The organism is Pseudotabrizicola sediminis (assembly GCF_004745575.1).
Classification (GTDB): Bacteria; Pseudomonadota; Alphaproteobacteria; order Rhodobacterales; family Rhodobacteraceae; genus Pseudotabrizicola; species Pseudotabrizicola sediminis.
This window is the reverse complement of sequence record NZ_RPEM01000008.1, coordinates 169141-225447: the sequence shown is the minus strand read 5'-3', so window position 1 is coordinate 225447 and position 56307 is coordinate 169141. Positions and strand designations below refer to the sequence as shown.

Genomic DNA, 56307 nt, shown 5'->3' with positions numbered 1-56307 from the left:
AGGGTCGCGGGCGTTGATGATCTGCTTCATCCGCGCTTCGATCTGGCCAAGGTCGTCGGGCGTGAACGGCTCGGCCCGGTCGAAGTCATAGAACCAGCCGTAATCACGCACCGGGCCGATGGTCACTTTGACATCAGGCCAGATCTCTTGCACCGCGCGCGCCATGATATGCGCGCAATCGTGGCGGATCAGTTCCAGCGCCGCCGCATCATCCTTCACGGTGTTGATCGACAGCTTTGCATCCGCGCTGATCGGCCAGGCCAGATCCCAGTGCTGGCCATCGACCTGCGCCGAAATGGCGGCCTTGGCGAGGCTGGGCGCGATAGAGGCCGCCACATCGGCAGGCGTCACGCCAGCGTCATAGCTGCGGACATTGCCATCGGGAAAGGTGAGTGAGACGGTCTTTGAATCATGGGCCATATCGGCCTCCTCGTCGTTTTGGCGCCTACGAAACGCCCGGTTGCGGGTTATATCCGCGCGGTTTTGCGTCCGTCGCTTGGCAAAGTCAACAACCCTCGCGTAGAAGGTCGGGGACGGAGGATGCCATGACACAGCCGGAATTTCTGACCACGCCGCAAGACCGGCGCATCGCCTATCACCACCTGGCAGGGCAGGGGCCGGGTGTGGTCTTCCTGGGCGGGTTCAAATCGGACATGTCCGGCACCAAGGCATTGTTTTTGCAAGACTGGGCGGCGCAGCAGGGCCGCGCGTTCCTGCGGTTTGACTATTCCGGTCATGGCCAGTCCTCGGGCGCGTTTCTTGATGGCGCGATCGGCGATTGGTTTGAGGATGCTCTGGTCGCCGTGACCCAGCTGACCGCCGGGCCCCAGATCCTTGTGGGCTCGTCGATGGGCGGCTGGATCGCGCTTTTGGTGGCAAAGGCCATCCCGCAGCGGGTGGCTGGGCTGGTCGGCATCGCCGCCGCGCCCGATTTTACCGAAGACAGCATGTGGGCCGGGTTCTCTGACGCGCAGCGCCAGATGCTGGACAGCGTGGGCCGGGTAGAGCTGCCGTCAGAATACGCCGACCAGCCCTATATCATCACCCGAAGGCTGATTGAGGAAGGGCGCGGTCGTCTGGTCCTGCGCGACGCTTTGGATTTGCCGTTTCCGGTCAGGCTGTTGCAAGGCACTGCTGATAGCGATGTGCCGCCCTCGGTGGCGCTGCGCCTGCTGGATCACGCCACCAGCCCCGATATGCGGCTGACCCTGGTCAAGGGCGCAGATCACCGCTTTTCCGCGCCGGACTGTCTGGCGATGATCCCGCAGGCGATTACGGATATCCTGAATGGAGGGCAGGCATGATCGCTGTTTCTTTCCAATTTCCAACCTTTGCGGGGCCTGTTACCCGATCTTCGGTCGATACATTGCAGTTTTCAAACCTCGTCCCTGAGTCAGCCTTCCGTTGTCAAAAGGCAGAATGATGCCAGACCCCATCCTGTTCATCCCCGGCCTGATGCAGGATGCCCGTGCCTTCCTGCCACAGATCGTGGCACTTGGGCTGCGCCATGCGGCGCAGATCTATCTGCCGGTACAGGACAATGTCGAAAGGATGAGCGAGGATGCCCTGCGCCAAGCGCCTGCGCGCTTTGCGCTGGTAGGGCATGGTCTGGGGGGTGTTGTGGCGCTGGATATTCTGCGCCGTGCGCCGGACCGGGTGACACATATCGTGCTGCTGGCCACCGATCCGCTGGCCGAGGCCCCGCAGATGGCCGCAACCCGCGAAGCCCGGATGGTGGCCGCGCAATCGGGCCGGTTGAAAGCTGCGATTGCCGAGGATGTGCCGGTCAGCGCTTTGGCCGATACGCCCGACCGTGCCGCCGTTCTGGCCCTGATGCAGGATATGGCGTTGGGGCTGGGGGAGGGTGTCTATCTGCGCCAGTGCCGCGCCTTGCAGCGCCGCCCCGACCAGCAACGCACCCTGCGCCGCGCCACCGTGCCTGCGCTGTTGCTGGCGGGCAGCGCCGACACCCTGCTGCCGCTGCGCCGTCAGGAATTCGCGCGTGATCTGATGCCGTCATCGGTGTTGAAACGCATTGACGGCGCGGGCCACCTGCCGATGCTGGAGGCCCCCGATGCCGTCACCACGGCGATCGAGGGCTTTCTATCCGGCCCGATGATCCTACGCTGACGCGAGGTTGATCACGTTTTCCCCTTGGTCCGGCTGTGCCGAAGGGGTCTTGTTACCCTTGGCCGACTTTGGCGCATCGGAATTTGCGTCGATAAAGGCCAGCACCAGCGGTCGGATGTTCAGCCGCCAGGATTTGCCCGCAAAGATCCCGTAATGCCCCGCGCCGGGTTCCAGATGCGCGGCCTTTTTGGAGTCGGGCAGGTTCGTCAGCAGATCCAGCGCCGCAAGGCACTGGCCGGGCGCGGAAATATCGTCATTCGCACCCTCCACGATCTTGACCGCCACATCGGTGATCGCGCCGAAATCGACCTTGCGCCCGGCGACCACGAATTCGTTTTTCGCAATCTCGCGGTTCTTGAAGATCCGCTCCACCGTCGAGAGGTAAAACTCAGCCGTCATGTCCATCACGGCCAGATATTCGTCGTAGAACCGGTTGTGCGCGTCATGATCCGACGCCTCGCCGCGCGCCACGCGCATGATCTGTTCGCTGAACGCCTTGGAATGCCGCTCGCCGTTCATGGTGATGAAGCTTTGCAACTGCAACAGCCCCGGATAGACCAGCCGCCCCGCGCCCTTGGATTTGAAGCCGACGCGCTGGATTGCCAGGTGCTCCAGCTGCCCCATCGTGACACGGCGGCCAAAATCGGTGACCTCGGTCGCGGCGGCATCGGGGTCCACCGGCCCGCCGATCAGGGTCAAACTGCGCGGCTGCGCGCTTGGGTCTTCTGCCGCCAGATAGGCGGTTGCGGCCAGCGTCAGCGGCACCGGCTGACACACCGCGATGACATGCAGATCCGACCCCAGCTCGCGCATGAAATCGGCCAGATACAGCGTGTAATCTTCAATATCGAATTTGCCGGCGCTGACAGGGATGTCGCGCGCATTGTGCCAATCGGTGATGTAGACATCACAATCGGGCAGCAGCGACAGGACCGTGGACCGCAGAAGGGTGGCGTAATGGCCCGACATCGGCGCCACCAGCAGCACGCGGCGCTGCATCGGCGCGCGCCGGCGCACGACAAACTGGATCAGGTTGCCAAAGGGCCGTTCCACCACCGGGGTTACATCGACCAGATGATCGGTGCCGTCGGCCCCCACGATCGACCGGATGCCCCAGTCGGGCTTGGCGATCATGCGGTCAAAGGTGCGCTCGGTCACCTCACCCCAGGCGGCCATCAGGGGCAGCAGCGGGTTCATCGACAGGGCGAACACCGGATAAGACGCCATCGCCCGCGCCGTTGCCCCCATCCAGGCATTGGTGTTGCGGGCCGTTTCCATCATGTCGTACGTGGTCATGTATTTCATCTGCGTCTCCATTCCGGGCCAGGTGCCCCGGCAATTCGTCGCTTTCCCCCCCAGTCAGGCGACGTTATGCTGCACGTGGGCAGGTTAGGGGGGAAAGACTGACATGACAACTGATGACAATGATCCAGCACCAAAGTTGGAGAGGATGCAGGCCAATCTGGCACGGGTCGAAGAGCTTTCCCAACGTCTGATGACGGCGCTTGCGCATCGCAAACAGGCCGACAGCGCCCTTTCTGGCCCCTCGAATGACGTTTATATGAAGGCCGCAGCCGCTTATGTGGCCGAAATGATGCAAAATCCGTCAAAAATCCTGGAACAGCAGATCAGCTTCTGGGGCAAAAGTTTGAAGCATTATGTCGATGCGCAGCAGGCGCTTTTGTCGGGTGAGCTGAAGGCCCCTGCCGACCCCACCCCGAAAGACCGCCGATTCTCTAACCCGCTGTGGGAGACTCATCCGGCCTTCAACTACATCAAACAGCAATATCTGATGAATGCCGAGGCGATGACCAATGCCATCGGCGATCTGGACAAGCTGGAATCCACCGACCGCCGCCGCGTCGAATACTTCACCAAGCAGATCATCGACATGTTCTCGCCCACCAACTTTCTGGGCACCAACCCCGATGCGTTGGAAAAGGCCGTGGCCACCGACGGGATGAGCCTGGTGCAGGGCCTTGAAAATCTGGTCCGCGATATCGAGGCCAACAATGGCGACGTGCTGGTCACGCTGGCCGACCCGCAGGCCTTCGAGATCGGGCGGAACATTGCCACCACCCCCGGTTCGGTCGTGTACCGCAACCGGATGCTGGAGCTGATCCAGTATGCGCCCAGCACCGAAAATGTGCATGCTACGCCGTTGCTGATTTTCCCGCCGTGGATCAACAAATTCTACATCATGGATATGAAGCCCGCCAATTCGCTGATCAAATGGATCGTGGATCAGGGGTTCACCCTGTTTGTCGTGTCATGGGTCAACCCGGACGCGTCCTATGCCGATACCAGCATGGATGACTATATCCGCGACGGTTACCTGCGCGCCATGGCCGAGGTGCGGCGCATCACTGGGCAGAAGCAAATCAACACTGTGGGCTATTGCATCGCGGGCACCACTCTGGGCCTGACGCTGGCGCATCTGGACCGGGCGGGCGACACTTCGGTGAAATCGGCCAGCTTCTTCACCACATTGGCCGATTTTTCCGATCCGGGCGAGGTCGGGGTGTTTCTTGAGGATGATTTCGTCGATGGGATCGAACGGCAGTCGGCCAAGGATGGCATCCTGTCGAAGTTCTTCATGGGCCGCACCTTCAGCTTTCTGCGGTCCAACGACCTGATCTATCAGCCCGCGATCAAAAGCTACATGATGGGCGAAGCCCCGCCCGCCTTTGATCTGTTGTTCTGGAACGGCGACGGCACCAACCTGCCCGCCACCATGGCGGTGGAATACCTGCGGGGCCTCTGTCAGGGCAACGGTTTTGCAAAGGGCACCTTCCCGGTGTTTGGCGAGCCGGTCAGCCTGTCGGGAGTCAAGGTGCCGCTGTGTGCCATCGCTTGCGAGACCGATCACATCGCGCATTGGCGCGGCAGCTTCAACAGCATCAAGCAGATGGGGTCCGGGGACAAAACCTTCATTCTGTCGGAATCGGGCCATATCGCCGGAATCATCAACCCGCCGTCAAAGGACAAGTACGGCCATTACACCTCTGACGCCCCGCTTGCCGGCGCGCCGGAAGACTGGAAAGCGGGGGCGTCCTTTACCAAGGGCAGCTGGTGGCCTCGCTGGGGCGCATGGTTGAAAGAGCGGTCGGGCAAACTGATTCCCGCCCGTATCCCGGGCGATTCGACCAATCCTGTGCTCTGCGACGCGCCGGGAACTTACGTAACGGCAAGAGTGGTCGCCGGAAATGATTGACGGCCAACGGGTTAGCTTGACCCGGCTCTGAAAAATGCTGCATTGCAGAAAAATGGTTGAAATGCTGCAGTGCAGCATGTATATTGACGTCATGGAAAACAGGTCGGACCCTCCGGCCAATCAGGAGATGACCCAATGACCAAGACCCCAGATTTCGCAAAAGTGATGCAGGACATGATGGCTTCCTTCCCGGTTGACTCGTCCGCGATGCAGAACGCCTTCAAAACTCAGGCTGCTCTGGCCGAGAAGATGTCGAAAGTGGCTCTGGAAGCTGCTGAAAAGTCGACCGAGATCACCGCCAAATGGACCAAAGACACCATCGCCAAAATGGCTGACGTGTCCAAGGCCAAAACCGAACCGACCGATTATTCCAAATCGGTGACCGATTTCGCTTCGGCCGCTGCCGAAATGGCTGCTGAAAATCTGGCCGCTTTCGCAGAAGTCGCGAAAAAAGTGCAGATGGAAACGGTCGAGCTGATGCTGGCTGCTGGCAAGGACATGTCGGAAGACGCGACCGCTGCCGTGAAGAAGGCCACGTCGGACGTGACCGTCGCCGCCAAGAAAGCAGCTTCTGCTGCCAAGTGATCGTCAGACCCTGATCCGGCCGTCCGGGCCGGATCGTGACTGTCGTACCAGTTCTGATCGGTTTTGATCGACGCTGCTTTGCGCACACCTCCTCCCTGGGCGCAGAACAGCGAAAGGCGGGTCCTTCGGGGCCCGCCTTTTTGTTATGCCGCAAGGGTGCCGCGCCGCGCTGCCAAGGTTGCGTCCTGCAGCATTTTTTCGTCTGCAAATACCCCGGGGGGAGTCGCGCAACGACGGGGGCTGGCCCCCCACACCGGCCCGGCCCATCCGCCATTCGTTTAATTTTCCGAAACGGTCCCGGGCCAACCTGTTGATTTCAAAAAATCCTACACCTTGCAACGCCGGGGGTATCCCAAGGCACCACTGTCAGGCTTTCCTTTTGGTTCCGGGCTGCGTAAACTTCTCTGCACGTGCAAAAACCTCAGGGGAGGGTGGCCATGGCCGATACCGACAAGCCGCTGCTGATTAAACGCTACGCCAGCCGCCGCCTGTATAATACCGAGACCTCGGATTACGTGACGCTGGAGGATATCGCCGGTTTCATCCGCGCGGGCCGCGAGGTGCAGATCGTAGACCTCAAATCCGGCGACGACCTGACCCGCCAGTATCTGCTGCAGATCGTGGCCGAGCATGAATCCAAGGGTGAAAACGTCCTGCCCATTGCCGTGCTGACCGACCTTGTGCGCAGCTACACCACCAATGTCCATTCCGTGGTGCCCCAGTTCCTTGCCGCCAGCTTCGAGATGCTGCGTGAAGGCCAGTCCAAGATGATGGGCAACCTTGGCGTGCTGCCCAACCCGATGGCCGCGATGCCCGGGTTTGATCTGATGCGCAAGCAGCAGGAAGCCTTCATGAAAACGATGATGAGCGGGGTTCCCGGCTGGCCCGGCTCGGCCTCCGGCCCCGAACCGGACAAAGAGGACGCCACCAGCGCCGAGGATCTGGCCCAGATCAAGAAGCAGCTGGCCGAGCTGCAAAAGAAACTCTCCAAGCTGTAAACATCATGGCAGACCCCCAGACCCGCGTCACCCTGTGGGGGATCGAGGTCTTTCTGGCCGTCGCGGAAGAAGGCACCATTTCTGCCGCCGCGCGGCGGCTGGGGGTATCGCCCCCGGCGGTCAGCCAGCAGCTTGCAGCGATTGAGGCGACGCTGGGGGCCACGCTGTTCGACCGCGCTGCCCGCCCCTTTGCGCTGACCCCGGGGGGCCACCTGTTCCGCCGCCATGCGCAGGTGATCCTGAACACCGAAGCCGAAGCCCGCGCCGACCTGGCCCGTGCCGATATGGCCCGGCTTACAACGTTGCGCCTTGGCATGATCGAGGATCTGGATGCCGAGGTGACGCCCGCCCTTCTGTCGGGCCTGGCGCAGGAGATGGCCGAGTGCCGCTTTCTTTTGGAAACCGGGGCCAGCCATCGTTTGCTGGACAAGCTGGAGGCGCGGGCGCTGGATCTGGCGGTGGCAGCAGAGCTGGGGTCCGAGGGCACTGATGGCGGCTGGCGCGAGGTGCATCCGATTCTGACCGAACCCTTTGTGGCGGTGCGCCCGAAATCCACTGCCGAGGTGCCGCTGATCCTTTATTCCGCCCGCCACCTGATGGGGCGCCAGATCGCCGGCCATCTGGCCCGCGCCAACCAGCGCCCGCAGGTGCGGTTCGAGCTGGACAGCTATCACGCCATTCTGGCGCTGGTCGCGCAAGGTGCGGGCTGGACGATCCTGACGCCGCTGGCGCTGCACCATGCGGCGCGGTTTCTGGATGCGGTCGAGGTGCAGCCTTTGCCCGGCGCGGCCCTGACCCGCAGCATATCGCTGTCGGTCCGGGCCGGGGTGATGGGCGATGTGCCGGGGCGGGTGGCGCAGGATCTGCGCCGCCTGATCGGCAGCCGGATCGTCACGCCTGCGGTGACGGCATGGCCATGGTTGGCACCAGACCTGCGCCTGTCATGACGGCCCGGGCAGCATCCACCAGCGCGTCGGCGATGTAATCCAGTTCCGGCAGCGTCAACCGTGCGGGCAGGCGCACGTCACAGGCCCGCATCAGCATGGCGCGGGTCAGCGGTAGGTCGGGCGCGTCGCCAAGGAACTGCCAGTTCCAGAATGCGCGCGCATTCCCCTCGGACAGGCCGAAGATCTGCACCGATACACCGCGCGCCTTGGCCTCGGCCTGAAACCGGAGCGCCTGTGCATCGCTCCAGTCCCCGGCCAGTGTGAACTGGATCGAGTCGGGCGCGCGCAGCTCTGGCGGCAGGGCAGGGGGCACCCGCAGCAGCCCGCAGGCGTTGAGCGCCGCCGCCACATGGTCGTGATTGCGCCGCCCGTCCGCCACCCGCCGCGCGATCAGCGGCAGCTGCGGCCGGATCACCGCCGCCGACAGGTTCTGCATGCGCAGATTGTAGAGCGGCAGTTTGTTCTGCCAGACGCAAAAACTGTTCTGGAAACCAGGATGCTTTTTCCAGTTCTCCTCATAGGCGCCCGACATGATCACCGCGCGCGCCGCGATTTCCGGGTCATCGGTCACCATGATGCCGCCTTCGCCCGCGTTCACCATCTTGTAGGACTGAAAACTGAAGCACCCGACGCGGCCGATGGTGCCGATATTGCGCCCGGACCAGAGCGTGCCCAAGGAATGCGCCGCATCTTCGATCACCGGGATGCCAGCGGCGTCGCACAGGGCCATGATGGCATCCATGTCGGATGTGTGGCCGCGCATATGGCTGATCAGAACGGCGGCCGCCTCTGGCAATTTTGCCTCGAAGTCGGCCATATCAATGCGGTAGCTGTCGCCGACCTCGACCAGCACCGGCACGCAATCGGCGTGGACCACGGCGGAAGGCACAGCGGCGAAGGTGAAGGCGGGGATCAACACGCGCGCCCCGCGCGGCAGATCCAGCGCCTTGAGCGACAGGAACAGCGCGGCGGAACAGGAGGACACGGCAAGCGCATAACGGCTGCCGAGCAGATCGGCAAACTCTTGCTCCAGCAAGCTGACGGGGGAATCCTTGGCAGCGGTGTAGCGGAACAGGTCACCCGAGCTCAGCAACCGTTCGATTTCCGCCCGCGCTGCCTCGGGAATGGGTTCGGCGTCGTAAACATTGGGGGGCAGGGTCTGGCCATCATGCGCCATGGGGTTTTCCTTAAACTCAGTTTAAGGGATGCTTAATCTCTGCGAGCCGCCAAAGCCAGTGACAAATCCATGACGCGGCGGGGGGGCGCCTAGACGCCCAGCCGGTCGCGCAGCGAATACCATGTCATCGCGGCAACCAGCAGCGGCCAGCGCAGGGCGGCACCGCCGGGAAAGCTGTGGTGCGGCAGGCGCGTCATCAGGTCGAAGCCGCTGGCCTGACCCTGCACCGCCTGCGCCATCATCTTGCCCGCCAGCGTGGCCATCGCCACGCCGTGCCCGGAGTAGCCGGAGGCCGACAGCACATTGGGTGCCGCGCGCACAAAGCAGGGCATGCGGTTCATGGTAATGGCCAGCGTCCCGCCCCAGGCATAATCCACCCGCACATCGCGAAGCTGTGGATAGACCTCCAGCATCGGTTTCATGACCGTCTTGACCACATCGGGAAAGCGGTAGCCATAGCTTTCCCCGCCGCCGAACAGCAGACGGTTGTCTTCGGACAGCCGCCAGTAATTGACGACGAATTTGGTATCGGCCACGGCGATGGGGCGCGACAGGATACCAGCGGCGCGGTCGCCCAAGGGCTCGGTCGCCAGAATGAAATTGTTGATCGGCATGACGCGGGCCGCAACCTTGCGGTCGAGCCCGCCCAGATAGCCGTTGCCTGCAAGAATGACGTGATCACAGGTGACTTGCCCGCTTGCGGTCTGCACCACCGGCTTGTCGCCATGGGCGATGTGATGGACTTCGGCGCGCTCATACAGCCGCGCCCCGGCATCGGCGGCGGCCTTCGCCAGCCCCAGCGCGAAGTTCAGCGGGTGCAGATGGCCCGCGCCCATATCCAGATCGCCGCCGTGATAGGCTTCTGACCCAATGATGGCGCGCATCTGGTCGCGGTTGAGGGTTTCGATCTGCCCATAGCCATAGTCGCGCGCCAACTTTTCAGCGTATTCGTGCGCGTGGCGCACTTCGGCGGCAGAGCGGCAGGCGTGGGCGATGCCGGGGTAGAAGGTGACCGGCATGGCGTGGCGGTCGATCAGACCGCGCACCAGCGCCTTGGCGTCTTCGCCCATGTCCCACAGCCGGCGTGCATGTTCAAAGCCCACAGCAGCCTCGAGCCAGTCCTGATCCTGCCGCTGGCCGCTTCCCACCTGCCCGCCGTTGCGGCCCGATGCGCCAAAGCCCATGCGGTGCGCTTCCAGCAGCACCACATCAAGGCCCGCTTCGGCCAGATGCAGTGCCGCCGACAGGCCGGTATAGCCGCCGCCGATGATGCAGACATCGGCGCGGGTCTGGCCCTTCAACGTCGGGAACGGGTCCAGCGGCGTGGCGGTGGCCGCGTAATAGGACGGCGGATATTCCCCCGCCCGGTCATTGGCGTGCAAAAGGTTCATACGTTCAGCAGCAGATGTTCACGCTCCCACGGGCTGATGACCTGCAGGAACTCTTTGTATTCGTTGCGCTTGACGGAATCGTAGACCTTGCAGAACCCGTCACCCAGCACCGCTTTCAGCGCCGCATCCTCATCCAGCAGGTCCAGCGCGTCGCCCATGTTCACCGGAATCTCGTCGCTGTCGATATAGGCGGAACCAATGAATTCCGGACGCGGATTGCGCTTTTCCATCAGGCCCAGATAGCCGCAGGCCAGCGTGGCCGCGATGCCGAGATAGGGGTTGCAATCCATGCCCGGCAGGCGGTTTTCCACCCGGCGACCAGCGGCAGTGGAGATTGGCACCCGCAGGCCGGTGGTGCGGTTGTCGCGGCCCCATTCCAGATTGATGGGGGCGGCGAAGTCGGGAACATAGCGGCGGTAGCTGTTCACATAGGGTGCCAGCAGGGCAATGCCGGCGCCCAGATGGTTCTGCAAGCCGCCGATGAAGTGCAGGAACGCTTCCGTCTCTGCACCCTTTGGCCCGGCGAAGATGTTCTTGCCGGATTTGCTGTCCACCACCGAGGTGTGGATGTGCATCGCCGATCCCGGTTCCCCCGCAATGGGTTTGGCCATGAAGGTGGCAAAGCAATCATGGCGCAAAGCCGCCTCGCGGATCAGGCGCTTGAAGAAGAACACATCATCCGCCAACCGGACCGGATCGCCATGGGCGAGGTTCAGCTCGATCTGGCCCGCGCCGCCCTCTTGCAGGATGCCGTCGATCTCCAGCCCCTGGGCTTCGGCAAAGTCGTAGATGTCGTCGATCACCTTGCCGTATTCATCAACCGCCGACATCGAATAGGCCTGCTTGCCCGCCGCGCGGCGGCCAGAACGGCCCATGGGCGGCATCACCGGCATGTTGGGGTCAATGTTGCGGGCGGTCAGGAAAAATTCCATCTCGGGTGCCACCACGGCTTGCCAGCCCTGTTCGGCATAAAGATCGACAATCCGACGCAGCACATTGCGCGGGGCATAGGGGATCAGCACGCCGTTCTGATCCTTGGCGTCGTGGATGACCTGCAAGGTCACATCCGCTGTCCACGGTGCGGCGGTGGCGGTGGTGAAATCGGGCTCCAGGATCATGTCGGGTTCGGTGAAGGCGTCGAACGGGTTGTCGGCCCATTCGCCGGTGATGGTCTGCAAAAAGATCGAGTTCGGCAGAAAATAGCTTTTCTGCGTGGCGAATTTGGCGGCAGGCATCGCCTTGCCCCGTGCCACCCCGGCAATATCGCCGATGATGCATTCCACCTCGTCCACGCGGCGGTCGCCGATGAAGTCTCGTGCGGCTTCGGGCAGTTTGTCGGTCCATTTGGACATGGGGTTGGTCCGTGTGTTTGCCCCCGGACGTCAGGTCCGGGGCGCTTTGAAGAACGCCGCGATCCTGGCGGCGATGGAGCTGTCGTCCAAAGGTGTACCCAGTTTGGTCGCCGCTGTCTGCAACAGCGGGTCGGGCACCACGCCGATGGCGCGGGTTTTCATCAGCCCGTCGACAAAATCGGGCCGGAACTCGGGATGCGCCTGAATGGTCAGCGCCCGGTCGTCATAAAGCAGGGCCGCGTTTTCGCAAAACCCGTTGCTTGCGATGACGGTCGCGCCTTCGGGCCGCTGCACCACCTGATCCTGATGCCAGGCGTTCAGGGTCAGGGTGTGGCCGTCAAAGTCATAGGCCGTGGGACCGACCGACCAGCCGCCGGCGTATTTTTCGACGCGGCCCCCCATGGCCTGCGCGATGATCTGGTGGCCAAAGCAGATGCCCACCACCGGCACACGGGCGGCAAAGGCGGCGCGGATGAAATCCTCCAGCGGGGGAATCCACGGGTGATCTTCATAGGCCCCGTGCTTTGACCCGGTGATCAGCCAGCCGTCGCAATCGTGCACATCCGCGGGAAAGACACCGTTCACCACCTGAAACGTGCGGAACGCAAAGCCGTGCCCGTCCAGCAGGCGGGCGAACATGTCGGGGTAATCGCCCATGGCAGGTGCCAGAGCCTCGGGAGCGAGCCCGGTTTGCAGAATGCCGATCAGCATGACCTGTCCGAAGTTGAGGGTGCAAGAGCCTTGTGCCGCGCCCCCCTGTCTGGTCAAGGGGGCGCGGAATTTGCGGCGTCAGACCGTATCGAGATAAAGCTCGATCCGCTCTTCCGGGGTCAGCTCGGCGATGTAATGCATTTCCTGCCGTTTGGTCAGCACGAAGTTGCGGATCAACTCTTTGGGCAGGAAGCGCGACAGCATATCGCTGTTCTCGAACGCATCAATCGCGGCTTCCCATGTGGCCGGGATCTGCGGCAGGTCCATGGCATAGGCGTTGCCGGTGACCGGCGATGGCGGTTCCAGCTCGTCCTCCATCCCCATCAGGGCCGCGCCAAGGATGGTGGCCAGCATGAGGTAGGGGTTCACATCGCCCCCCGCGACCCGGTGTTCGATCCGCCGTGCGGCAGGGCTGCCCGCCGGAATGCGCACTGCGGCCGTGCGGTTTTCATAGCCCCAGCAGATGGCGGTTGGCGCATGTTTGTCGGGCACCAGTCGCTCATAGCTGTTTTGATGCGGTGCAAAGACCAGCGTCGAATCGCTCATCGCGGTCAGACAGCCCGCCACGGCGTGTTTCAGCGCCGCCGTGCCCTTGGGCCCGCCAGAGTCGAAGATGTTGTCGCCAGCGGCATCCAGCACCGAGAAGTGCGTGTGCAGACCTGACCCGGAATACTCGGCATAGGGCTTTGCCATGAAGCTGGCGGCGAAACCATGACGGCGGGCCAGCCCCTTGACCAGCAGCTTGAACAGCCAGGCATCATCGGCGGCGCGCAGGGCGTCGTCGCAATGCATCAGGTTCACCTCGAACTGGCCAAGGCCGGTCTCGCTGGTGCTGGTATCGGCGGGAATGTCCATCGCTTCGCAGGCGTCGTACAAGTCGGTGAAGAACGTGTCAAAGGCGTCCAGCGCGCGGATCGACATGGTTTCGGCCGCTTTGCGGCGCTTGCCGGACCGGGGCGACGAGGGCACTTGCAGCGTCTTGCCGGAATCGTCGATCAGGAAGAATTCCAGCTCCATCGCCACCACGGGGGTCAGGCCGCGCTTTTTGTACTTGTTCACCACCGCATTCAGCGCGTGGCGGGGGTCGCCGTCATAGGGGGTGCCATTTTCGCGGAACATCCAGATTGGCAGCAGCGCCGTTGGCGCCTCAAGCCACGGCATCGGCATGAAGCCGCGTTCGGTGGGTTTGAGCACGCCATCCTGATCGCCCTGTTCAAAGACCATCGGGCTGTCGTCGATATCTTCACCCCAGATGTCGAGCGACAGGATCGAGAACGGAAAACGGGTGCCGTCCTTGACCGCCTTGTCGGCATAGCGGGAGGGGATGCGCTTGCCACGGGCCTGACCGTTCAGGTCGGCGGCGGCCACGCGGATCGTGCGCACTTGCGGGTGTTTACGCAGGTAGTCCTTCATCATGATTGCTGGTCGGGGCGTTGCACCGGGCGCGGCCCTTGTTCCATCCTTGGTTTGTGATCTTTCCTCCCGTGCAGGGCACGGGTCCGGACGGGTGCCCGAATAATTTGATCAAATAGACGCTACTATCTGATCACCTGAGGACGCAAGCGAATTTTACCTCCCATATTAGATGGCAAGTGCCGGTTCAGGCGGGTGTTGATGGCGCTGAACAGCCAGATCAGCAGCAGGGTCAGCGCGATGAAGTACCCGGCGACGATTGGATAGGACACAAAGGGGTTGAAGGTCTTGTCTGCGAAATAGCTGGCATAATACAGCGCATCGCCACGCTGCTGAAACGCAGGAAAGCCCGAGAAGAACACCAGCGTGGTAGAGTGAAACAGAAAGATCGCCTCGTTGGTATAGGCGGGCCACGCCAGACGCAGCATGGTTGGCCACTGGATGCGGCGGAACTTGGCAAAGCCGGTCAGACCATACGCCTCTGCCGCCTCCAGGTCGCCCTTGGGGATGGATCGCAGCGCGCCGTGAAATATCTCGGCCGAATAGGCGGCGGTGTTCAGGAACAGCACGAACAGCGCCCCGGCCCAGGCCTTGGTGGTCCATGAGGTTTGTACCGTGATGCCGAACACATCGATCCCGGCGCGGGGCAGCATCTGCAGCGCCTCGTAGGCCAGAAAGAACTGGATGAACAAGGGCGAGCCGCGGAACAGGAAGATGAACCATTCGGCGGGCTTGCGCACCAGCGGGCTGTGCGATGCCTTGGCGAATGCGATGGCATTGGCCAGAAGAAACCCGAAAGCCAGGGCGACCACGCCGAAATACACGTTCCAGATCATCCCCGACCCGATCAGCGTGAATTGCTGACACAGGGTGAAATCGGTGCGCGGCAGCAGCCGTTCGCCATAGCCGAGCGAGCGGAAGGCATAGGCGCCGATGGTTTCCCAACAGGTCATATGCCCGCCTTGCGCATGGCTTCGCCCGCTGCTGTGGCCTGCCCCTTGGACAGGCGGGCGGAAATGCGGTTCAGCACGATTTCAGACACGCGGGTGAAGGCCAGGTAAAACACCAGCAGGGCCAGGAAGTAATACAGCCGCCAGTCGGGGTGCGGATAGTCAAAGGCCTGCGTCTTGGCGCTGCCCAGCTCGCGCGCCCAGTAGACGATATCCTGCACCCCCAGCAGGAACAGCAAAGGCGTCGCCTTGATCAGGATCAGCCACAGGTTCGACAGGCCGGGCAGGGCATAGACCCACATCTGCGGCACCAGCACCCGGCGGAAGACCTGACTCTGGCTCAGACCATAGGCTTCGGCGGTTTCCAGCTGGGCGCGTGGCACGGCCTGCATCGCGCCATAAAGCACATTGGCGGCAAAGGCCCCGAACACCAGCGCGAAGGTCAGCACCGCCAGCATGAAGCCGTAAAACTGATGCACCGTCTGTGGCGCGGAATTCAGCGGCACTTTCGCCTGCGGACAGACCCGGAACTCCAGCCCGTTGCGCACGGGGTCCGTCCAGTCCGGGCAGCGGACAAGATGCATCAGGTATTCGATGCCCTGATCCAGCGCGATGACGAAAAACAGAAAGAACACGATATCGGGCACACCGCGCACCATGCCGGTGTAGCCCTTGCCGATCAGCCGCAGCACGAAAAACTGGCTGCGCGCCGCCATCGCGCCGAAAAACCCGAACAGCATGGCAATGGGTGCTGTCACCGCCAGCAACAAAAGCACAGTGCCGAACGCCCAATACATGTTCATGTGCTTGCCTGAGGTCAGGTAGCACGACAGCCATGTCAGGCCTTCCAGCGATTTGGGATCAGCGCAGATTTCAAACATGGGCCAATTTCACAGGTGGGACGTTGCCCCCGCACTGCTTTCGCGCGGGGGCAGTGTCATCAGAACACGTCCGCGTCGTCGCCGAACCACTTTTTGATCAGGGTGTTCAACGTGCCATCTTCCTTCATCGAGGTGATGGCGGCATCAAACTTGCCGCGCAGCTCGGTGTCCGACTGGCGCAGGCCCATGCCGACACCGGCCCCCAGCACCACATCTTCGCCGACAAACACCAGCGCATCGCCCGATTCGGCCACGATGGGGGCCAGATAGTCCTTGTCGGCAAACACCGCATCCGCCTCGCCGTTGCGCACGGCGGCAACGGTTTCATCAGGGGTGGCGAATTCCAGCAGGGTCGCGCCTGCCGAGGCAATATGGCCCGACTGAATGGTGTTGACCTGTGCGGCAATCACGCCGCCCTCAACGTCAACATCCGGCGTCAGCCCGACATAGGCCGAAGGGGCTGGGGGCGTGTAGTTCTGGGTGAACGAGATGATCTTCGACCGTTCCTCGTTGATGTTCATGCCGGCGATGATGGTGTCATAGTTGCCGGACTGCAGGTTCGGGATGATCGAATCCCAGTCGGTGGTGACCCATTCACAGGTCAGCTCGGCACGCGCGCACAGCTCGTCGCCCAGCTCGCGTTCGAACCCGTCAACCTCACCACTGTCATTGATGAAGTTGAAGGGCGGGTAGGCGCCCTCGGTGCCCATGCGGACGGTCTGTTGGGCGGATGCCCCCCCGGCCATCAGCGCCACAAGCGCAGTTGCGGTCAGCAGCTTTTTCATAAGTGTCTCCCCAGTGGTAAGCTGTTGTTATGGTTCAAGTGTAAACTCAGGCCGTGGCAGAAAGAAAGCCACGCAAACGTGCGGTCTGCGGGTTTGTGAACAAGGTGGCGGGCGGACCCTGCTCTTCGATCACCCCTTGATGCAGAAAGATGACGTGGTCGGAACAGTCGGCGGCCAGCTTCATGTCATGGGTGACCAGAATCATCGTGCGCCCCTCTTCGGCAAGCGCCTTGATCACGCGGATCACCTCTTGTTCCAGTTCTGGGTCCAGCGCAGAGGTCGGCTCATCGAACAATAGGGCGCGGGGTTCCATGCACAGCGCCCGCGCGATGGCCGCCCGCTGCTGCTGGCCGCCCGACAGCATGGCGGGCCAGGCATCGGCCTTGTCGGCGATACCGACCTTGGCCAGATATTCGCGCGCCTTCGCCTCGACCTCGGCCGGATCGCGTTTCAGCACGGTCACGGGCGCTTCCATCACGTTTTGCAGAATGGTCATGTGGGACCACAGGTTGAACTGCTGAAACACCATCGACAGGTTGGTGCGGATGCGGGTGACCTGCGCCCGGTCTGCCGGATGGCGGTTTGCGCCCTCGCCCTTCCAGCGCACGGATTCCCCCTCGAACCGGATGTCGCCTTGTTGGCTGTCTTCCAGCAGGTTGCAGCAGCGCAGCAGGGTCGATTTGCCCGAACCTGACGATCCGATCAGGCTGATCACATGCCCGCGCGGGGCCTTCAGATCGACACCTTTCAGAACCTCCAGCGAGCCATAGGCTTTGTGCAAGCCATGGATATCGATCACCGGGGTGTTCTGCGTGGCCGGAGAGGGGGGCAGGGGGGCGGCGGTCACTGGGCCTCGCTTGGGAGTTAAGGTTGAGCAAATAGGGCGCAAGTTCAGCGCCATTGCAACGCCCTTTGTGACAAACGCAGCGGCATTTGCCGCAGCTTTGGTCACATTGTGCCACCAAATTGGGCAGGCGCAGGCGGGATGGGCAGCGCAAGGTAGGCATTTGCCGGAATGCGGACCAGCCCACGCAAGCCAAGCGTGTGGCGCTGATCGGCGGTCAGCGCCCGGATGGCCCCGGCCACGCAGTCAAACAGCACATCGGCCTGCGCGCCTTGAGCGGTGATCACGGGCAGGCCGGGCGTAGGGGCGGTCTGACCAAACACGCGCAGGCGGCGGGTGAAATTCTCATGCCGGGTCAGCAGGGACCAAGTCACCGCATCTATCGCGGCAACATCGGCCAGCCCCTCAACCACCGCAAGGGCGCTGGCGCGGTGCCCGCCGGTTTCAAGGCTGGGTGCCACGACAAGGCCAAGGTCATGAAAGTGCTGATAGACAGCAGCCCAACCCGATTGCGACAGGGCTTCGTTGATCGCCAGCCGAGCTGTGGCGAAGTCTGCCTCAGTGGCGCGCGAATCGTCGGCCCGTGCAATCAGGACGGACCGATAGTAACCGGGCGGGCAGCCCTTCACCCCATAATCCGGCGTGCCGATCAGCGTGACATGGGGATGCAGTTCCGCCCGGAACGGCAGGCCACAGGTCTGTGACAGCAGCAGGTCGGGCGAGGCCCATGCCGGCCAATAGGCTGCGTCGCCCCGTGTCAGCGCGTCTGGCGCGGCAATCCCCTGTGCCCGTGCCCCATCGCGGACAAGCGACCATAGCGCATCATTTGCCGCCACCATCGGCGGCAGGTCATACATGCCAAGCGAGGCGATCACGCCTTGGCCGCCCGCTGCCGCGCAAGGGCCGAATCCACATCCGTCAGCCCCAGCAGATTGGTCACCAGCCGCAGCAGCCGGTCTTCTTCGGCATCGCGCGCGCCGTCTGACAGGGCAACAGACCACAGCGCCTGCAACAGGCTGGCGCGGTCATCCTGCTCGGTCGCGGCCTTGATCGCACGGGTAAAGCGCACGGTGTCGGGGGCCTCGGCCTCCAGCACCTCGGCCTGCGTGCGCAGCCCGGCGGCGGCAAAGGGCGACAGGCCGTGCAAGGCTGCCAGAACCCGGTCGATCTGGGCGATCTCGATATCGGTGTACTGCCCGTCAGAGCGCGCAAGGCGCACCATCAGCGCAGCAAGGGCAAGGCGCGCATCCGGTTCGGGCAAGCGCGCAGGCGAAGGGGCCAGTAGGCCAGAGAGGAGACGTTCAAACATGGCGTAGAGATAGAACCTGCAAGCGGCCTCGGCAAGAAGCTCAGCTGGCGCAATACTCTTGCGACTTGGTCCAGCCCGCGATGTCAGACCGCTTCGATGCCGACCGGAACGGCCCCCAGTCGCGCCCGATGCCCTTGTTGCCGCCGCCCGCAACCACACCGTCACGCCCCACCTGTTTCGACATGATGCGGATTGCGCAGGCCAGATTGGCCTCGCCATTCTTCAGGTCCGTCGACGTCGTCGCGGCGCAGCCATAGGCGCGCGCCGTCTGTGGTGAGATCTGCATCAGCCCGATATAACGCCCGCCCGCACCCGAAGCCTTGGGGTTCCACGTGCTTTCATGTTTGGCGGTGGCCGACAGAAGGCCCGCCCAGAAGGCCCGGCGTTCGGTCATCGACGCGTCGTCATACCCGGGGCACCAGCCTTCGATATCGGCCGGAACCTTTGCCGCCAGCACCGCATCATTCGCGGCGATCACGTTCATCGAGGTCTGCGTCCATGCCGCCGCCTCGGGTCGGTGGTCCCACCGCATGACCGGTTGTTCGCTTGAGTCTTTTCCAGATGCTCCGGCCACGCAGCCGGCCAGAAGGAGTACCGAAACGGCAACAAGCGATAGGGGAAAACGCATCAGACCAACCATGGGCAGCACCGCACCTCTGTGCACGGCCCTGTGGCGTTAGGCTGTCTGACCCCTGTCAGGCAAGCCCACCCCCCGCCGATCGGCGTCAATCCGCCCGCGCCACCCCTTGCTCCACGGCGCTTCGCCGCCTAAAGACAATGGAAACGTGAAGGAGTGCGCCATGCTGGACCTGACCTATACCGCGCCGACCCCAAAGGTGATTGCCGGGGCAAAGCACGATTGGGAACTTGTCATCGGGATGGAAATTCATGCGCAGGTGTCGTCAAACGCCAAGCTGTTTTCCGGGGCGTCGACCACCTTTGGCGCCGAGCCTAATTCCAACGTGGCCTTTGTGGATGCCGCGATGCCGGGCATGCTGCCGGTGATCAACGACTTCTGCGTCGAACAGGCGGTGCGCACCGGGCTTGGGCTGAAAGCGCAGATCAACCTGTTCTCGGCCTTTGACCGCAAGAACTATTTCTACCCCGACCTTCCGCAGGGCTATCAGATCAGCCAGCTCTATCACCCCATCGTGGGTGAGGGCGAGGTGCTGGTCGAACTGTCGCCCGGTGTGGCTCGTCTGGTGCGGATCGAGCGGATCCACCTTGAGCAGGACGCGGGAAAATCCATCCACGACATGGACCCGGCAATGTCTTTCGTCGATCTCAACCGCACGGGCGTTGCGCTGATGGAAATCGTCAGCCGCCCCGACATCCGCGGGCCAGAGGAAGCGGCGGCATACGTCGCCAAGCTGCGCCAGATCCTGCGCTATCTGGGCACCTGCGACGGCAACATGCAGAACGGCAACCTGCGGGCGGACGTGAACGTATCGGTTTGCCGCCCCGGCCAGTATGAGAAGTATCAGGCCACGCAGGATTTCTCGCATCTGGGCACCCGGTGCGAGATCAAGAACATGAACTCGATGCGGTTCATCCAGCTGGCCATTGACTTTGAGGCCCGCCGCCAGATCGCCATTCTGGAAGATGGCGGCAAGGTCGATCAGGAAACGCGGCTCTATGACCCGGACAAGAACGAAACCCGCTCGATGCGGTCTAAGGAAGAGGCGTTCGATTATCGCTATTTCCCCGACCCCGACCTCTTGCCGCTGGAGATCGAGCAGGCTTGGGTCGATGACATCGCGGCCCGCATGCCCGAACTGCCCGATGCGAAAAAAGCCCGCTTCATGGGCGATTTCGGCCTGACCGATTACGATGCCAATGTGCTGACCGCCGACCTCGATTCCGCCGGTTTCTTCGAGTCGGTGGCACAAGGCCGTGACGGTAAAACCGCCGCCAACTGGGTGATCAACGAACTGTTTGGTCGCTTGAACAAGGTCGGCCTCGCCATTGCCGACAGCCCGGTCTCTGCCGCACAACTGGGCGGAATGCTTGACCTGCTGGCCAAGGGCGAGATCACCGGCAAGATGGCCAAGGACCTGTTCGAAATCCTGTGGACCGAAGGCGGCGACCCGGCTGAACAGGCTGCGAAGCACGGCATGAAGGCCGTGACGGATACGGGTGAGATTGAACGCGCGCTGGATGCGCTGATCGCTGCCAACCCCGGGCAGGTGGAAAAGGCCAAGCAGAATGCCAAGCTGGCAGGATGGTTCACAGGACAGGTGCTCAAAGCCACCGGGGGCAAGGCCAACCCCGCCGTCGTCAATGCGATGGTGGCGCAGAAACTGGGGCTGTGACAGTGACGGGCCGCTTCCGCGCGGCCCTTGGCCGTGATGATGCCTCGCTTCTGGCGCGGGCGCGCGGCGACGTGAAGATGGGGCTGGCGCTGAACCCGCCGGCCTGCCACGCCCCGCTGAACCGGGCGATTGCCGCGCTGGAACGGCTGCCGAATTCGCCTGAGGTGGCGACCCTGCTGGGCCGCGCCTTGCGGGCCAAGGCGCAGGTTCTGACCGGCAGACCTGCGCGTGACCTGCGGGCGCGGTCGGTGGCCAAACTGCGGGCGATGGTTGACGCGCCGCAGATCACCGCGACCGAGCGGGCCACGCTGTGGGCCGCGCTTGCCCAGGCCTGGCTGCCACTGCCAGAGGATGCGGGTGACCCGGACCTCAGCTATCGTCAGCTGATCCGCGCGCAAGAGGCACAGGCCGAGGCGTTGGTTGTACCCTCTGCCGCTGCGCATCTGGCCATGGCTGACATCCTGCTGGCCCTGTGCCACTCGCCACTGTGCCCCGACCCCCGCAGCCTTGCGACGACCCTGCGCCAGCACCTGCAGGCCGCGCGCAGCCTGGCCCCCGATTTTGAAGACGAAGCCACCGCCGATGCGCTGGAGACCGCCGTGCTGGCGCTGTTCACCGGGTCGCCAAAGATGGTCACCCGCTAGGGCTTGCGCCTTTGTCCCCGCCAGCTCCCAAATGGGGCCGCTGTGGCGCACCTGCCTGTGATGCCGAAAAAGTGCGCGCAAGGCTTGGTCCTTGCCGGAGAAACCGGCTATCGTGCAATCTGGAAATTCTGCGGGAGCCATCATGCAGCGCTTTGAATACAAGGTCATACCGGCACCAAAACGGGGTGAGAAGCTTCGCGGTGTCAAGACGACCGAAGACCGTTTCGCCCAGACGCTGACCCAGCTGATGAACAGCCTTGGGGCCGAAGGGTGGGACTATGTGCGCGCCGACACCTTGCCCTGTGACGAACGCGCGGGTCTGACCGGGACCAGAACAACTTATCAAAACATGCTGGTGTTCCGCCGGGTGGTCGAGGCTGCGGAGATGTCCGAACCCGCCGTCCCATTCGGCACCCTGCGCGCCACGCCCGATGCCGAGGCTCCGGCGCTGAAGCTCGGCTCCGCGCAGGTGCCGTCCGGCCCGGCCCCTGCAATTGGCGCGGCGAAGCCGGGTATCGCTGCGGAATGATCAGCCTGCCGCAGCAACTGCCTGCGGCAGCACCTCTTCCAGCACATCCAGCGCCGCATCGTCGCCAAGGCTGATGCGGATGCAGCGGTCCAGCGGGGCAACCCCCGGCATGCGGATGAACACCCCCCGCGCCACCGTCTCGCGCAGGATGGCGCGGGCGTGGTCGCCGCTCTGCCCGCAGTCTACGGTAACGAAATTGGTCGCTGAGGGCAGCGCGCGCAACCCGCTTGCCGCTGCGATGGCCGTGACACGGGCGCGGGCGGTGACCACGCGCTGCTGTACCTTTGCCAGCCAGTCCTGATCCTGCAAGGCAGCAAGCGCGCCGATCTGGGCCACGCGGCCCATTCCGAAATGATCCCGCACCTTGTCAAAGGCCTGCGCCAGGCCGGGCTCGGTGATGGCATAGCCCACCCGGGCCCCTGCCATGCCATAGCCTTTGGAAAAGGTGCGCAGGCGGATCACCTGAGGATGATCGGGCGGGATGTTCGGGATGCTGCCTTCGGGGGCCAGATCGGCATAAGCCTCGTCCAGCACCAGCAGGCTGTGGTCGGGCAGGTTGGCGACCATATCCTCGATCACCGCCGCCGGGTGATGGCTGCCCATCGGGTTGTCGGGGTTGGCCAGGTAGATCAGCCGCGCCCCGGTCTGGCGGGCGGCATCCAGCAGGGCTTGCGGGTCTTCATGATCGCCCCGGTAGGGCACGCGGTGCAGGGTGCCGCCAAAGCCTCTGACGTGGAAATTGAAGGTCGGGTAGGCCCCCAGCGACGTGACCACCGGCGTACCCGGTTCCAGCGTCAAGCGGCACAAAAGGCCCAGCAACCCGTCGATCCCACCACCGAGCACAAGATGCCCGGGTGTGACGCCGTGGTGGCGGGCAAGCGCCGCTTTGAGATCGTGGCTTTCGGGGTCGGCATACATCCAGACCTCCGACACCGCCGCCGTCATCGCGGCGATGGCGCGCGGGGAGGGACCGAACAGGCTTTCATTGGCCCCCAACCGGGCGCGGAAGGGGTGACCCTGCTGCCGCTCCATCGTCTCTGGCCCGGTGAAGGGGACGGTGGCGGGCAGGGTGGTGGCGAGGGGGGTCAGAAAGCGGGTCATGATTCCGGCAGAGTGGCCGGAATTGCGGCGGGGGGCAAGGGGGCTTCCCCCTGTGGTGCAGAGGGAGAGGCGCAATGATATCAACAGGTTGATTTGGCGCTTTAACGTGGTCTTAGCACTCTGGCCTCCGAAGCGCTCCGTGGCCGGGGTTGGAAAGGGGGGCTGTCTGCCCTCTTCGTCGCTTCGCCCCTCATCCCCCCGAGGATATTTGTGAACAGCTGAAAGCCAGCACTTTCATCTGTTCTTAAATATCCCCGCCGGAGGCTCCCCCGGCGGGCACATGTGTGCCGGTCAGCCGATTTCGGACAGGCGGGTCATGGCGGCGCGGAGTTTGGCGGCTTCATCCTCGCGTGCGTCGAGGTTGGTGCGGCATTCCTCAACCACATCTTCCGGGGCGGAGGCGACGAAGGCAGGGTTGTTCAGCCTGCCGTTCAGCCCGCCGATTTCCTTGGCCAGCTTGTCGAGGGTCTTTTGCAGCCGGGCCTTTTCCTCGGCGATGTCGATCACGCCTTCCAGAGGGATGGCGAAAGTGGCCCCTTCGGCGGCCACGGTGATAGCGCCTTTCGGCGCGGTGTCTGTACGGGTCAGGGTTTCGATCCGGGCGAGGCGGCGGATCAGCGGTTCGTTATTGGCCCATGCGGTCTGTGCTGCATCTGTCATCGCCGTGGCCACCAGATCGAGTTTCAGGCCCGCCGGCACGTGTACTTGCGTGCGGGCAGAGCGGATGTCGTCGATCAGGGTGGTGACCCATGTCATCTCTGCCATCGAGGGCGCGTCGATCAGGGTGGCGGGCAGGGCGGGCCAGTCGGTATGGACCAGCCGTTTTGCCCGCGTGCCGGTGGTGGACCACAGTTCTTCGGTGATAAACGGCATCATCGGGTGCAGCAGGATCATGGACTGATCCAGCACCCATGCCATGGTTTCCCGCGTCTCGTCCGCCTGTTCGCCATCGAACAGCGGCTTGGCGAATTCGACATACCAGTCGCAGACCTTGCCCCAGACGAATTTGTAAAGCGTGTCGGCGGCCTGATCGAAGCGGTAGTTTTCCAGCGCTTCGGAAACCTCAGACGCGGCTTTGGCGGTCTCGCCGATGATCCATTTGTTCACCGTGGCGCTGGCCTGTGGCGGCTGGGCCTGCGTGGCATGCCCTTCCCACACGCCGTTCATTTCGGCAAAGCGGCAGGCGTTCCACAGTTTGGTGCCGAAGTTGCGGTAGCCTGCGATGCGCGCGGTATCCAGTTTCAGCACGCCACCAAGCGAGGCCATGGCGGCATTGGCAAACCGCAAAGCGTCGGCGCCGTATTCGTCGATGATCTCCAGCGGGTCGATGACGTTGCCCAGGGATTTCGACATCTTCTTGCCCTTGGCGTCGCGGACGAGGCCGTGCAGGTAAACGGTCCTGAACGGCACATCGTCCACAACAGCCAACTGCATCATCATCATCCGGGCGACCCAGAAGAAGATGATGTCCTGCCCGGTGATCAGGGTGGAGGTGGGGAAATACCGTTGCAATTCCGGGGTCTGCTCCGGCCAGCCCAGCGTGCCGATGGGCCAGAGGCCGGAGGAGAACCATGTGTCGAGCACGTCGGGGTCACGAGAAAGAAAAATTGTATCTGAACCAATGATAAACAGCGATTGGCGACGATGCTCATCCAAGAACTGATGATCTTCAACGAAACTGACTTTGGTAGTCCCGCCATAATATGCCTCGGCAAGCCGCTGAGCTTCCGCTTTGGTGGATGCACAGAACGCTCTGGTTCTAACACCAGCCTCAGAAAAGCGATCCCCCCCAGCATCGGCTTCATTAGTTACATCGTCTCTATCCGGCCCATACCACACCGGAATCTGATGCCCCCACCACAACTGGCGGCTGATGCACCATGGTTCGATGTTTTCCAGCCAGTGGTAATAGGTTTTCTCGCCCGATTCCGGGATGATGCGGGTTTTGCCGGTGCGCACCGCGTCCAGCGCGGGGCCGACGATTTTCGCCGTGTCGACAAACCATTGGTCGGTCAGCATCGGCTCGATCACCACTTTCGAGCGGTCGCCGAAGGGCTGCATGATCTTTTTCGCCTCGACCACCGGCTCGCGGGTCAGGTGTTCACTGCCGGTTTCGGGGTCGATCTGTTTGACCAGCGTGGTGACGGACAGGCCGATGGCGTTGATGTCGGCGATCACCTGTTTGCGCGCCTCGAACCGATCAAGGCCACGGTACTTTTCGGGGACGAGGTTGAGGCTGTCGACTTCCACCTCGGACGTGGGCGCGCCAGCCGCGATCTCGCGGGCGCGGGCGACGGCTTCGGCATAGGGCGCGCCGTCGGTGCGCATCGCGCCGCGCGTGTCCATCAGGCGGTAGCAGGGCAGGTTTGCGCGTTTGGCCACGCCGTAGTCGTTGAAGTCATGCGCGCCGGTGATCTTCACGGCTCCGCTCCCAAAGGTCGGGTCGGGGTAGTCATCGGCAATGATCGGGATCAGGCGGTCACACAGCGGCAGGTGGACCATCTTGCCGACGATGGGCGCATAGCGTGCGTCTGACGGGTGGACGGCAACGGCACCGTCGCCCAGCATGGTTTCGGGCCGGGTGGTGGCGATGGAGATATAGTCGCGGGTTTCGCGCAAGGTGACTGCGCCGTTTTCGTCTTTCTCGACGTAGTCATAGGTTTCCCCGCCTGCCAGACGGTATTTGAAGTGCCACATATGGCCCGCGACTTCGATGTTTTCGACTTCGAGGTCGGAGATGGCGGTTTCAAAATGCGGGTCCCAGTTCACCAGCCGTTTGCCGCGGTAGATCAGGCCCTTGTGGTACATCTCCACAAACACCTTGATCACGGCGTCGTGGAAATTGCCTTCTTCGCCCGCTGGCGCATTCGGCGCGCCCGACATGGTAAAGGCCTCGCGGTCCCAGTCGCAGCTTGCCCCAAGGCGTTGCAGCTGGCCGATGATGGTGCCGCGCGAGGATCGCTTTTGCTCCCAGACCTTGAGGGTGAAGGCGTCGCGCCCGATGTCGCGACGGCTGGGTTCGCCGTTTTTTGCCATCTCGCGTTCGGTCACCATTTGCGTCGCGATCCCGGCATGGTCGGTGCCGGGTTGCCAGAGCGTGTCGTCACCCTTCATCCGGTGCCAGCGGGTCAGGATATCCTGCAGGGTGTTGTTGAAGGCATGGCCCATGTGCAGGCTGCCGGTGACATTGGGCGGCGGGATCATGACGGAAAAGGCAGGGTGGCCGGGTTTGGCATTGGCCCCGGCGCGGAAGGCATTTTCCGAGAGCCAGAGCGCGGAGATCCGGGCCTCGGCCTCGGCGGCGTTGAAGGTCTTTTCCATCGGCATGGGCATTATCCTCTGCGGTTGCAGGGGACTTAGCGAATATGGGGGCAAAGGCCAAGGGGGTCAGGGCGGGCCGACGAGGCCGAACGTCGCGCCGTGTGGGTCGGCGGCGTAGCAGACGAAGGCCCCGCCGGGCACTTCCATCGGGCCATGCAATGTGGTGCCGCCCCCGCTGGCGATGCGCGCCATGGCGGCGGCGATGCTGTCGGTGCCGAAGATCGGCAGCCAATGCGGCGGGATGCCGGGTTGCGACAGGGGCATCAGGCCGCCAATGTCGCCATGCGGCAGACAGACCATCTGGTAGATGCCCTCGGCACCCATGTCCATCGCCTGACCGGCGGTCCAGCCGAGCAACGTGGTGTAGAAGGTCAGGGCGGCGGCGGGGTCGGAGGTTTGCAGCTCGTGCCAGTTGGCGTGCCCGACCTGCATCGAGAGGGAATAGGCCGTGCCGGGCTGGCCGTCTTCGGGCTGCATCAGGCCGAAGACCGCGCCTTGAGGGTCGGTCACAATGGCGAACCGCCCTGTGCCGGGCACATCTTCCGGCGCGCGGTGGATGGCACCGCCGAGGGCGGTGACGCGGGCAGCGGTGGCGTCGCAGTCATCCACCGCGAAATAGACCATCCAGAACTCGGGCATCGGCGTGTCCGGCCCCATCAGCCCTGCCGTCATCGCATCGCCCTTGGTGGCCACGGTGTAGGCAAACCCCGGCACGCCGGAGTCCTTGAACTGCCAGTCCATCACCGGGCCGTAAAACGCGGTGGAGGCGGGGATCTCTGACGCGGTGAGTTCATACCAGAATGGCAGGCCCTGCACGGTCATGCTGCTTCCCCCTTGATCAGAACCGGGACGAAACCGCCATAAACCATGCGTTTGCCGTCAAAGGGCATGTCGGCCATGTCTTCAGGCGACATCGCGGTTTCCATCGCTTTGTAGGCCGCGTTGCGGGTGTCCTTGTCGGGCCAGGTCATCCAGGCGATGACCACGGTTTCCCCGTCCTGCAGATCGACCGAGCGCAGGAAATCGGTCTGTTTGCCGGGGGGCACGTCATCGCCCCAGCCAACGACCAAGGAAAGCGCGCCGAGTTTGTGGAACTCGGACCACCACTTTGCCTCATGTGCGATGTAGTCGTCGCGGCGGCTGGTGGGAACGGGAATGACAAAGGCATCAAGATAAGTCATCTGAGTCTCCATTTGCGTCTTGCCGGGTCAGGCTGGCAAGGGTAGTTACAAAAAGCAACGAAAAGTTATCTGACGTGACCGAAACCCGCCGAAGCTATGACGAAGGCTGCATCGCCGCCCATGCGCTGGATCTGATCGGCGACCGTTGGGCGCTGCTGGTGGTGCGGGAACTGATGCTGGGCCCGCGCCGCTTTGGCGCGGTCCGCGAAGGCCTGCCGGGGATCAGTGCCAATATCCTGACCCGGCGGCTGGAGGATCTGGAGGCGTTGGGTATCATCGCGCGGGAGCAATTGCCCGATCCGGTGCGGGTGCAGCTGTACAAACTGACCGAAGCGGGGCACGGCCTGTGGCCGGTGCTGCGCGCGCTGTGCCGCTGGGGGGCGGGGATGCCCGGGCATGACCCGCGCCTGTTCATCAGCCCCACCGCGCTGATGCTGTCCATGCGGGCCTTGTGCGCGCGGGACCGGGCGGGGGAGCATCAGGTGGCCATGGTGCTGGGCGCAGACCGGTTTGTGATCAGCACCGCGCCGGGGCAGTTCCGGGTGGAGCGCGGCATAGCCGACGCGGCCCTGCGGTTTGAGGGGGGCACCAACGCGCTGGCGGCAGCGATCTATGGGCCGGCACCGCTGCTGCAGAGCGCGCAGGGGATGATCCGGTTTGACGGCGATCTGGTGGCGGGGCAGGCGTTTGTCGATCTGTTTGCCCTGCGGCCAGAGGGCTGAGGCCTGCGACCTGGGGCGCGGTCAGAATGCCCTGTCGATCTTGGTGCTCAGGTGGATCAGGCTTTCGGACGAGTGCACGCCTGTCATCGCGCCGATCTGGTCGAGCACCTGATCGAGCACCTGGGTGTTGGGGCAGGCGATCTGCAACAAGAGGTCCACCCGGCCAGAGGTGGTGAACACCCGCTCCACCTCGGAAATCGACTTCAGCCGGGTCAGCAGGGCGGCCTGCGTGCGCGGCTCGATCGTCAGCAGCACGGTGGCGCGCAGGCGATTGGGGTCGGCCCCTTCGCCCAGTTTCAGGGTGTAGCCGGCGATGGTGCCATTGTCTTCCAGCCGTTCCAGCCGGGCCTGAATGGTGGACCGGGCGACCTTGAGTCGCCGGGCCAGCATGGCCAGCGACAGCCGCGCATCGGCCCGCAAAAGGGCGATGATGTTGCGATCCAGATCATCCATACGATTTGACCGATGATTTCGTCATAATGACGGCCCCAGACTCCGAATTTGTAGTTTTGTTCGGTGCGAATGTGCCTCATATGCCCCATCCTACGTTGCAGGAAAAGGGCGGTTCATACGCACCTGGCCTGGTTTTAGATAAACCACGCTGGTGCCCGGCCCCGTTCACTGCAACGGTCAAGGGCTATGCGTCTTGTTGGCAGGAAAGGAAACTGCAATGGGACTCTCGAAGACGATCTGGACAAATCCAACCGAATTTCTGCGTGTTGAACAGCCCGAGAACCCGGTGCTGTTCTTTGCCCCCACTGTGGTGCAGGCGGCAGCGCGACGGTTCATCGATGGCTTTCCGGGCATGGTGACCTATGCCGTCAAGTCCAACCCCAGCGACGAGATGATCGAAAACCTGTCTGCGGCCGGTGTGCGCGGTTATGACTGTGCGTCCGGGTTCGAAATTGACCTGATCCGCCGCCTGGCCCCCGATGCGGCCATCCATTACAACAACCCGGTCCGCGCGCGGCACGAGATTGCCTATGCGGTGACGCGCGGAGTGACATCCTACAGCGTTGATTCGCGGTCGGAACTGGACAAGCTGATCGAGATGGTCCCGGCTGAGGGCACCGAGATTTCGGTGCGCTTCAAGCTGCCGGTGGCGGGTGCTGCCTATAACTTCGGGGCCAAGTTCGGGGCGACGGCAGAAGTGGCCGTGGACCTGCTGAAACTTGTGGCCGAGGCCGGGTTTATCCCGTCGATCACCTTCCACCCGGGCACGCAATGCACCGATCCGGCGGCGTGGGAAGCCTATATCCTTGAGGCGGCAGAGATCGCACGCAAGGCGGGTGTGACCATTGCACGGCTGAACGTGGGCGGCGGCTTCCCGAACCACCGCTTGCATGGCGTGATGCCGCAGCTGGAGGAAACCTTTGCGCTGATTGACCGGGTGGCAACCGAGGCTTTTGGCACCGACCGCCCGCTGCTGATCTGCGAGCCGGGGCGTGCCCTTTGCGGCGATGCCTTTACACTGGCGGCCCGGGTCAAGGCCGTGCGCGACGACAGCCACATCTTCCTGAACGATGGCGTCTACGGCACGCTGACCGAACTGCCGCTGATCGGCGTGATCGACCGCATGGAAGTGCTGTCGGGGACCGGCGAAAAGCGGGTGGGCGAAGAGGTGCCGCGCATCATCTTTGGCCCAACCTGCGATTCGGTGGACCGTCTGCCGGGCGATATTCCGCTGCCGGGTGACATTGCCGAGGGCGATTTCGTGATCGTGCATGGCATGGGGGCCTATTCCACCGTGACCAACTCGCGGTTCAACGGTTTTGGTGATCTTAGCGTGGCCACGGTGCTGTCGCTCAAATCCTGACCCTGCCTGCGTCTGAACTGCAGGACGCCCCCGGCTGGACAAATCCAGCCGGGGGCGTAACTCTTTGTGCGGCAGGCAAAGGGGTTTGGCATGAGCATTTTCGGCAAGGCGCAGGGCACGGGACGGCATGAAGATCTGCGGTTCCTGACCGGGCAGGGGCGCTATGTGGATGACATGGCACCTGCGGGGGCGCTGCACGCGCTGTTCCTGCGGTCGGATCATGCGCATGGGGTGATCACGGCGCTGGATCTGGAGGCGGCGCGCGATGTGCCGGGTGTGCATCTGGTGCTGGACGCAACTGGGCTGGAGGCGCTGGGCGTCACGCTGGGCATGAAGGGCGCACGGCTGCGCAATGCCGATGGCAGCATGGGTGCGGGGCCGGAACGGCCGGTGCTGGCGCGGGACAGGGTGCGGTTTGTCGGTGAGGCGGTGGTGATGATCGTCGCCGAGACGATGGCCGCAGCGCAGGACGCAGCGGAGCTGGTGGCGCTGGAGGTGGAGGGGCTGCCGGTTGCACTGGCCGTGGCACCGGGCGGATCGGCGGTGCACCCCGAGGCACCAGAAAACCGCGCCTATGACTGGAAGATCGGCGACCATGCGGCGGTGGAGGCGGCGTTTGCCGCGGCTGCGCACCGGGTGACGCTGGAGGTGATCCACAACCGCATCATCGTGAACGCGATGGAGCCGCGCGGCTGCTTTGCCGAATGGCAGGCTGGCCGGCTGCATCTGTGCGTCAATGGGCAAGGGGTGTGGAACCAGCGCAACGAACTGGCGCGGATGCTGGGGTTGGGGCGTGAGGCTGTGCGGGTCACCAACCCCGATGTGGGCGGTGGCTTTGGCATGAAGGCGATGACTTATCCGGAATATGTCTGCGTGGCGGCGGCGGCGCGCGCGCTGGGCCAGCCGGTACGCTGGATCGCCACACGCGGCGAATCGATGCTTACCGACAATGCCGGGCGCGATCTGGTGGCGACGGCCGAGCTGGCCTTTGATGCCGGTCTGCGGATCACAGGGTACCGCGTTAATCTGGTGTCCAACCTTGGGGCCTATAACTCGCAATTCGGGCAACCCATTCAGTCGGAGCTGTTTTCCAAAGTGCTGACCGGCGTGTATGATATTGAGGCGGCGCATCTGCGGGCGGTGGGGGTCTATACCAACACCACGCCGGTCGATGCCTATCGCGGGGCGGGGCGGCCAGAGGCGATTCTGACGATTGAACGCGCGATGGATGAGGCGGCGCGCGTGCTGGGCGTGGACCCGTTCGAGTTGCGGATGCGCAATTTCATCATGGATTTCCCCTATCGCAGCGCGACCGGAGAGCTGATCGACGTGGGAGATTTCCCCCGCGTGCTGACCCGCGCGCGGGATATGGCGGATGTGGCGGGCTTTGCCGCCCGTCGGGATGCCAGCGCCGCACGCGGTATGCTGCGCGGCATCGGGCTTGCGACTTATATCGAAAGCATTCTGGGCGACCCGGAGGAAACCGCGCGGCTGGTGCTGGACGCGGATGGCGGGGCCACGCTGTATGTCGGCACCCAGTCAAACGGGCAGGGGCATGAAACCACCTATGCCCGCATGGTGGCAGACTGGACCGGGCTGCCGGAACATTCGGTGCGGATCGTGCAGGGCGACAGTGACGCCATTGCCAGGGGCGGCGGCACCGGTGGGTCGCGGTCGGTGACGGTGCAGGGCACGGCGATGCGGGCGACCGTGCGCACGATGGTGGCCGGGTTCACCGCGTTTCTGGCCGAGGAATGGGGGGTGGAGGAGGTGAGCTTTGACGGCGCCACCTTTGGCGCAGAGGGCAGCAACATGCGGCTGACGCTGGCCGAGGCCGCCGATCTGGCAAGGGCGCGCGGGCGTGCGGATCTGCTTGATATCAGCCAGACCACCACGCTGGACGGGCGCAGCTACCCAAACGGCGCGCATATCGCCGAGGTCGAGGTGGACCCCGAAACCGGCGCTCTGGTGATGGACCGCTATACGGTGGTCGATGATTTCGGCACGCTGATCGCGCCCGATCTGGCGATCGGGCAGGTGCATGGCGGGGTGGCGCAGGGCTATGGTCAGGCGGTGTGCGAGGCCGGGATCTATGACGATCAGGGCCAGCTGCTGGCGGCCAGCTTCATGGATTACGCGATGCCGCGCGCGGGCGACCTGCCGATGTTCGGCTTTGCCAGCGAGCCGGTGCCGTCGATCATGAACCCGCTTGGCATGAAAGGCTGCGGTGAGGCGGGAACGGTCGGCGCATTGGGCGCAATTTCCAACGCGGTGCGCGACGCGCTTGCACCGCGCGGGGTCAATCGGGTGGACATGCCGTTTACGCCACAGCGGATCTGGCATTGGCTGAAGGAGGCGGAAGACGTCGCTTTTTGACCGCATAAGGCATTGGTTCCGCCCGCATCCGGTGGTGGAAACCGAAAGCACCGCGCCCCCCGCAGGGCCGGGGCGCGGTGTGGTGGATCACATCATCATTCTGGATGGCACAATGTCATCGCTTTTGCCGGGGAAGGAAACCAACGCCGGGCTGGCCTTTCACCTGCTGAGCGCGCCGACCCCCGGCCAGCGGCGGCGGCTGTATTACGAACCTGGCCTGCAGTGGGAAGGCTGGGCCAGTCTGGGCGGCGTGGCGCAGGGGCGGGGCCTCAACCGGCAGATCCGGCGAGCCTATGGCTGGCTGGCCAGCCAGTACCGGCCCGGTGACCGGATTTTCCTGCTGGGCTATTCGCGCGGGGCCTTTGCCGTGCGGTCGCTTGCGGGGGTGATCGACCAGATCGGCCTGCTGCGCCACAGTCATGCCACCGAGCGGAATGTGACGCTGGCCTACCGCCACTACAGGACCGGCCCGCAAAGCCGGGCGGCACAGGCGTTTGCGCAGGACACTTGCCACCCATCGGCCCCGATCGAGATGGTGGGGGTCTGGGATACGGTCAAGGCGCTGGGCCTGCGCCTGCCGCTGTTGTGGATGCTGACCGACCGGCATCATGCGTTTCACAGCCATCGTCTGGGCGCGTCGGTCCGGCATGGGTTCCATGCGCTGGCACTGCACGAGACGCGGGCGGTGTTCGCGCCGGTGCTGTGGGACTGTCCCGAGGGTTGGCAGGGCAATGTCGAACAGGTCTGGTTTGCCGGGGCGCATGCCGATGTCGGCGGTCAGGTCGGCGGCTTTGCGGCGGCACGGCCCCTGGCCAATCTTCCGCTGGTCTGGATGCTGGACCGGGCCGAGACTTGCGGTCTGGCGCTGCCGGATGGCTGGCGCGCGCGGTTCCCCGGCAACCCGCAGGCCCCGATGGTCGGCACGTGGCGCAGTTGGGGCAAGCTGTTCCTGCTGCGCCGCCGCCGGGTAGTGGGGCGCGACCGCAGCGAAAAGCTGCACCCCAGTGTTGGGGAACGGCAGGAGACGCGGGCAGGCCTGTTGGTTGCAATGCGCAGCGCAAGGGACTGGCGTTAAGACCTCCCCCACGAGCGGGGGGAGGTGCTTTTTGTGGCGATGGGCGGGCGAAGGGCCGGCGGGGCCGCGGTTTAGCGGTTGCGCACGTCGACATAGGCGCGGTGCGCTTCGCCGATATACAGCTGGCGCGGGCGACCGATTTTCTGACCCTTGTCGCCGATCATCTCTTTCCACTGCGAGATCCAGCCGACGGTGCGCGAGATCGCGAAGATCGGGGTGAACATCGAGGTGGGGAAGCCCATCGCCTCAAGAATGATGCCCGAGTAGAAATCGACGTTGGGATAGAGCTTTTTCGAGATGAAATACTCATCCGACAGAGCGATACGCTCCAGCTCTTTGGCGACTTGCAGCAGCGGGTTGTTCTCCACCCCCAGCAGGCCAAGCACCTCATCCGCAGATTCCTTCATCACCGTCGCGCGCGGGTCGAAGTTCTTATAGACGCGGTGGCCAAAGCCCATCAGGCGGAAGCCGGAATCCTTGTCCTTGGCCCTGGCCACGAATTCAGGAATGCGGTCAACTGTGCCGATTTCTTTCAGCATTTCCAGGCAGGCCTGATTGGCACCGCCATGCGCCGGCCCCCAGAGGCAGGCGATGCCGGCGGCGATGCAGGCGAACGGGTTGGCCCCCGACGAGCCTGCCAGACGCACGGTGGAGGTGGAGGCGTTCTGTTCATGATCGGCGTGCAGCATCATGATCCGGTCCATCGCCTTGGCGAGGATCGGGTTGACCACATAATCCTCGGCCGGGATGCCAAAGCACATGTGCAGGAAGTTTCCGGCGTAATCGAGGCTGTTTTTCGGGTACACGAAGGGCTGGCCGACAGAATACTTGTATGCCATCGCCGCAATCGTCGGCAGCTTGGCGATCATGCGGATCGCCGCAACCTCACGCTGCCACGGGTCATTGATATCGGTGGAGTCGTGGTAGAAGGCTGCCATGGCCCCGACCACACCGACCATCGTGGCCATCGGGTGGGCATCACGGCGGAAGCCCCGGAAGAAGTAGTGCATTTGTTCATGCACCATGGTGTGATGGGTCACACGGTGTTCGAAATCGGCAAGCTGTGCGGCGGTCGGCAGTTCGCCGTAGAGAAGCAGGTAGCAGACTTCGAGGTAATGCGAATGTTCTGCCAACTCTTCGATCGAGTACCCGCGGTGCAGCAATTCGCCCTTGTCGCCATCGATATAGGTGATCGCGCTTTCGCAGGCGGCAGTCGAGGTAAAACCGGGGTCGAAGGTGAACACATCCGCCTCGGCATAGAGCTTGCGGATGTCGAGCACATCTGGGCCAAGCGTCGGGGAATGGATCGGCAGGTCAAAGGACTTGCCGTCCAGCGTCAATGTCGCGGTCTTTTTCGTCTCGGCCATCTTTCACATCCCTCTTTCTCGCCCCGCCGGACCGTCCCGGATGGTGGCGCATTCCGTTTGTGGAGACAGGGCGCAGCCGGGTCAGGCCGCGGCGTCCTGCAACCGCGCAATCGTTTCCGTCTGACCGATGACCAGCATCATGTCATAAACACTTGGGGTGGCACTGCGCCCGGCAAGGGCGGCACGCAAGGGTGCGGCCAGTTTTCCGAAACCGATGCCATGGGCCGTGGCAACCTCAGTCAGAATGGACTCAAGCCCGTCTTTCGTCCAGCTAGCATTTTGCAGGCGCAGCGTCAATTCTTTCAGTATACCACGGGATACATCATCCAGAGCCTTGGTCGCTGCCTCATCCACATCGACCGGGCGGGAGATCAGGGCAAAGTGCGCTTTATCAAGCAGTTCCGGGAAGGTCTTCGCGCGGTCTTTCACACAATACATGGCAGCCGACAGCAGGTCGCGCTGCCCTTGCGTCAGCGCAGGGAGGTCTGCGGCGGCCAGATAGCCTTCCACCTCATGCAGCAGCGCAGCATCATCGCTGCGCGCCATGTGCCAGCCGCAGGTTGATTCCAGCTTCTTGAAATCCAGCCGGGCGGGGCTGCGCCCGATTCCCTCCAGCCCGAACATCTCCAGCGCCTGTTCGGTGGTGAACACCTCGGCATCGCCCTGTGCCCAGCCCAGCCGGGTCAGGTAATTGCGCATTCCGGCGGCAGGATAGCCCTGCGCCTGATAATCGCCGACTGCCGTGGCACCATGGCGTTTGGACAGTTTCTTGCCATCCGGCCCGTGGATCAGCGGGATATGCGCCCAGACCGGCACCGGCCAATTCATCGCATCATAAACCATCTGCTGGCGGGCGGCATTGTTCAGATGGTCGTCGCCACGAATGACATGCGTGACTCCCATGTCGTGATCATCGACCACGACAGCCAGCATGTAGGTCGGGGTGCCATCAGAGCGCAGGACGATCATGTCGTCCAGTTGATCGTTGCGAACCGTAACGATTCCCTGAACGGTGTCTGATATTTTCGTCTCGCCCGTCCGGGGGGCCTTCATGCGGATGGCATAGGGAGCATCGGGGCAGGTGGCCGGGTCGGCATCGCGCCAGGGGCTTTGAAACACGGCATAGCTGGCACCCGTCGCCTCTTTCGCGGCGCGGAAGGCGGCGATTTCCTCCTGGGTGGAGAAACACTTGTAGGCGGTGCCGCGTTCCAGCATTTCGTGCGCCACCTGCGCATGGCGGTCTCGCTGGTCAAACTGGCTGACCGCCTCGCCGTCCCAGTCCAGCCCCAGCCACGTCAGGCCCTGCAAGATGGCCGCCGTGGCCTTGGGGGTGGAGCGGTCGCGGTCGGTATCCTCGATCCGCAGCAGGAATTTTCCGCCCCGACCGCGCGCGAACAGCCAGTTGAACAGCGCGGTGCGCGCGCCGCCGATGTGCAGATAGCCGGTGGGGGAAGGGGCGAAGCGGGTGACGACGGGGACGGACATTGGAGTTAACCTTTCGGAAACCATCTGGGCGGTAGGCTTGGCCCGGTTCTAGGCGGTGAAGGGGCGGGAAACAAGGTGGCGGTCCTGACTGGCTGGCTGGCCCGGCCCTTTGTGGCGGTGGCCATGGCGCGGGGCACGCTGTTTCCCTGGGTGCCGCTGTTCATGGGCGTGGGCGTCGCGGGCTGGTTTTCGTTGCCGTCGGAGCCGGGGCTGGCGGTTTATGCCGCGGCGGCGGCGGTGCTTGCGCTGGCCATCTGCCTGCGGCTGCTGGCACCTGATGTGCTGCACCCTTGGGGAATCGCCATGGGTGCGGTGGCCGTGGGTGTGCTGGCCTGCGGATTGCGGGTGCAGGTGGTGCAGGCCCCGATGCTGGAGTTCCGGTATTACGGCCCGGTGACCGGGCGGGTGGTCTGGATCGACCGCAGCCAGTCTGATGCCCTGCGCATCACGCTGGACAGGGTGCAGCTGGACCGGGTGGCACCGGAACGTCTGCCCGATCAGGTGCGCATCGCCCTGAGGGGCAAGACCCCCGGCCATGTGCCGTTTCCCGGTGAGGTGGTGATGACCACCGCCCATCTGGCCGCCCCCAATGGCCCGGTGGAGCCGGGAAGTTTCGACTTTCGCCGCATGGCGTTTTTTGACGGGCTGGGGGCGGTGGGCTATACGACTGCGCCGGTCATGTTGTGGTCGGTGCCAGAGCCGGGGGCGCGCCCGGTGGATCAGATGCGCAGTGCCCTTGCCAATGCGATGCGCGAAGCCATGCCAAGTCAGGCCGGGGCCTATGCGGCGGGCGCGATGACCGGCGACCGGTCTGGCATCACCGAAGAGACGGTCAAGGCGTTGCGTGACAGCTCGCTGGCGCATCTGCTGGCGATCTCGGGGATGAACTTGGCTTTTCTGATCGCCTTTGTGTTCGGGCTGTTCCGCTACGGTCTGGCACTGATCCCTTATGTGGCGCTGCGGGTGAACAGCAAGAAGGTGGCGGCGCTGGCGTCGCTGGGGGTGGCTGCGTTCTATCTGGCGCTGTCGGGGGCCAATGTGGCGACGGAACGCGCCTTCATCATGGTGTCTGTCATGCTGGGCGCGGTGCTGCTGGACCGTAAGGCGCTGACCCTGCGGTCGGTGGCGATTGCCGGGGTGATCTTGCTGGCGTGGAAGCCCGAAAGTCTGCTGGAGCCCGGGTTTCAGATGTCATTCGCCGCCACGGTGGCCCTGATCGCGGGGTTTCGCGAAGTGGATCAACGGGTGGTGGCCGGTCGCCTGCCCCGCTGGGCCATGCCGGTGTTCACGTTGGTATTGTCGAGTGTGATCGGCGGTTTTGCCACTGCGCCCTATGCGGCGGCGACGTTCAACCGCTATGCCGATTACGGGCTGATCGCCAACCTGTTGACCGTGCCGGTGATGGGATCGGTGGTGATGCCGGCAGGTGCTGTGGCGGCGCTGCTGGCCCCGTTCGGGCTGGCCGCCCCGGCGCTGTGGGTGATGGAGCGGGGGAGCGCGTGGATCCTGTGGGTCGCGCATTGGGTGGCCGGGTGGGACGGATCGGTCACCGCGATTCCGTCGCCCGGGCCATGGGTTATCCCTTTGGTGACGCTTGCCGGGTCCTGGTTCATCCTGTGGCGCGGTTGGGTGCGGGCCCTGTCGCTTGGACCTGCGGTGCTGGCGCTGGCGTTGTGGGTCGGGGTGGAACGGCCTTTGGTGCTGATTTCAGCCGATGGCGGGCTGGTGGGTGTGCTGGGGCCCGAGGGGCGGGCGCTGTCGGCACCGCGCGGGGCGGGGTTTGCCGCGCAGAACTGGCTGGCAAATGATGGTGATCTGACCGCGCAAGAAGATGCGGCGGCGCGGCCGGGAATGGCGGGCGCAGCGGGCGCCCGGCAGTTTCAAGCGGGCGGCGTGACCGGCGTTGCGCTGAAGGGCAAGGGGGCAGCCGACCGGCTGGCAGCGGCCTGCGCGCAGGCCGATCTGGTGGTGATTTCGGTGCCGGTGGACCAGCCGCCCGATGGCTGTCTGGTGCTGGATGAGGTGTTGCTGAGCCACGCGGGCGGGCTGGCGCTGTATCCCGACGGGCAGGGTTTGCGGGTGGTGGCCGCTTCGGCCAACCGGCGGGCTTGGTCATCGCCGCGCCGGGCTGACGGACTGGTGGAGGTGATCCGGCCCCGCGCGCTGCAGGGGGCAGTGGCAGCGCGTCAGTAGCTGCGGATCAGCCCGACGAGCCGGCCCTGCACCTTGACCTGATGGTCAGGCAGCATGCGGGTTTCATAGGCGGGGTTTGCCGCCTCCAGCGCGATCATGTTGCCCTTGCGGCGAAAGCGTTTCAGCGTCGCCTCGGCATCATCCACCAGCGCCACCACGATATCGCCATTTTCGGCCGTGGATTGTTCGCGGATCACCACGATGTCGCCATCGTTGATCCCGGCCTCGATCATCGAGTCGCCCTTGACCTCCAGCGCGTAGTGGTTGCCCTGTCCCGAAAGCATCGACCCCGGAACGGCGATGTGATGCGACACTTCGGAAATCGCCTCGATCGGGACACCGGCAGCGATGCGACCCATAACGGGAAGCTCCATCGCGTGAACCGCCTCGACCATCATCGCACCGCGTGGCGGGGCGGCGGGCCTGTCGCCTTCGATCACGCGCGGGGTGAAGGCGGGTTTTTCCGCGACATCCGGCATCTTGATGATTTCCAGCGCGCGGGCCCGGTGTGCCAGACGGCGGATGAAGCCGCGTTCTTCCAACGCGGTGATCAGCCGGTGGATGCCGGATTTCGACCGCAGATCCAGGGCATCCTTCATTTCGTCAAAAGACGGCGGCACGCCGTCAACATCCATGCGGAGCTTGATGAAATTCAGAAGTTCCAGCTGTTTGCGCGTAAGCATGCCCCACCCTGATCTGTATTCGTTAACGCTATGTTCTGCCCGTGTTCCCTGTTTGTGTCAAGAAAAAAAGGGTTGCGCAATCATGGGTTGTCAGAGTGGCAGATAGCTGACCGTCTCGCCTGCCCGCCGCGCGCCATCGTCTGCGGGGCGGATCAGCAGCGCATCGGCGGAGGAAAGGATCGACAAAAGCGAGCTGTCCTGCCGGTCGAACGGGGTAATCTGCGGCACGCCGTCGGTGTGCGTCAGGCGCGCGCGCATGTAATGTGTGCGCGGGCCGGTCGGGCCGGTGTCTTGTGCAAGAACGGCAGGGCGGGGTTGGGGGGCAATTGCATCCTGCGGCATGCCCAGAGCCGCGCGGATCATCGGCAGCAGGAACAGATGCGCGCAGACCACAGATGACACCGGGTTGCCGGGCAGGCCGAGCATGGCGGCGTTGCCCAGACGGCCCGCCATCAGCGGCTTGCCGGGGCGCATGGCGATTTTCCAGAACGCGCGCTGCATCCCCAGGCGTTCCGCCACCTGCGCCACCAGATCATGATCGCCGACCGACGCGCCGCCGGTGGTGACGATGATATCGGCATCACTCGCCAGCCCCAGCACATATGTCAGCGAGTCCATGGTGTCGCGGGCAATGGGCAGCAGGCGGACTTCCGCACCAGCTTCCTCGGCCAAAGCCTTGAGGGTAAAAGAATTCGACGCGATGATCTGGTCGGGGCCGGGGGTGTCGCCCGGCATCACCAGTTCATCCCCGGTGGCGATGATCGCCACGACGGGGCGGCGGCTGACGGGAACCATGGCGATGTTCATCGAGGCCAGAAGGGCCAGATCATTCGGGCGCAGCAGGCGCGCAGACAGCGTATCCCCGGCGCGAAAATCCTGCCCGGCGGGGCGGATGTGGGGGCCGGCGTCGGCCCCGTCCTTGATGGTAATCAGGTCACCGTCGCGCGCCACATCTTCCTGAATGATGACGCGGGTGGCCCCCGCAGGCAGCGGTGCGCCGGTAAAGATGCGGGCGGCCTGCAAGGGGCCGAGGGTGCCCTGCCACGCATGGCCCGCCCCCGCTTCGCCCACCACGGTAAAGCGGTCGCCGGCCATGGGGTCGCCCTGCACGGCATAGCCATCCATGGCGGAGGCGGCAAAGGGCGGCTGGTCGCGGGTGGCGATGGCGGGCTGCGGCATGTAGCGCCCGCAGGATTGTGCCAGAGGTACGGGTTCAAGCGGAAGGGGGGTGACCAGCGCAAGGCAGTGGGCGAGCGCTTCATCAACCGAGATCATGGCTGATCCCCGGCGACGTAGCGGCCCGATTTGCCACCATCTTTAAGAACCAGATGTATCCCTTCGATCCGCATGGATTTTTCGACCGCTTTCACCATGTCATAAATTGTCAGGCAGGCCACCGATACGGCGGTCAGCGCCTCCATCTCCACCCCGGTCTGGCCTCCGGTCTTCACGGTCGCTTCGACCACCACACCGGGAAGGGCGGGGTCTGGGGTCAGCGTCAGCGCGACCTTGGTGATCGGCAGGGGGTGGCAGAGCGGAATCAGATCAGCGGTTTTCTTGGCAGCCATGATCCCGGCCAGCCGGGCCACGCCCAGCACATCACCCTTTGTTGCCTGCCCGGAAGTGATCAGCGCCAAGGTTTCCGTCGTCATCACCACCGACCCGCGCGCGACCGCCACACGGTCCGTGACCGGCTTGTCCGAGACATCGACCATATGCGCGGCACCTGTCGCGTCGAAATGCGTAAGGCGAGCTGGGTCGGTCATACGCCACCTTGGGCGGTCAGCGGGCGGGACAGGATGGCGCGGGTGGCGACCGCCACATCATCCTGCCGCATCAGCGCTTCGCCGATCAGGAAGCAGCGCGCGCCGTATTGCGCCAGATCGGCCAGATCGGCAGGAGTATAAAGCCCGGATTCCGACACGATCAGCCGGTCTTCGGGCACGCGGCGGGCCAGATCGCGGGTGGTGTCCAGCGTGACCTCGAAAGTATGCAGGCTGCGGTTGTTGATGCCCATCAGCGGCGATTTCAGCAGGGTTGCCCGATCCAACTCGGCCCGGTCATGCACCTCGATCAGCACGTCCATGCCCCATTCGAAGGCCGCCGCCTCCAGTTCCGCCGCCTGTTCATCCGACAGGGTGGCCATGATCAGCAGGATGCAATCGGCTTGCAGGGCGCGGGCCTCGGCCACCTGATAGGGGTCGTACATGAAATCCTTGCGCAGGCAGGGCAGGGCGGTGGCCTGCGCGGCCTGCGTCAGAAACTCATCCGCGCCCTGAAACGAGGGCGTGTCTGTCAACACCGACAGGCAGGTGGCACCGCCTTCGGCATAGGCCTTTGCCAGCGCCGGTGGGTCGAAATCGGCGCGGATCAGGCCCTTGGAGGGGCTGGCCTTCTTGATCTCGGCAATCAGGCCATAGCCGGTGGCGGCCGCCACCGACAGCGCCTTGGCAAAGCCGCGGGGGGCCGGGGCAGCGCGCGCAGCGGCCTCGACCTCGGCCAACGGGCGGGCGGCCTTTCGCGTGGCGATCTCTTCCAGCTTATAGGTTTTGATGCGGTCGAGGATCGTGGTCATGGCGGTCTTCCTTGCCCTGTGGGCACTCAGGCGTTGGTCAGGCGGGCGAGGGCGGTGATCTTGGCTTTGGCCGCGCCGGAATCGATCGACGCGCGCGCCATCTCGACCCCTTCGATCAGGCTGGTGGCCTTGTCGGCCACGACCAGAGCGGCGGCGGCGTTCAAGAGCACCGCATCGCGGTAGGCCCCCGGCGTGCCATCAAGCAGGGCGCGCAGGGCCACGGCGTTTTCGGCAGGCGTGCCGCCCATGATGGTCTCAAACGGGTGATAGGGCAGGCCCGCATCTTCCGGGTGCAGGGTGAATTCGCGGATGCCGCCATGCTCCACCGCCGCCACCTGCGTCGGCGCGGCGATGGAGATTTCATCGGTGCCGTCGCCACCGTGCACCAGCCAGGCCTTGATGCTGCCAAGCGCCAGCAGGGTTTCGGCCATCGGACGGATCAGAGCCGGAGAAAACGCGCCCGTAAGCTGGCGTTTCACGCCAGCAGGGTTGGTCAGCGGCCCGAGGATGTTGAAGATGGTGCGCGTGCCCAGTTCCTGCCGGACCGGCATGACATGGCGGATCGCGGGGTGGTGCATCGGGGCCATCATGAAGCCGATCCCGGCCTCGGCCAGACATTTTTCCACCAGCGCCGGGCCGACCATGACGTTCAGGCCCATTTCGGTCAGCGCATCCGCCGCGCCCGACTTGGACGACAGGTTGCGGTTGCCATGTTTGGCCACCACGACCCCCGCACCCGCCACCACAAAGGCCGTCGCGGTCGAGATGTTCAGCGTGCCCTTGCCATCGCCGCCGGTGCCGACGATGTCCATCGCGCCTTCGGGGGCGGTGACCTTGTTGCATTTGGCGCGCATGACGGTTGCGGCGGCGGCGTATTCATCCACCGTTTCGCCCCGCGTGCGCAGCGCCATCAGGAAGCCGCCCATCTGCGCCGGGGTGCCCTGACCTTCAAACAGCGCGCCGAAGGCAGCTTCGGCCTCGGTCCGGGTCAGGGGGCGCTCGGCGGCAAGGCCGATCAGCGGGCGCAGGATATCGCTCATGCGGGCACCCGGACGCCGGCCTCATCGAGAAAATTGCGCAGCAGTTGATGCCCGTGTTCCGAGGCGATGGATTCGGGGTGGAACTGCACGCCTTCAATCAGGTGGGTTTTGTGGCGCAGGCCCATGATCGTTCCATCCTCCAGCCATGCCGTGACTTCCAGACAATCGGGCAGGCTTTCCCGTTCCACGATCAGCGAATGGTAGCGGGTGGCAAGGAAGGGAGAGGGCAGGCCAGCGAACACGCCTTTGCCTTCGTGGTGCATGGCACCCATCTTGCCATGGACGATTTCATGGCAGCGGATGACCTTGCCACCGAACGCTTCACCAATCGTCTGATGCCCAAGGCAGACGCCCAGCAGGGGGATTTTCGCCTCATAAGCCGCCGTGGTCAGCGGCAGGCAGATGCCTGCCTGTGCCGGATCGCAGGGGCCGGGCGACAGGATGATGGCCTGCGGGGCCATGGCCAGCACGTCCTGCACATTCAGCGCGTCATTGCGTTTTACAACGACATCCGCCCCAAGCTCGCCAAAATAATGAACGAGATTGTAGGTAAAGCTGTCGTAGTTGTCGATCAGAAGCAGCATCTTGCTTGGGCCTGTCGGATAGGGGATGAAGCGAGGGGCGGGTCGGGCTATAGATGGTCAGACCGGGGCAGGGGCGTCAAGACCGCTTGATCACCTAGCCTGGATGGGCACTTGATCAGCTGTGCCGGATCGGCACAATGTCCGGCAACGAAAAAAGGGGCAAGGCAGTGCGCGGGTTTGTTCGAGGAGTGTTGTGGGGCAGTCTGGCCGCCGCAGGTGGTCTGGTGGTGGTGTCGCAGGTCGCAGGGCCGGTGCCGGTACAGCGCGCAGATCTGGGGCAAAGCGATGCGGTGCCCTTGGCGGTGCCGGTGGGGGATTCGCCTGAGTCCGCTGCGCCCGAAGCTGTCGCCCCCGCGCCGGTCGAAGCTGCGCCCGTTGAACCCGAAGCGGTGGAGCCTGCGCCTGCTGCGGAAGAGGCTGAGGCAGATTTGCCCGACGCGGTCACACCCGATGCGCCGCTGATGGCGCCCGAGGCCCCTGCCAGCAGTGACCCTGCCGAAGCACAGGCCGGGCTGCCGGTGATGCCCGACCCCGCAAATGTTCCGCCGAGTGCTGTTCCGCAAACAGCTGCTCCTCAATCAGATGCCCTCCCGGCCGACGTGCCCCCCCCGGCAGAGCCACCGGTGGCCCCGCCGAGTGAGGCTCCCGCCGGGCGGATGGCAACCGCCGGGCAGGTCAACCCCCTGCCGGATGCTCCCGCCCCCGGTCATGCGCCGATGACGACCGTTCAACCCGGCGCGCCCGGCCTGCCGCAAGCCGAGGGTGCCCCTGCGCCTGCCGATCTGCCGCCGCCGCCACCGCTGACGCCGGATGAAGAGGCACTGCTGCTGCCGCTGCCGGATGACGCGCCTGAAGATGGAACAAAAGCCACACTGGTTGACCCGACACCAGAGCCGATGCCTCTGCCAGAGCCATTGCCTGAACAGCCGGAACCCGCGCCTGCAGAACCGCCTTCTACAGGGCAGGGCAGTCTGATCCCGGCGCCGGAGCTTGGTGATCAGGCTGCGGGGGTGGTCACCGGAAGGTTGCCGCGCATCGGGGTTGATCCTGCGCCGGGCTCTGCTGGTGACCCTGTCGCGGTGACGGACGCGGCGGGCGAGGATGACGCAACGCCGCTGCGCCGCTATGCGCGGCCCTTTGACAACGCCACGCAAAAGCCGCTGTTCGCGATTCTGTTGCAGGATGACGGCGAAGAGAGTGTGAACCGCACCGAACTGGCAGCGCTGGATCTGCCGCTGTCCATCGTGATCGACCCCCTGTCCGACGGGGCCGCTGCGCGCGCCGCGATCTGGCGGGCGGGCGGGCAGGAAGTGGTGATGGCGGGCACCGGCATTCCCGTGGGGGCTGGCCCCGGCGATCTGGAGCAGAGCTTTCAGGTGCTGGCCAGCCGCCTGCCCGAAGCGGTGGCGGTGATTGATGCCGATGGCAGCGCCTTCCAGAATGATCGTCCGCGGGCGGCGCAGGTTGTGCCCATTCTGGCCGAACAGGGCCGGGGTCTGGTGACCTTTGATCAGGGGCTGAACGCCGCCGATCAAGTTGCGCGGCGCGAAGGTCTTCCCGCCGCGACGATCTTTCGCCGCATTGATGGTGAGGGCGAGGACAGCCCGGTGATCCGCCGCTATCTTGACCGGGCGGCATTCAAGGCGGCGCAGGAAGGCCGCGTGATCGTGATCGGCACGTTGCGGCCTGAAACGGTTGCCGGTGTCTTGGAATGGGCGATCGAAGGACGGGCGTCGACCGTTACGCTGGCCCCGATCTCGGCGATGTTGCAAGTGAACTGACCGCTACAGCCTTGCCTGCGGCACCCCCATCGGGCGCAGCAGGCCAAGGGTGGCGCGCAGGATCACGACGACTGCGGCCCCGGCCAGGGCGCCGGGCGCAAAATCCATCATCGCACCGATCACCCCGCCCAGCACAAAACCGGTGGCCGCCGCAGGCAACCAGCCGAACCAGCCGAGCCGGATCAGCAAGGACGCCACCGGCAGGGTCAGGATCATTCCGGCAAGGCTGAGCAAGGGCGACAGCATCAGCGCAGTGCCGGTCACCCAGAGCGACACCCCGGCGCTGGCGGGCAGGAAGGGTTGCGCAAGGTTGACCAGCCCAAGGCACAGCACGCCAAAAGCCGAAGGCAGGATCACCGCCACCGCCGCTGCCGTCAGCAGATCGCGCCAGGGCGTCTGCATCTGCTCGGGCGAGCGGATCAGGCTCATGCTGCCGAGCCGCCTACCGTCAGCCCACCGATCAGCAGGGTGGGCTGGCCAACGCCGACCGGCACCCATTGCCCCGCCTTGCCGCAATTGCCGATGCCGGGGTCAAGCGCCAGATCATTGCCAATGGCGCGGATCTGTTTCAGCGCGGTTGCCCCGTCGCCGATCAGTGTCGCACCTTTCACGGGCGCACCGACGACGCCGTTCTGCACCCGGTAGGCTTCGGTGCAGGAAAACACGAACTTGCCGTTGGTGATATCGACCTGACCGCCGCCGAAGCCTACGGCATAGATGCCATCTTTCAGCCCTGCCAGAATGTCTTTCGGGTCATCGGGGCCTGCCAGCATGTAGGTGTTGGTCATGCGCGGCATCGGGATATGGGCATGGCTTTCGCGGCGACCATTGCCGGTGGGGGCCACGCCCATCAGGCGCGCGTTCTGGCGGTCCTGCATGAAGCCCACCAGAATCCCATCCTCGATCAACACGTTGCGGGCCGAGGCTGTACCTTCGTCGTCAATGGAAATACTGCCGCGCCGGTCGGGGATGGTGCCGTCATCCAGCACAGTCACCCCCCGCGCGGCGATCTGCTGGCCCATCAGCCCGGCAAAGGCAGAGGTTTTCTTGCGGTTGAAGTCGCCTTCCAGACCGTGGCCGATGGCTTCGTGCAGCAAAATGCCGGGCCAGCCGGGGCCAAGGACCACGTCCATAACACCTGCGGGGGCCGCGACAGCCTCTAGGTTGACCAACGCGATCCGCAGCGCCTCGCGCACCATGGGTTGCCAGCGACCCGGTTGCATCAGCGCGGCCAGACCATGGCGCCCGCCGCCGCCCATGCCGCCCTGTTCGCGCCGACCGTTCTGTTCCACAATCACCGACACGTTCAGCCGCGCCATCGGGCGAATGTCGCGCAGGCGGAGGCCTTCGGGGCGAAGGATCTCCACCTCCTGATACGAGGCCGACACGGTGGCCGAGACCTGAATCACCCTTGGGTCAAGGTCGCGGGCGAAGGCATCAATCTCGCGCAGCATGTCGATCTTGATGGCAAATGTGGCATCGGCCATCGGGTCGGCGTCGCCATAAAGCTTTACATTGGTGCCCTGCGGCGCGGCGGCCATCACGCCGCCACCATCGCCCACCGCCAGCCGCGCGGTGTCTGACGCGCGGATCAGGGCTTTTTCGCTGATCTCGGTCGCATGGGCATAGCCTGCCACCTCGCCGCGCACCGCGCGCAGGCCGAAACCTTCCGACGCGTCATACGAGGCAGTCTTGATCCGGCCGTCATCCAGCACAATCGCTTCGGACCGGCGGCGTTCCAGATACAGCTCGCCATCATCGGCCCCCATGGTGGCCGCGCGCACGATCGCCAGTGCCGCCGCCTCGTCCAGATGCGTTTCAAACGGGCGGAAGGGCTGATCGGTCATGGGAGATGTCCTTGATCTGAGTCAAATGGCGCTGCTTTGTCGCAACGGTTTCTCTTGTGGCAGAAGCCCTAATATGGTTTCAAGACAACCGGAAACAACGGGATTCTGTCGCGTGCGTACCATGCGATACGGGCAGAACCCTGACAAGCGGCGCCCAAGCCGTAAGGATAACGGGAACAGAACATGCGTCTTTGGAACCAAATCGGCGGGTTTGCCGCCAGTGTTGCGGGCTTGATGTCAGGCAGTGCTGCGCTTGCGCAAGGTCTTGAAATCGTGGGAAGACCCATCGACAGGGGCACGGATTTCCAGCCAGCGGCTACCGAACTGGCCCGCGATCTGCAGGGGCTTGACTGGATGCTTCTGGTGATCATCACCGTGATCACCATCTTCGTGACCGGTCTGCTGATCTGGGTGATCTTCCGCTACAACGAAAAGCGGAACCCCAAGCCTGCGACATTTACCCACAATTCGCCGCTGGAAGTGGGCTGGACCGTGGTGCCGATCCTGATCCTGGTGTTCATCGGGGCGTTTTCACTGCCGGTGCTGTTCAAGCAGCAGGAAATCCCGGTGGGCGACATCACCATCAAGGTGACTGGTTACCAGTGGTACTGGGGCTACGAGTATGTGGATGACGGCATCAATGAGCCGAATGCCGAAGGTGCGACTCCGGTTGCGTTTGACAGCTTCATGATCGGCGCCCCTGCCACGGGTGGTGACAACCGCCTGACGCCGGAAGTGTCGGCGCAGCTTGCGGCGGCAGGCTACTCCGACCGTGATTTCCTGTTGGCCACCGATACCGCCGTTGTGGTCCCGATCGGGCGCACCATCGTGATGCAGATCACCGCTGCCGATGTGATCCACTCCTGGACCATCCCAGCCTTCGGCGTGAAGCAGGATGCGGTGCCGGGCCGTCTGGCGCAGTTGTGGTTCAATGCCGAGCGTGAAGGCATCTATTTCGGCCAGTGTTCGGAACTATGCGGCATTGCGCATGCTTATATGCCCATCACGGTCAAGGTCGTGTCGGAAGAGGTTTACGCCCAATGGCTCGCCGCAGCACAAGCCGGTGATGTGGTGCTGTCGGACGCCGATGTTGAAGCCTATTCGGCAACCCGTCTGGCCGCGAACAACTGATCTGCCCTGACGGGTAAGCGATGCGGATGGCCCCGTGACCCGGGGCCATTTCCCTAAGCCAAGGAAATGCAATGAGCGATGTTCAGGCCTACCCCGACAGTGGAGAGGCGCAGTTTGGCGATTATGTCGCGCTGCTGAAGCCGCGTGTGATGTCGCTGGTTGTGTTCACCGCGCTGGTTGGGCTGCTGGTCGCGCCAGTGGGTGTGCATCCGGTGGTGGGGTTTGCCGCGATTTTGTTCATAGCGCTTGGGGCAGGGGCTTCGGGTGCTTTGAACATGTGGTGGGACGCTGATATTGACGCAGTGATGAAGCGCACCCAAAGCCGCCCGGTGCCTGCCGGCAAAGTGCAGGCGGGTGAGGCGCTGGGTCTGGGGCTGGCGCTGTCGGGCATTGCTGTGGTGATGCTGGCATTGACCGCCAATCTGGTGGCGGCGGGGCTGCTGGCCTTTACCATTTTCTTCTATGCCGTAGTCTATTCGATGTGGCTCAAGCGATTGACGCCGCAGAACATCGTGATCGGTGGCGCTGCGGGGGCCTTTCCGCCAATGATCGGCTGGGCCGTGGCCACGGGCGGCGTGTCGCTGGAATCGGCGTTGATGTTCGGGCTGATCTTCATGTGGACCCCGCCGCATTTCTGGGCGCTGGCGCTGTTCATGAAGGAAGATTACCACAAGGCGGGCGTGCCGATGCTGACGGTGACGCATGGCCGGGCTGAGACCCGGCGGCAGATCCTGATCTACACGGTGCTGCTGGCCCCGGTGTCGGTCTGGGCAGCGCTGACCAGCATCGGCGGGCCGTTCACGCTGGCAACCGCCTTGGTGCTGAATGCGATTTTCCTGAAAGGCGCCTATGACATCTGGAAACGCCCCGAAGCGCAGGCCGAGGGCGACAAATATGCGGTCGAAAAGCGGGTGTTCAAATTCTCGCTTGCCTATCTGTTCCTGCATTTTGCCGCGTTTCTGGTGGAAGCGCTTCTTAAGGTCTACGGTCTGGGGGGTTGGGCATGAGCTTTCGCCCGGACCATGAACTGCATCAGCGCCGGCTTTCGCGCAATGTCGGCCTTGGTGTGACGCTGGTGGCCTTTGTGGTGCTGGTGTTTGCGCTGACGGTGGTGAAAGTCACGCGCGGCGACCCGATGCAGGCTTTTGACCACACCGTGCGGCCTGAACTTCTGCCCGCACAAACCGGGGGGACGCAACCATGAACAGCACCGTGAAAACCGCCGCCAAGCTGGCGGGTGTGGCCGTGATGATGGCGTCGCTGTCCTTTGCCGCCGTGCCGTTTTACGACTGGTTCTGTCGGGTGACCGGTTTTGGCGGCACCACCGCCGTGGCCTCTGCCGCGCCGGATACGATTCTGGACCAGACCATCCAGATCCGCTTTGATGCATCGACCTCGGGCGCGATGGCATGGGAGTTCAAGCCGATGCAGCGCACCATGACCGTGCGGATCGGTGAAAACGCCCTGGCATTTTACGAGGCGCACAACCCCACCGACCGGGTGATCGCCGGCACAGCCAGCTACAACGTGACGCCGGATGCGGCGGGCGGGTATTTCGCCAAGATCGCCTGTTTCTGCTTTACCGAACAGGTTTTGCAGCCGGGCGAAACCGTGCAGATGCCGGTCAGCTTTTTCGTGGACCCTGCGATCGTGACCGATCGCGAAGGCAAGTTCGTGAAAGAGATCACCCTGTCCTATACCTTTTACGAAACAGAACTGACGTCAGAGCAGGCGGCCCTTGCCGTTCCGCCTGCCGACACTGTAAACTGATAAAAAAGAACCGAGGGATGCGACCATGGCCCACGCCAAGAACCACGACTACCACATTCTGCCACCGTCGATCTGGCCGTTCCTGGCCGCACTCGCGGCCTTCGTCATGCTGTACGGCTCTGTCCTGTGGATGCACGGGTCGGGCCCCTGGCTGGGCCTGATCGGCTTTGTCGGTGTGCTTTATGTGATGTTCGCCTGGTGGGCGGACATGGTGACGGAAAGCCAGGTCGGCGATCATACCCCGGTTGTGGTGATCGGCCTGCGCTATGGCTTCATCATGTTCATCATGTCGGAAGTGATGTTCTTTGCCGCATGGTTCTGGTCGTTCTTCAAACACGCCATGTACCCGATGGGGCCGCTGTCGCCGATCCAGGATGGCCAGTGGCCGCCTGCCGGAATCGAGACGTTTGACCCCTGGCACCTGCCGCTTATCAACACGCTGATCCTGTTGTGCTCGGGTGCTGCTGCGACCTGGGCGCACCATGCTCTGGCTCACGAAAACAACCGCAAAGATCTGGTGAACGGGTTGATCCTGTCCATCGTTCTGGGCGTGTTCTTCACCATTCTGCAGGTTTATGAATACACCCATGCCGCCTTTGGCTTTGCCGGCAACATCTATGGTGCCAACTTCTTCATGGCGACCGGGTTTCACGGGTTTCACGTGGTGGTCGGCACCATCTTTCTGGGCGTCTGCCTGATCCGCGCGCTGAAGGGGCATTTCACGCCCGAGCGTCATGTGGGGTTTGAGGCGGCGGCCTGGTACTGGCATTTCGTCGATGTGGTCTGGTTGTTTCTGTTTGCGTCGATCTACGTCTGGGGTCAGTAACCCCGGCGGGCCTGTAGGCCCGTTGACGGCACCACCGGGCGCGGGCCAATGGGCCCGCGCCTTTCGTTTGGAGAGCTCTTGCCAATGACCACCTCCGCGCCCCGCCGCATGATCCTTCCCTTGCTGTTCGGCCTTATCGGGGCGGCGGTTCTGGCGGGCCTTGGCCTGTGGCAGCTGGAGCGGCTGGCGTGGAAAAACGCGGCTCTGGCCGATATTTCGGCGCGGATCGTGGCCGATCCTGTGGCGCTGCCCGCATCGCCCGACTCGGAGGCGGACCGTTACCTGCCGGTTACCGCAACAGGCAGCTACACCGGCGAGTCGCTGGATGTGCTGGTCAGCCGCCGAGAAATCGGCGCGGGTGTGCGGGTGATTGCTGTGTTCGAGACGGACGGGCGCCGGGTGCTGGTCGACCGGGGCTTTGTACGCGAGGGTGACCGTGCCGCCGCGCGCGGGGCGGATGCGGCCAGCGTCACCGGCAACCTGCACTGGCCCGATGAGGTGGACAGCTTCACCCCGACCCCCGATGCCACCACCGGGTTGTGGTTCGCCCGCGATGTCCCCGCGATGGCCACGCAACTGGCCACCGAACCGCTGCTGATCGTGGCCCGCAGCCCCACCGCGCCGGGGATCGAGCCGATGCCGGTCGACACTTCGGGCATTCCGAACAACCATCTGGGCTATGCCGTGCAATGGTTCGGGCTGGCGGCAGTCTGGTTGGGGATGACAGCGTATCTTCTGTGGCGTATCAGGCGCAGAACGGTCTGAAAGCGAGACTCTGATGAAATACATCTCTACACGCGGCACCGCCCCGGTTCTTGGCTTTGGCGAGGCGATGATGACCGGCCTTGCCCGCGATGGCGGTCTCTATGTGCCGCAAACCATTCCCACCATGACCCCTGACGAGATCGCCGCACTTGCCGGTCTGTCTTATGAGGAGATCGCTTATCGTGTGATGCGGCCCTATCTGGGCGACACCTTTGGGGACGATGAATTCCGGGGCCTGCTGGCGGCGGCCTACAAACCCTTTGGCCATCACGCCCGCGCGCCGCTTGTGCAGCTGGCGCCGAACCATTTCCTGCTGGAACTGTTTCACGGCCCGACGCTGGCGTTCAAGGATTTCGCCATGCAGCTGATCGGCCAGATGATGCAGGCGGCCTTGGCGAAAACGGGTGAGCGGATCACCATTGTCGGCGCGACCAGTGGCGACACCGGATCGGCGGCGATGGAGGCGTTCCGGGGGCTGGCCAATGTGGATCTGTTCATCCTCTACCCGCATGGCCGGGTGTCCGAGGTGCAGCGCCGCCAGATGACCACGGCGGTGGAAGACAACGTGCATGCGCTCGCCATGGATGGCGATTTCGATGACTGTCAGGCCCGCGTCAAGGATATGTTCAACGACTTTGCTTTCCGCGATGGTGTGCGGCTGGCGGGGGTCAACAGTATCAACTGGGCGCGGGTTCTGGCGCAGGTGGTGTATTACTTCAGCAGCGCGGTCAGCTTGGGTGCCCCGCACCGGGCGGTCAGCTTCACCGTGCCGACCGGGAATTTTGGCGATATCTTTGCGGGCTATATCGCCCGCAAGATGGGCCTGCCGATCGAGAAGCTGGTGATCGCCACCAACCACAATGACATCCTGCACCGCGCGCTGACCTCGGGTGATTACATCAAGGATGGGGTCAGGCCGTCGATGAGCCCGTCGATGGATATTCAGGTCAGCTCCAACTTCGAGCGTGCCTTGTTTGATGCGTATGGTCGCGATGGCAGCGCGGTGGCGCAGCTGATGGACGAGCTGAAATCGGGGGGCTTCCACATTTCCCAAGGCGCGCTGGAATCGTTGCGCGCCACCTTCGCCTCGGGCCGCTGTTCGGAAGAAGAGACCAGCGCCACCATCACCCGCGAATATGTGCGCACCGGCGAGGTGCTTTGCCCGCATTCCGCCGTTGGCGTCAAGGTCGCGAATGACCATCTGGGCAATACGCCGATAATCACGCTGGCCACCGCGCACCCCGCCAAGTTCCCCGACGCGGTGCTGGAGGCCATCGGCCAACGCCCCGCATTGCCCGCCCGCATGGCCGACCTGTTCGACCGGCGTGAACGGCTGACCCGAGTGCCCAATGATCTGGCACGTCTTCAATCCCTGATCCGCGAAAGGATCGCATCTTGAGTCTGCAAATCTCGACCCTGCCCAATGGCCTGAAGATCGTCACCGAACATATGCCGGGGCTGCAATCTGCCTCGGTCGGGGTCTGGGTCATGGCGGGGGGGCGGCACGAGGCTGCCGCACAGAACGGCATTGCGCATTTTCTGGAACATATGGCGTTCAAGGGCACGGCCAAGCGCACGTCGCTGCAGATCGCCGAAGAAATCGAGGATGTGGGCGGCTATATCAACGCCTATACCTCCAAGGAAATGACCGCCTATTACGCCCGCTGTCTGGTGGCCGATGTACCGCTGGCGCTGGATGTGATCTCGGATATCGTGCTGAATCCGGTGTTCGATCCCAAAGAGATTGAAACGGAACGCCACGTGATCTTGCAAGAAATCGGGCAGGCGCTGGACACGCCCGATGACATCATCTTCGACTGGTTGCAGGAGGTGAGTTACCCCGACCAGCCGTTTGGCCGCACGATTCTGGGGCCGTCCGAGCGGGTGAGCAGCTTTACCGCCGAGGATCTGCGCGGCTTTGTCGGCCAGCATTATGCGCCCGACCAGATGATTCTGTCCGCTTCGGGTGGTGTGGATCATGAGGCCATCGTGCATCAGGCGCGCGAGATTTTCGGTCATCTTTCCGCGCGTGGCCTGAGCGTGGTGGAACCCGCCGCGTTTATCGGCGGCGAGCGGCGTGAGGTGAAAAAGCTGGAACAGGTGCATTTCGCCCTGTCGCTGGAAGCGCCCGGCTATCGGCACCCGGATGTTTACACCGCGCAGGTCTATGCGATGACGATGGGCGGCGGCATGTCCTCGCGCCTGTTCCAGAAGATCCGCGAAGAGCGGGGCTTGTGCTACTCGATCTTTGCGCAATCGGGTGCCTATGAGGATACCGGGTCGATCACCATTTACGCCGGCACCTCGAAGGAAGAGATTGCGGCGCTGACCCAGTTGACGGTCGACGAGATGAAACGCGCCGCCGATGACATGACCGAGGCCGAGGTGGCCCGCGCCCGCGCGCAACTGAAAGCCGGGTTGCTGATGGGGCTGGAAAGCCCATCGAACCGGGCCGAGCGCAATGCGCGGCTGCTGGCGGTCTGGGGCCGCGTGCCGACGCCGGAGGAGGCTGTGGCCAAGATCGATGCGGTGAACATGGCCGATGTGCGCCGCTTTGCCGGGGAACTGGCGGGTGCGAAAACCGCGCTGGCGATGTATGGCCCGGTGGCACGCGCCCCCGGTCTGGGGGTTATCCGCGACCGGCTTGCCGCCTGATGCTGCCCTTCCGCCGTCGTCCCAAGCTGGAGACAGAGCGCATGACCCTGCGCCTGCCCACGCATGGCGACTGGCGGCCTTGGGCGGAACTGCGCGAAAGCAGCGCGGGGTTTCTGACCCCGTGGGAACCGGTCTGGTCGGTTGACCATCTGTCGCGGCGGTCGTTCACCAACCGGGTGTACTGGGCGCAGCGGGCCGAGGCGCAGGGCACGGCGGTGCCCTTCCTGCTGATCCGGCGGCAGGATCAGCAACTTCTGGGGGCGATCACGCTGGACAACATCCGGCGCGGCCCCGCACAATGCGGCACCATCGGCTATTGGGTGGGCGAGCCGTTCAGCCGACGGGGCTACATGCGCGAGGCGATTTTGTCGGTGGTGCACTACGCCTTTGCGACGCTGGACCTGAGCCGGGTTGAAGCCGCCTGCCTGCCGGAAAACGCGGCGAGCCGGGGCGTATTGGAAAAGACCGGCTTCAAGTATGAAGGTGTCGCGCAAAGCTATCTGCAGATCAACGGCCGGTGGCGCAATCATGTGCTTTACGCCGCTTTGCGCGCCGACCGGCGCGGCCGCACCGATGCAGGCTAGGGCTTGACGAAAGCGTGAACGGAAGCGGCGGCTGACGCAGCGGCAAGCCGTGCTAGCTTTTAGGATCAACCCGGAGGTGTCCGATGCGTTTTACGATCCTGCCCGCCTTGTTGCTGTCCCTGCTCTCCGCGCCCGTCCTTGCGCAGGACCGCATCCCATCGCATTGCTTTGCTGTGGCACAGGGCATCTCCCGGGTGATGCCTGTCAGTTTTGCCACCGGTCTGGCGCAGGATCAGGTCCGCATCCATTTCATCGGCCACGCCAGCTTTGCGATTGCCGCGGGCGGCACAACGGCGGTCACCGATTTCACCGGCTACACCGGCATGGCCGATTGGGCGCCCGACGTGGTCACCATGAACAATGCCCATTCCACCCATTGGACGGCGAACCCCGATCCGCGCATCCCGAACGTGCTGCAAGGCTGGGCCGATGCGGCGGGGCCGGCGCAGCATGAACTGGACCTGGGGGCCATGCTGGTGCGCAATGTACCCACAGACGTCCGCTCGCGCTGGGGCGACGGCGCGCGCGCAGACGGAAATTCGATCTTTGTCTTCGAGGCGGGCGGCCTGTGCATCGGCCATCTGGGCCATCTGCACCATGCGCCCGATGATGCGCAATATGCCAGCATCGGGCGGCTGGATGTGGTGATGGTGCCGGTGGATGGCGGCTATACCATGGCGGTGTCAGAGATGGCCGAGGTGGTGCGCCGGTTGCGCTCATCCATCGTCATTCCGATGCACTGGTTTTCCGGGTCATCCCTGCGGATGTTTCTGGATAACATGAGTGCGGAATTTGAGGTGGTGGAAACCGGGATGCCCTCGCTTGACGTGTCGCTGCGCAACCTGCCGGGGCGGCCGACGATCATGTTGCTGCTGCCCGAGGGGATCGACTGACCGGCCCTGTTATGGCTGCCGCAGCGGCAGCGTTGCAACAGCGGTTTTCTTGCCCGCAGGCTTGGCGTAAAGCGAGAGGAAAGGAGCCGCCGATGCTGAACGACTGCACCCCCGACCTGTTGTCTGCGCTGGACGAGGCGCGCCCCGGCCTGTTGCGCGCGGTAGCCCCGCGCGATGTGGAAGAGCCGCGCGGGCGGTGGCGTGGCCTTGCAGGGGCGGTGGCCTGCCCTCGCAACACGGCAGAGGTGGCGGCCATCGTGACCGCCTGCGCCCGGGCCCGTGTCGGCATCATCCCGATGGGCGGCGGCACCGGGCTGGTGGGGGGGCAGGTGATGCCGGGTGGCCCTGCGCCGCTGATCCTGTC

General features: G+C 64.0%; 55 protein-coding genes (2 of these 55 cut by a window edge). 26 read left to right on the top strand and 29 right to left on the bottom strand.

Going from position 1 to position 56307, the window contains the following annotated elements; genetic code table 11:
• Window positions 1-420, bottom strand: partial view of a threonine--tRNA ligase gene (gene thrS, locus EEB11_RS13455; RefSeq protein ID WP_135432116.1) — the 5' portion only. It extends 1539 nt beyond the left edge of the window; the window shows 420 of its 1959 coding nt (coding positions 1-420); the start codon lies at window positions 418-420; its stop codon lies beyond the left edge, outside the window.
• Window positions 421-545: 125 nt separating this feature from the next.
• Between thrS and EEB11_RS13450 the strand changes: the two genes are divergently transcribed.
• Complete coding sequence (locus EEB11_RS13450) at window positions 546-1304, top strand: alpha/beta hydrolase (RefSeq protein WP_135432115.1); 759 nt, start codon at window positions 546-548, stop codon at window positions 1302-1304.
• Window positions 1305-1422: 118 nt separating this feature from the next.
• The gene (locus EEB11_RS13445; protein WP_167852742.1) at window positions 1423-2130 is read left to right on the top strand and encodes an alpha/beta fold hydrolase; all 708 of its coding nucleotides are present in this window, start codon (window positions 1423-1425) and stop codon (window positions 2128-2130) included.
• Here EEB11_RS13445 and phaZ read toward each other — a convergent pair.
• Window positions 2122-3435 carry a polyhydroxyalkanoate depolymerase gene (phaZ, locus tag EEB11_RS13440; protein WP_135432113.1) on the bottom strand — a complete coding sequence of 438 codons (1314 nt, stop codon included), beginning with the start codon at window positions 3433-3435 and terminating at the stop codon, window positions 2122-2124. The genes EEB11_RS13445 and phaZ overlap by 9 nt on opposite strands.
• A 103-nt stretch (window positions 3436-3538) precedes the next feature.
• Between phaZ and phaC the strand changes: the two genes are divergently transcribed.
• The 4 genes from phaC (at window position 3539) to EEB11_RS13420 (ending at window position 7874) form a co-directional block, all read left to right on the top strand.
• Window positions 3539-5344 (top strand): class I poly(R)-hydroxyalkanoic acid synthase, encoded by a 1806-nt coding sequence (gene phaC, locus EEB11_RS13435; RefSeq protein WP_135432112.1) that lies wholly within the window; start codon window positions 3539-3541, stop codon window positions 5342-5344.
• Between the two features lie 135 nt (window positions 5345-5479).
• Window positions 5480-5929, top strand: a complete 450-nt coding sequence (locus EEB11_RS13430) for a Phasin (RefSeq protein ID WP_103332983.1) — start codon at window positions 5480-5482, stop codon at window positions 5927-5929.
• 437 nt (window positions 5930-6366) lie between these two features.
• The gene (gene phaR / locus EEB11_RS13425) at window positions 6367-6927 is read left to right on the top strand and encodes a polyhydroxyalkanoate synthesis repressor PhaR (protein ID WP_135432111.1); all 561 of its coding nucleotides are present in this window, start codon (window positions 6367-6369) and stop codon (window positions 6925-6927) included.
• A gap of 5 nt (window positions 6928-6932) precedes the next feature.
• The gene (locus tag EEB11_RS13420) at window positions 6933-7874 is read left to right on the top strand and encodes a LysR family transcriptional regulator (protein WP_135432110.1); all 942 of its coding nucleotides are present in this window, start codon (window positions 6933-6935) and stop codon (window positions 7872-7874) included.
• On the opposite strand, the gene EEB11_RS13415 is transcribed toward EEB11_RS13420, so the two are convergent.
• The 12 genes from EEB11_RS13415 to EEB11_RS13360 all read right to left on the bottom strand — a co-directional run bounded on the left by EEB11_RS13415 (window position 7819) and on the right by EEB11_RS13360 (window position 19219).
• On the bottom strand, window positions 7819-9051 hold the full coding sequence (locus EEB11_RS13415; protein ID WP_135432109.1) for a DegT/DnrJ/EryC1/StrS family aminotransferase: 1233 nt from the start codon (window positions 9049-9051) through the stop codon (window positions 7819-7821). The two genes, EEB11_RS13420 and EEB11_RS13415, sit on opposite strands and share 56 nt — an antisense overlap.
• A gap of 89 nt (window positions 9052-9140) precedes the next feature.
• A complete protein-coding gene (locus EEB11_RS13410) occupies window positions 9141-10442 on the bottom strand; it encodes an NAD(P)/FAD-dependent oxidoreductase (protein ID WP_135432108.1) in 1302 nt (433 codons plus the stop codon).
• Window positions 10439-11794 (bottom strand): glutamine synthetase family protein, encoded by a 1356-nt coding sequence (locus tag EEB11_RS13405; RefSeq protein WP_135432107.1) that lies wholly within the window; start codon window positions 11792-11794, stop codon window positions 10439-10441. The genes EEB11_RS13410 and EEB11_RS13405 overlap by 4 nt, the downstream gene beginning before the upstream one ends.
• A gap of 30 nt (window positions 11795-11824) precedes the next feature.
• Window positions 11825-12505, bottom strand: a complete 681-nt coding sequence (locus tag EEB11_RS13400; RefSeq protein ID WP_135432106.1) for a type 1 glutamine amidotransferase — start codon at window positions 12503-12505, stop codon at window positions 11825-11827.
• A gap of 78 nt (window positions 12506-12583) precedes the next feature.
• A complete protein-coding gene (locus EEB11_RS13395; protein ID WP_135432152.1) occupies window positions 12584-13918 on the bottom strand; it encodes a glutamine synthetase family protein in 1335 nt (444 codons plus the stop codon).
• A 125-nt stretch (window positions 13919-14043) separates the two neighbouring features.
• A complete protein-coding gene (locus EEB11_RS13390) occupies window positions 14044-14871 on the bottom strand; it encodes an ABC transporter permease (RefSeq protein ID WP_135432105.1) in 828 nt (275 codons plus the stop codon).
• The gene (locus EEB11_RS13385; protein ID WP_135432104.1) at window positions 14868-15749 is read right to left on the bottom strand and encodes an ABC transporter permease; all 882 of its coding nucleotides are present in this window, start codon (window positions 15747-15749) and stop codon (window positions 14868-14870) included. Before EEB11_RS13385 ends, EEB11_RS13390 begins: the two co-directional genes overlap by 4 nt.
• 59 nt (window positions 15750-15808) lie before the next feature.
• Window positions 15809-16534 carry a transporter substrate-binding domain-containing protein gene (locus tag EEB11_RS13380; protein WP_135432103.1) on the bottom strand — a complete coding sequence of 242 codons (726 nt, stop codon included), beginning with the start codon at window positions 16532-16534 and terminating at the stop codon, window positions 15809-15811.
• 46 nt (window positions 16535-16580) lie between these two features.
• Entirely contained in the window at window positions 16581-17381 is an 801-nt protein-coding gene (locus EEB11_RS13375; RefSeq protein WP_280950278.1) for an ABC transporter ATP-binding protein, read from the bottom strand.
• A 101-nt stretch (window positions 17382-17482) separates the two neighbouring features.
• Window positions 17483-18253 carry a phosphate/phosphite/phosphonate ABC transporter substrate-binding protein gene (locus EEB11_RS13370; protein WP_135432101.1) on the bottom strand — a complete coding sequence of 257 codons (771 nt, stop codon included), beginning with the start codon at window positions 18251-18253 and terminating at the stop codon, window positions 17483-17485.
• The gene (locus tag EEB11_RS13365; RefSeq protein ID WP_135432100.1) at window positions 18250-18687 is read right to left on the bottom strand and encodes a tellurite resistance TerB family protein; all 438 of its coding nucleotides are present in this window, start codon (window positions 18685-18687) and stop codon (window positions 18250-18252) included. Before EEB11_RS13365 ends, EEB11_RS13370 begins: the two co-directional genes overlap by 4 nt.
• A 40-nt stretch (window positions 18688-18727) precedes the next feature.
• Window positions 18728-19219 carry a transglycosylase SLT domain-containing protein gene (locus EEB11_RS13360; protein ID WP_354002101.1) on the bottom strand — a complete coding sequence of 164 codons (492 nt, stop codon included), beginning with the start codon at window positions 19217-19219 and terminating at the stop codon, window positions 18728-18730.
• A gap of 268 nt (window positions 19220-19487) precedes the next feature.
• On the opposite strand from EEB11_RS13360, the gene gatB reads away from it, so the two are divergent.
• From gatB to EEB11_RS13345, 3 genes are all read left to right on the top strand, one after another.
• Window positions 19488-20999 carry an Asp-tRNA(Asn)/Glu-tRNA(Gln) amidotransferase subunit GatB gene (gene gatB, locus EEB11_RS13355; protein WP_135432098.1) on the top strand — a complete coding sequence of 504 codons (1512 nt, stop codon included), beginning with the start codon at window positions 19488-19490 and terminating at the stop codon, window positions 20997-20999.
• 2 nt (window positions 21000-21001) lie between these two features.
• Complete coding sequence (locus tag EEB11_RS13350) at window positions 21002-21643, top strand: hypothetical protein (protein WP_135432097.1); 642 nt, start codon at window positions 21002-21004, stop codon at window positions 21641-21643.
• Window positions 21644-21785: 142 nt separating this feature from the next.
• Complete coding sequence (locus tag EEB11_RS13345; RefSeq protein WP_135432096.1) at window positions 21786-22172, top strand: DUF4177 domain-containing protein; 387 nt, start codon at window positions 21786-21788, stop codon at window positions 22170-22172.
• Here EEB11_RS13345 and EEB11_RS13340 read toward each other — a convergent pair whose 3' ends face one another.
• The 4 genes from EEB11_RS13340 to EEB11_RS13325 all read right to left on the bottom strand — a co-directional run bounded on the left by EEB11_RS13340 (window position 22173) and on the right by EEB11_RS13325 (window position 27775).
• Entirely contained in the window at window positions 22173-23273 is a 1101-nt protein-coding gene (locus EEB11_RS13340; RefSeq protein ID WP_135432095.1) for a pyridoxal phosphate-dependent aminotransferase, read from the bottom strand. It lies immediately after the preceding gene.
• A 291-nt stretch (window positions 23274-23564) separates the two neighbouring features.
• Window positions 23565-26600, bottom strand: coding sequence for a valine--tRNA ligase (locus tag EEB11_RS13335; RefSeq protein WP_135432094.1), 3036 nt, complete (start codon window positions 26598-26600; stop codon window positions 23565-23567).
• A 60-nt stretch (window positions 26601-26660) separates the two neighbouring features.
• Window positions 26661-27416, bottom strand: coding sequence for a VOC family protein (locus EEB11_RS13330; RefSeq protein WP_135432093.1), 756 nt, complete (start codon window positions 27414-27416; stop codon window positions 26661-26663).
• On the bottom strand, window positions 27413-27775 hold the full coding sequence (locus tag EEB11_RS13325) for a DUF1428 domain-containing protein (RefSeq protein ID WP_135432092.1): 363 nt from the start codon (window positions 27773-27775) through the stop codon (window positions 27413-27415). The genes EEB11_RS13330 and EEB11_RS13325 overlap by 4 nt, the downstream gene beginning before the upstream one ends.
• A 74-nt stretch (window positions 27776-27849) precedes the next feature.
• Between EEB11_RS13325 and EEB11_RS13320 the strand changes: the two genes are divergently transcribed.
• Window positions 27850-28497, top strand: a complete 648-nt coding sequence (locus tag EEB11_RS13320) for a winged helix-turn-helix transcriptional regulator (RefSeq protein WP_245298904.1) — start codon at window positions 27850-27852, stop codon at window positions 28495-28497.
• Window positions 28498-28518: 21 nt separating this feature from the next.
• On the opposite strand, the gene EEB11_RS13315 is transcribed toward EEB11_RS13320, so the two are convergent.
• The gene (locus EEB11_RS13315; RefSeq protein ID WP_135432090.1) at window positions 28519-28950 is read right to left on the bottom strand and encodes an Lrp/AsnC family transcriptional regulator; all 432 of its coding nucleotides are present in this window, start codon (window positions 28948-28950) and stop codon (window positions 28519-28521) included.
• 217 nt (window positions 28951-29167) lie between these two features.
• On the opposite strand from EEB11_RS13315, the gene EEB11_RS13310 reads away from it, so the two are divergent.
• From EEB11_RS13310 to EEB11_RS13300, 3 genes are all read left to right on the top strand, one after another.
• Window positions 29168-30313: a type III PLP-dependent enzyme gene (locus tag EEB11_RS13310; RefSeq protein ID WP_135432089.1), complete on the top strand. Its 1146-nt coding sequence runs from the start codon at window positions 29168-29170 to the stop codon at window positions 30311-30313.
• A 90-nt stretch (window positions 30314-30403) separates the two neighbouring features.
• Window positions 30404-32689 carry a xanthine dehydrogenase family protein molybdopterin-binding subunit gene (locus EEB11_RS13305; protein WP_135432088.1) on the top strand — a complete coding sequence of 762 codons (2286 nt, stop codon included), beginning with the start codon at window positions 30404-30406 and terminating at the stop codon, window positions 32687-32689.
• Window positions 32690-32723: 34 nt separating this feature from the next.
• Window positions 32724-33764: a T6SS phospholipase effector Tle1-like catalytic domain-containing protein gene (locus EEB11_RS13300; protein ID WP_354002100.1), complete on the top strand. Its 1041-nt coding sequence runs from the start codon at window positions 32724-32726 to the stop codon at window positions 33762-33764.
• Between the two features lie 71 nt (window positions 33765-33835).
• Here the strand turns inward: EEB11_RS13300 and EEB11_RS13295 are convergent, their stop codons facing one another.
• Window positions 33836-35131, bottom strand: coding sequence for a citrate synthase (locus EEB11_RS13295; RefSeq protein ID WP_135432087.1), 1296 nt, complete (start codon window positions 35129-35131; stop codon window positions 33836-33838).
• 81 nt (window positions 35132-35212) lie between these two features.
• The gene (gene gltX / locus EEB11_RS13290; RefSeq protein ID WP_135432086.1) at window positions 35213-36616 is read right to left on the bottom strand and encodes a glutamate--tRNA ligase; all 1404 of its coding nucleotides are present in this window, start codon (window positions 36614-36616) and stop codon (window positions 35213-35215) included.
• 75 nt (window positions 36617-36691) lie between these two features.
• Here gltX and EEB11_RS13285 point away from each other — a divergent pair, with 75 nt between their 5' ends.
• A complete protein-coding gene (locus tag EEB11_RS13285; protein ID WP_245298902.1) occupies window positions 36692-38809 on the top strand; it encodes a ComEC/Rec2 family competence protein in 2118 nt (705 codons plus the stop codon).
• On the opposite strand, the gene lexA is transcribed toward EEB11_RS13285, so the two are convergent.
• The 6 genes from lexA to EEB11_RS13255 all read right to left on the bottom strand — a co-directional run bounded on the left by lexA (window position 38803) and on the right by EEB11_RS13255 (window position 43691).
• The gene (gene lexA / locus EEB11_RS13280; RefSeq protein WP_135432085.1) at window positions 38803-39492 is read right to left on the bottom strand and encodes a transcriptional repressor LexA; all 690 of its coding nucleotides are present in this window, start codon (window positions 39490-39492) and stop codon (window positions 38803-38805) included. The genes EEB11_RS13285 and lexA overlap by 7 nt on opposite strands.
• Before the next feature lie 90 nt (window positions 39493-39582).
• Window positions 39583-40767, bottom strand: a complete 1185-nt coding sequence (locus tag EEB11_RS13275; protein ID WP_135432084.1) for a molybdopterin molybdotransferase MoeA — start codon at window positions 40765-40767, stop codon at window positions 39583-39585.
• Window positions 40764-41258 (bottom strand): cyclic pyranopterin monophosphate synthase MoaC, encoded by a 495-nt coding sequence (gene moaC, locus EEB11_RS13270; protein WP_135432083.1) that lies wholly within the window; start codon window positions 41256-41258, stop codon window positions 40764-40766. Before moaC ends, EEB11_RS13275 begins: the two co-directional genes overlap by 4 nt.
• Window positions 41255-42067, bottom strand: a complete 813-nt coding sequence (trpC, locus tag EEB11_RS13265) for an indole-3-glycerol phosphate synthase TrpC (protein ID WP_135432082.1) — start codon at window positions 42065-42067, stop codon at window positions 41255-41257. The genes moaC and trpC overlap by 4 nt, the downstream gene beginning before the upstream one ends.
• A gap of 26 nt (window positions 42068-42093) precedes the next feature.
• Window positions 42094-43107, bottom strand: coding sequence for an anthranilate phosphoribosyltransferase (trpD, locus tag EEB11_RS13260; RefSeq protein ID WP_135432081.1), 1014 nt, complete (start codon window positions 43105-43107; stop codon window positions 42094-42096).
• Window positions 43104-43691, bottom strand: coding sequence for an anthranilate synthase component II (locus EEB11_RS13255; RefSeq protein WP_135432080.1), 588 nt, complete (start codon window positions 43689-43691; stop codon window positions 43104-43106). Before EEB11_RS13255 ends, trpD begins: the two co-directional genes overlap by 4 nt.
• A gap of 167 nt (window positions 43692-43858) precedes the next feature.
• On the opposite strand from EEB11_RS13255, the gene EEB11_RS13250 reads away from it, so the two are divergent.
• Window positions 43859-45472 (top strand): polysaccharide deacteylase family 2 protein, encoded by a 1614-nt coding sequence (locus tag EEB11_RS13250; protein ID WP_135432079.1) that lies wholly within the window; start codon window positions 43859-43861, stop codon window positions 45470-45472.
• Window positions 45473-45475: 3 nt separating this feature from the next.
• On the opposite strand, the gene EEB11_RS13245 is transcribed toward EEB11_RS13250, so the two are convergent.
• Window positions 45476-45901, bottom strand: a complete 426-nt coding sequence (locus tag EEB11_RS13245; RefSeq protein ID WP_135432078.1) for a hypothetical protein — start codon at window positions 45899-45901, stop codon at window positions 45476-45478.
• On the bottom strand, window positions 45898-47319 hold the full coding sequence (gene tldD, locus EEB11_RS13240) for a metalloprotease TldD (protein ID WP_135432077.1): 1422 nt from the start codon (window positions 47317-47319) through the stop codon (window positions 45898-45900). Before tldD ends, EEB11_RS13245 begins: the two co-directional genes overlap by 4 nt.
• A gap of 183 nt (window positions 47320-47502) precedes the next feature.
• Here tldD and coxB point away from each other — a divergent pair, with 183 nt between their 5' ends.
• The 11 genes from coxB to EEB11_RS13185 all read left to right on the top strand — a co-directional run.
• A complete protein-coding gene (coxB, locus tag EEB11_RS13235) occupies window positions 47503-48450 on the top strand; it encodes a cytochrome c oxidase subunit II (RefSeq protein WP_135432076.1) in 948 nt (315 codons plus the stop codon).
• A gap of 71 nt (window positions 48451-48521) precedes the next feature.
• Window positions 48522-49457 carry a heme o synthase gene (gene cyoE / locus EEB11_RS13230; RefSeq protein ID WP_135432075.1) on the top strand — a complete coding sequence of 312 codons (936 nt, stop codon included), beginning with the start codon at window positions 48522-48524 and terminating at the stop codon, window positions 49455-49457.
• Window positions 49454-49654: a cytochrome c oxidase system small membrane protein gene (locus EEB11_RS13225; RefSeq protein WP_135432074.1), complete on the top strand. Its 201-nt coding sequence runs from the start codon at window positions 49454-49456 to the stop codon at window positions 49652-49654. The genes cyoE and EEB11_RS13225 overlap by 4 nt, the downstream gene beginning before the upstream one ends.
• The gene (locus tag EEB11_RS13220; RefSeq protein WP_135432073.1) at window positions 49651-50220 is read left to right on the top strand and encodes a cytochrome c oxidase assembly protein; all 570 of its coding nucleotides are present in this window, start codon (window positions 49651-49653) and stop codon (window positions 50218-50220) included. Before EEB11_RS13225 ends, EEB11_RS13220 begins: the two co-directional genes overlap by 4 nt.
• 25 nt (window positions 50221-50245) lie before the next feature.
• The gene (locus EEB11_RS13215; RefSeq protein WP_135432072.1) at window positions 50246-51046 is read left to right on the top strand and encodes a cytochrome c oxidase subunit 3; all 801 of its coding nucleotides are present in this window, start codon (window positions 50246-50248) and stop codon (window positions 51044-51046) included.
• An 84-nt stretch (window positions 51047-51130) separates the two neighbouring features.
• Complete coding sequence (locus EEB11_RS13210) at window positions 51131-51811, top strand: SURF1 family protein (protein ID WP_135432071.1); 681 nt, start codon at window positions 51131-51133, stop codon at window positions 51809-51811.
• 13 nt (window positions 51812-51824) lie between these two features.
• Complete coding sequence (gene thrC / locus EEB11_RS13205) at window positions 51825-53210, top strand: threonine synthase (RefSeq protein WP_135432070.1); 1386 nt, start codon at window positions 51825-51827, stop codon at window positions 53208-53210.
• Window positions 53207-54466, top strand: a complete 1260-nt coding sequence (locus EEB11_RS13200) for a M16 family metallopeptidase (protein WP_135432069.1) — start codon at window positions 53207-53209, stop codon at window positions 54464-54466. Before thrC ends, EEB11_RS13200 begins: the two co-directional genes overlap by 4 nt.
• On the top strand, window positions 54466-55050 hold the full coding sequence (locus tag EEB11_RS13195; protein WP_135432068.1) for a GNAT family N-acetyltransferase: 585 nt from the start codon (window positions 54466-54468) through the stop codon (window positions 55048-55050). Before EEB11_RS13200 ends, EEB11_RS13195 begins: the two co-directional genes overlap by 1 nt.
• Before the next feature lie 83 nt (window positions 55051-55133).
• Entirely contained in the window at window positions 55134-55943 is an 810-nt protein-coding gene (locus EEB11_RS13190) for an MBL fold metallo-hydrolase (RefSeq protein WP_135432067.1), read from the top strand.
• Window positions 55944-56035: 92 nt separating this feature from the next.
• On the top strand, window positions 56036-56307 hold the beginning of the coding sequence (locus tag EEB11_RS13185) for an FAD-binding oxidoreductase (RefSeq protein WP_135432066.1). It continues 1138 nt past the right edge of the window; only the first 272 of its 1410 coding nucleotides appear in the window; its start codon is at window positions 56036-56038; its stop codon lies off the right edge, out of view.

Excerpts from the sequence above, each read along its gene's own strand:
- EEB11_RS13415 (WP_135432109.1), bottom strand. The coding sequence starts at position 9,051 with ATGGCGCATGATGGCCAGACCCTGCCCCCCAATGTTTACGACGCCGAA.
- EEB11_RS13275 (WP_135432084.1), bottom strand. The coding sequence starts at position 40,767 with ATGATCTCGGTTGATGAAGCGCTCGCCCACTGCCTTGCGCTGGTCACC.
- phaR (WP_135432111.1), top strand. The coding sequence starts at position 6,367 with ATGGCCGATACCGACAAGCCGCTGCTGATTAAACGCTACGCCAGCCGC.
- coxB (WP_135432076.1), top strand. The coding sequence starts at position 47,503 with ATGCGTCTTTGGAACCAAATCGGCGGGTTTGCCGCCAGTGTTGCGGGC.
- EEB11_RS13445 (WP_167852742.1), top strand. The coding sequence starts at position 1,423 with ATGCCAGACCCCATCCTGTTCATCCCCGGCCTGATGCAGGATGCCCGT.
- EEB11_RS13255 (WP_135432080.1), bottom strand. The coding sequence starts at position 43,691 with ATGCTGCTTCTGATCGACAACTACGACAGCTTTACCTACAATCTCGTT.
- thrC (WP_135432070.1), top strand. The coding sequence starts at position 51,825 with ATGAAATACATCTCTACACGCGGCACCGCCCCGGTTCTTGGCTTTGGC.
- EEB11_RS13420 (WP_135432110.1), top strand. The coding sequence starts at position 6,933 with ATGGCAGACCCCCAGACCCGCGTCACCCTGTGGGGGATCGAGGTCTTT.
- EEB11_RS13330 (WP_135432093.1), bottom strand. The coding sequence starts at position 27,416 with ATGACCGTGCAGGGCCTGCCATTCTGGTATGAACTCACCGCGTCAGAG.
- trpC (WP_135432082.1), bottom strand. The coding sequence starts at position 42,067 with ATGACCACGATCCTCGACCGCATCAAAACCTATAAGCTGGAAGAGATC.
- EEB11_RS13395 (WP_135432152.1), bottom strand. The coding sequence starts at position 13,918 with ATGAAGGACTACCTGCGTAAACACCCGCAAGTGCGCACGATCCGCGTG.
- EEB11_RS13380 (WP_135432103.1), bottom strand. The coding sequence starts at position 16,534 with ATGAAAAAGCTGCTGACCGCAACTGCGCTTGTGGCGCTGATGGCCGGG.
- EEB11_RS13195 (WP_135432068.1), top strand. The coding sequence starts at position 54,466 with ATGCTGCCCTTCCGCCGTCGTCCCAAGCTGGAGACAGAGCGCATGACC.
- EEB11_RS13210 (WP_135432071.1), top strand. The coding sequence starts at position 51,131 with ATGACCACCTCCGCGCCCCGCCGCATGATCCTTCCCTTGCTGTTCGGC.
- EEB11_RS13385 (WP_135432104.1), bottom strand. The coding sequence starts at position 15,749 with ATGTTTGAAATCTGCGCTGATCCCAAATCGCTGGAAGGCCTGACATGG.
- lexA (WP_135432085.1), bottom strand. The coding sequence starts at position 39,492 with ATGCTTACGCGCAAACAGCTGGAACTTCTGAATTTCATCAAGCTCCGC.
- EEB11_RS13325 (WP_135432092.1), bottom strand. The coding sequence starts at position 27,775 with ATGACTTATCTTGATGCCTTTGTCATTCCCGTTCCCACCAGCCGCCGC.
- EEB11_RS13405 (WP_135432107.1), bottom strand. The coding sequence starts at position 11,794 with ATGTCCAAATGGACCGACAAACTGCCCGAAGCCGCACGAGACTTCATC.
- EEB11_RS13315 (WP_135432090.1), bottom strand. The coding sequence starts at position 28,950 with ATGGATGATCTGGATCGCAACATCATCGCCCTTTTGCGGGCCGATGCG.
- gatB (WP_135432098.1), top strand. The coding sequence starts at position 19,488 with ATGCTGGACCTGACCTATACCGCGCCGACCCCAAAGGTGATTGCCGGG.
- trpD (WP_135432081.1), bottom strand. The coding sequence starts at position 43,107 with ATGAGCGATATCCTGCGCCCGCTGATCGGCCTTGCCGCCGAGCGCCCC.
- EEB11_RS13335 (WP_135432094.1), bottom strand. The coding sequence starts at position 26,600 with ATGCCGATGGAAAAGACCTTCAACGCCGCCGAGGCCGAGGCCCGGATC.
- moaC (WP_135432083.1), bottom strand. The coding sequence starts at position 41,258 with ATGACCGACCCAGCTCGCCTTACGCATTTCGACGCGACAGGTGCCGCG.
- EEB11_RS13365 (WP_135432100.1), bottom strand. The coding sequence starts at position 18,687 with ATGTTTGAACGTCTCCTCTCTGGCCTACTGGCCCCTTCGCCTGCGCGC.
- EEB11_RS13310 (WP_135432089.1), top strand. The coding sequence starts at position 29,168 with ATGGGACTCTCGAAGACGATCTGGACAAATCCAACCGAATTTCTGCGT.
- EEB11_RS13225 (WP_135432074.1), top strand. The coding sequence starts at position 49,454 with ATGAGCTTTCGCCCGGACCATGAACTGCATCAGCGCCGGCTTTCGCGC.
- EEB11_RS13220 (WP_135432073.1), top strand. The coding sequence starts at position 49,651 with ATGAACAGCACCGTGAAAACCGCCGCCAAGCTGGCGGGTGTGGCCGTG.
- phaC (WP_135432112.1), top strand. The coding sequence starts at position 3,539 with ATGACAACTGATGACAATGATCCAGCACCAAAGTTGGAGAGGATGCAG.
- EEB11_RS13430 (WP_103332983.1), top strand. The coding sequence starts at position 5,480 with ATGACCAAGACCCCAGATTTCGCAAAAGTGATGCAGGACATGATGGCT.
- EEB11_RS13190 (WP_135432067.1), top strand. The coding sequence starts at position 55,134 with ATGCGTTTTACGATCCTGCCCGCCTTGTTGCTGTCCCTGCTCTCCGCG.
- phaZ (WP_135432113.1), bottom strand. The coding sequence starts at position 3,435 with ATGAAATACATGACCACGTACGACATGATGGAAACGGCCCGCAACACC.
- EEB11_RS13450 (WP_135432115.1), top strand. The coding sequence starts at position 546 with ATGACACAGCCGGAATTTCTGACCACGCCGCAAGACCGGCGCATCGCC.
- EEB11_RS13390 (WP_135432105.1), bottom strand. The coding sequence starts at position 14,871 with ATGACCTGTTGGGAAACCATCGGCGCCTATGCCTTCCGCTCGCTCGGC.
- tldD (WP_135432077.1), bottom strand. The coding sequence starts at position 47,319 with ATGACCGATCAGCCCTTCCGCCCGTTTGAAACGCATCTGGACGAGGCG.
- EEB11_RS13345 (WP_135432096.1), top strand. The coding sequence starts at position 21,786 with ATGCAGCGCTTTGAATACAAGGTCATACCGGCACCAAAACGGGGTGAG.
- EEB11_RS13340 (WP_135432095.1), bottom strand. The coding sequence starts at position 23,273 with ATGACCCGCTTTCTGACCCCCCTCGCCACCACCCTGCCCGCCACCGTC.
- EEB11_RS13360 (WP_354002101.1), bottom strand. The coding sequence starts at position 19,219 with ATGCGGTGGGACCACCGACCCGAGGCGGCGGCATGGACGCAGACCTCG.
- EEB11_RS13215 (WP_135432072.1), top strand. The coding sequence starts at position 50,246 with ATGGCCCACGCCAAGAACCACGACTACCACATTCTGCCACCGTCGATC.
- EEB11_RS13410 (WP_135432108.1), bottom strand. The coding sequence starts at position 10,442 with ATGAACCTTTTGCACGCCAATGACCGGGCGGGGGAATATCCGCCGTCC.
- cyoE (WP_135432075.1), top strand. The coding sequence starts at position 48,522 with ATGAGCGATGTTCAGGCCTACCCCGACAGTGGAGAGGCGCAGTTTGGC.
- EEB11_RS13245 (WP_135432078.1), bottom strand. The coding sequence starts at position 45,901 with ATGAGCCTGATCCGCTCGCCCGAGCAGATGCAGACGCCCTGGCGCGAT.
- EEB11_RS13400 (WP_135432106.1), bottom strand. The coding sequence starts at position 12,505 with ATGCTGATCGGCATTCTGCAAACCGGGCTCGCTCCCGAGGCTCTGGCA.
- EEB11_RS13295 (WP_135432087.1), bottom strand. The coding sequence starts at position 35,131 with ATGGCCGAGACGAAAAAGACCGCGACATTGACGCTGGACGGCAAGTCC.
- gltX (WP_135432086.1), bottom strand. The coding sequence starts at position 36,616 with ATGTCCGTCCCCGTCGTCACCCGCTTCGCCCCTTCCCCCACCGGCTAT.
- EEB11_RS13305 (WP_135432088.1), top strand. The coding sequence starts at position 30,404 with ATGAGCATTTTCGGCAAGGCGCAGGGCACGGGACGGCATGAAGATCTG.